Origin of the sequence: Desulfofundulus sp. TPOSR (assembly GCF_011393055.1) — a bacterium.
GTDB classification, from domain to species: Bacteria; Bacillota; Desulfotomaculia; order Desulfotomaculales; family Desulfovirgulaceae; genus Desulfofundulus; species Desulfofundulus kuznetsovii.
In genome coordinates this window covers 460,978-518,648 of the sequence record NZ_JAAOEF010000004.1, presented here as the reverse complement: position 1 = coordinate 518,648, position 57,671 = coordinate 460,978, and the positions used below count along the sequence as shown (strand labels likewise).

45 protein-coding genes and 3 pseudogenes (2 of these 48 only partly in view) are annotated in these 57,671 nt (G+C 57.9%); 43 read left to right on the top strand and 5 right to left on the bottom strand.

The features are described from left to right. Positions 1-244 carry the start of a Uma2 family endonuclease gene (locus G7K71_RS18215; protein WP_166349471.1) on the bottom strand. Its footprint begins 329 nt before the window's first position, so only the first 244 of its 573 coding nucleotides appear in the window; it begins with the start codon at positions 242-244; the stop codon falls past the left edge of the window. A gap of 351 nt (positions 245-595) precedes the next feature. Between G7K71_RS18215 and G7K71_RS18210 the strand changes: the two genes are divergently transcribed. The 5 genes from G7K71_RS18210 (at position 596) to prfB (ending at position 7,609) form a co-directional block, all read left to right on the top strand. After that, positions 596-2,404: an NAD+ synthase gene (locus tag G7K71_RS18210; RefSeq protein ID WP_166349468.1), complete on the top strand. Its 1,809-nt coding sequence runs from the start codon at positions 596-598 to the stop codon at positions 2,402-2,404. A gap of 117 nt (positions 2,405-2,521) precedes the next feature. Beyond that, positions 2,522-2,725: a cold shock domain-containing protein gene (locus G7K71_RS18205; RefSeq protein ID WP_279286382.1), complete on the top strand. Its 204-nt coding sequence runs from the start codon at positions 2,522-2,524 to the stop codon at positions 2,723-2,725. Positions 2,726-2,866: 141 nt separating this feature from the next. Next, on the top strand, positions 2,867-3,388 hold the full coding sequence (gene hpf, locus G7K71_RS18200) for a ribosome hibernation-promoting factor, HPF/YfiA family (RefSeq protein ID WP_166349465.1): 522 nt from the start codon (positions 2,867-2,869) through the stop codon (positions 3,386-3,388). Positions 3,389-3,521: 133 nt separating this feature from the next. Further along, positions 3,522-6,161, top strand: coding sequence for a preprotein translocase subunit SecA (gene secA / locus G7K71_RS18195; protein WP_166349462.1), 2,640 nt, complete (start codon positions 3,522-3,524; stop codon positions 6,159-6,161). 346 nt (positions 6,162-6,507) lie between these two features. Then, positions 6,508-7,609, top strand: a protein-coding gene (gene prfB, locus G7K71_RS18190; protein ID WP_166349460.1) for a peptide chain release factor 2 whose coding sequence is annotated in 2 segments (ribosomal slippage) — positions 6,508-6,576 and positions 6,578-7,609 — 1,101 coding nt in all. Because the reading frame shifts where the segments join, the coding sequence is not laid out codon by codon here. Between the two features lie 208 nt (positions 7,610-7,817). On the opposite strand, the gene G7K71_RS18185 is transcribed toward prfB, so the two are convergent. Further along, the gene (locus G7K71_RS18185; protein ID WP_166349457.1) at positions 7,818-9,341 is read right to left on the bottom strand and encodes an RNA-guided endonuclease TnpB family protein; all 1,524 of its coding nucleotides are present in this window, start codon (positions 9,339-9,341) and stop codon (positions 7,818-7,820) included. A gap of 331 nt (positions 9,342-9,672) precedes the next feature. On the opposite strand from G7K71_RS18185, the pseudogene G7K71_RS18180 reads away from it, so the two are divergent. The 12 genes and pseudogenes from G7K71_RS18180 to G7K71_RS18130 all read left to right on the top strand — a co-directional run bounded on the left by G7K71_RS18180 (position 9,673) and on the right by G7K71_RS18130 (position 22,582). Continuing rightward, positions 9,673-10,802, top strand: a pseudogene (locus G7K71_RS18180) (IS256 family transposase). 540 nt (positions 10,803-11,342) lie between these two features. Next, on the top strand, positions 11,343-11,933 hold the full coding sequence (locus G7K71_RS18175) for a hypothetical protein (protein WP_166349454.1): 591 nt from the start codon (positions 11,343-11,345) through the stop codon (positions 11,931-11,933). 202 nt (positions 11,934-12,135) lie between these two features. Further along, a complete protein-coding gene (locus tag G7K71_RS18170) occupies positions 12,136-12,801 on the top strand; it encodes a response regulator transcription factor (RefSeq protein ID WP_166349451.1) in 666 nt (221 codons plus the stop codon). Beyond that, positions 12,798-14,183, top strand: a complete 1,386-nt coding sequence (locus tag G7K71_RS18165) for a cell wall metabolism sensor histidine kinase WalK (RefSeq protein WP_166349449.1) — start codon at positions 12,798-12,800, stop codon at positions 14,181-14,183. Before G7K71_RS18170 ends, G7K71_RS18165 begins: the two co-directional genes overlap by 4 nt. A gap of 17 nt (positions 14,184-14,200) precedes the next feature. After that, on the top strand, positions 14,201-15,058 hold the full coding sequence (locus G7K71_RS19665; RefSeq protein ID WP_243175096.1) for an HlyD family secretion protein: 858 nt from the start codon (positions 14,201-14,203) through the stop codon (positions 15,056-15,058). After that, positions 15,000-15,725 (top strand): HlyD family efflux transporter periplasmic adaptor subunit, encoded by a 726-nt coding sequence (locus G7K71_RS19660; protein ID WP_313885028.1) that lies wholly within the window; start codon positions 15,000-15,002, stop codon positions 15,723-15,725. The genes G7K71_RS19665 and G7K71_RS19660 overlap by 59 nt, the downstream gene beginning before the upstream one ends. A 138-nt stretch (positions 15,726-15,863) precedes the next feature. Further along, positions 15,864-16,620: pseudogene (locus G7K71_RS18155) on the top strand (ABC transporter ATP-binding protein). Then, the gene (locus tag G7K71_RS18150; RefSeq protein ID WP_207713028.1) at positions 16,617-17,834 is read left to right on the top strand and encodes an ABC transporter permease; all 1,218 of its coding nucleotides are present in this window, start codon (positions 16,617-16,619) and stop codon (positions 17,832-17,834) included. The pseudogene G7K71_RS18155 and the gene G7K71_RS18150 overlap by 4 nt, the downstream one beginning before the upstream one ends. A gap of 299 nt (positions 17,835-18,133) precedes the next feature. Further along, positions 18,134-19,267 carry a TolC family protein gene (locus tag G7K71_RS18145; protein ID WP_166349446.1) on the top strand — a complete coding sequence of 378 codons (1,134 nt, stop codon included), beginning with the start codon at positions 18,134-18,136 and terminating at the stop codon, positions 19,265-19,267. 455 nt (positions 19,268-19,722) lie between these two features. Further along, a complete protein-coding gene (locus G7K71_RS18140; RefSeq protein WP_166349443.1) occupies positions 19,723-20,385 on the top strand; it encodes an IS607 family transposase in 663 nt (220 codons plus the stop codon). Further along, positions 20,351-22,051, top strand: a complete 1,701-nt coding sequence (locus tag G7K71_RS18135; protein ID WP_166349441.1) for an IS200/IS605 family accessory protein TnpB-related protein — start codon at positions 20,351-20,353, stop codon at positions 22,049-22,051. Before G7K71_RS18140 ends, G7K71_RS18135 begins: the two co-directional genes overlap by 35 nt. 369 nt (positions 22,052-22,420) lie before the next feature. Next, on the top strand, positions 22,421-22,582 hold the full coding sequence (locus G7K71_RS18130) for a hypothetical protein (protein ID WP_166349438.1): 162 nt from the start codon (positions 22,421-22,423) through the stop codon (positions 22,580-22,582). Between the two features lie 104 nt (positions 22,583-22,686). Here G7K71_RS18130 and G7K71_RS18125 read toward each other — a convergent pair whose 3' ends face one another. Continuing rightward, positions 22,687-23,163 (bottom strand): HPP family protein, encoded by a 477-nt coding sequence (locus G7K71_RS18125; protein WP_166349435.1) that lies wholly within the window; start codon positions 23,161-23,163, stop codon positions 22,687-22,689. A 549-nt stretch (positions 23,164-23,712) separates the two neighbouring features. On the opposite strand from G7K71_RS18125, the gene G7K71_RS18120 reads away from it, so the two are divergent. The 10 genes from G7K71_RS18120 (at position 23,713) to G7K71_RS18075 (ending at position 33,346) form a co-directional block, all read left to right on the top strand. After that, positions 23,713-24,555 (top strand): YitT family protein, encoded by an 843-nt coding sequence (locus tag G7K71_RS18120; RefSeq protein WP_166349432.1) that lies wholly within the window; start codon positions 23,713-23,715, stop codon positions 24,553-24,555. 41 nt (positions 24,556-24,596) lie between these two features. Next, positions 24,597-25,415 carry a transketolase gene (locus G7K71_RS18115; protein ID WP_013824313.1) on the top strand — a complete coding sequence of 273 codons (819 nt, stop codon included), beginning with the start codon at positions 24,597-24,599 and terminating at the stop codon, positions 25,413-25,415. 20 nt (positions 25,416-25,435) lie between these two features. Further along, positions 25,436-26,380 (top strand): transketolase family protein, encoded by a 945-nt coding sequence (locus G7K71_RS18110; protein WP_013824312.1) that lies wholly within the window; start codon positions 25,436-25,438, stop codon positions 26,378-26,380. Between the two features lie 291 nt (positions 26,381-26,671). Continuing rightward, positions 26,672-27,358 carry a cell division ATP-binding protein FtsE gene (gene ftsE / locus G7K71_RS18105; protein ID WP_166349632.1) on the top strand — a complete coding sequence of 229 codons (687 nt, stop codon included), beginning with the start codon at positions 26,672-26,674 and terminating at the stop codon, positions 27,356-27,358. Further along, on the top strand, positions 27,348-28,235 hold the full coding sequence (gene ftsX, locus G7K71_RS18100; protein ID WP_166349429.1) for a permease-like cell division protein FtsX: 888 nt from the start codon (positions 27,348-27,350) through the stop codon (positions 28,233-28,235). Before ftsE ends, ftsX begins: the two co-directional genes overlap by 11 nt. 19 nt (positions 28,236-28,254) lie before the next feature. After that, positions 28,255-29,388: a murein hydrolase activator EnvC gene (locus G7K71_RS18095; protein WP_166349426.1), complete on the top strand. Its 1,134-nt coding sequence runs from the start codon at positions 28,255-28,257 to the stop codon at positions 29,386-29,388. A 163-nt stretch (positions 29,389-29,551) separates the two neighbouring features. Further along, the gene (locus G7K71_RS18090; protein WP_313885027.1) at positions 29,552-30,718 is read left to right on the top strand and encodes a S41 family peptidase; all 1,167 of its coding nucleotides are present in this window, start codon (positions 29,552-29,554) and stop codon (positions 30,716-30,718) included. A gap of 21 nt (positions 30,719-30,739) precedes the next feature. Further along, positions 30,740-31,981: a PDZ domain-containing protein gene (locus G7K71_RS18085; RefSeq protein WP_166349424.1), complete on the top strand. Its 1,242-nt coding sequence runs from the start codon at positions 30,740-30,742 to the stop codon at positions 31,979-31,981. A 99-nt stretch (positions 31,982-32,080) separates the two neighbouring features. Beyond that, a complete protein-coding gene (locus G7K71_RS18080; RefSeq protein WP_013824306.1) occupies positions 32,081-32,272 on the top strand; it encodes a CooT family nickel-binding protein in 192 nt (63 codons plus the stop codon). A 435-nt stretch (positions 32,273-32,707) separates the two neighbouring features. Continuing rightward, positions 32,708-33,346, top strand: coding sequence for a uracil-DNA glycosylase family protein (locus tag G7K71_RS18075; RefSeq protein WP_013824305.1), 639 nt, complete (start codon positions 32,708-32,710; stop codon positions 33,344-33,346). 453 nt (positions 33,347-33,799) lie between these two features. Here G7K71_RS18075 and G7K71_RS18070 read toward each other — a convergent pair whose 3' ends face one another. Beyond that, complete coding sequence (locus G7K71_RS18070) at positions 33,800-34,099, bottom strand: DUF2508 family protein (protein WP_013824304.1); 300 nt, start codon at positions 34,097-34,099, stop codon at positions 33,800-33,802. 186 nt (positions 34,100-34,285) lie between these two features. On the opposite strand from G7K71_RS18070, the gene G7K71_RS18065 reads away from it, so the two are divergent. The 3 genes from G7K71_RS18065 (at position 34,286) to uvrB (ending at position 38,734) form a co-directional block, all read left to right on the top strand. Then, positions 34,286-35,800 carry a substrate-binding domain-containing protein gene (locus G7K71_RS18065; RefSeq protein WP_166349422.1) on the top strand — a complete coding sequence of 505 codons (1,515 nt, stop codon included), beginning with the start codon at positions 34,286-34,288 and terminating at the stop codon, positions 35,798-35,800. A 156-nt stretch (positions 35,801-35,956) separates the two neighbouring features. Further along, the gene (locus G7K71_RS18060) at positions 35,957-36,664 is read left to right on the top strand and encodes a YkgJ family cysteine cluster protein (RefSeq protein ID WP_166349420.1); all 708 of its coding nucleotides are present in this window, start codon (positions 35,957-35,959) and stop codon (positions 36,662-36,664) included. 27 nt (positions 36,665-36,691) lie between these two features. Beyond that, complete coding sequence (gene uvrB, locus G7K71_RS18055) at positions 36,692-38,734, top strand: excinuclease ABC subunit UvrB (protein ID WP_166349417.1); 2,043 nt, start codon at positions 36,692-36,694, stop codon at positions 38,732-38,734. A 1-nt stretch (position 38,735) separates the two neighbouring features. Here uvrB and G7K71_RS18050 read toward each other — a convergent pair whose 3' ends face one another. Next, positions 38,736-39,299 carry a Uma2 family endonuclease gene (locus G7K71_RS18050; RefSeq protein ID WP_166349415.1) on the bottom strand — a complete coding sequence of 188 codons (564 nt, stop codon included), beginning with the start codon at positions 39,297-39,299 and terminating at the stop codon, positions 38,736-38,738. Positions 39,300-39,451: 152 nt separating this feature from the next. Between G7K71_RS18050 and uvrA the strand changes: the two genes are divergently transcribed. From uvrA to G7K71_RS17985, 13 genes and pseudogenes are all read left to right on the top strand, one after another. After that, entirely contained in the window at positions 39,452-42,349 is a 2,898-nt protein-coding gene (gene uvrA, locus G7K71_RS18045) for an excinuclease ABC subunit UvrA (protein WP_166349412.1), read from the top strand. Between the two features lie 19 nt (positions 42,350-42,368). Then, positions 42,369-44,228, top strand: coding sequence for an excinuclease ABC subunit UvrC (gene uvrC / locus G7K71_RS18040; RefSeq protein WP_166349409.1), 1,860 nt, complete (start codon positions 42,369-42,371; stop codon positions 44,226-44,228). A 129-nt stretch (positions 44,229-44,357) separates the two neighbouring features. Continuing rightward, on the top strand, positions 44,358-45,167 hold the full coding sequence (locus G7K71_RS18035) for a Cof-type HAD-IIB family hydrolase (protein ID WP_166349406.1): 810 nt from the start codon (positions 44,358-44,360) through the stop codon (positions 45,165-45,167). Positions 45,168-45,181: 14 nt separating this feature from the next. Beyond that, positions 45,182-46,168, top strand: coding sequence for an ROK family protein (locus tag G7K71_RS18030; RefSeq protein ID WP_166349403.1), 987 nt, complete (start codon positions 45,182-45,184; stop codon positions 46,166-46,168). A gap of 74 nt (positions 46,169-46,242) precedes the next feature. Beyond that, the gene (locus tag G7K71_RS18025) at positions 46,243-48,213 is read left to right on the top strand and encodes an amylo-alpha-1,6-glucosidase (protein ID WP_166349400.1); all 1,971 of its coding nucleotides are present in this window, start codon (positions 46,243-46,245) and stop codon (positions 48,211-48,213) included. A gap of 179 nt (positions 48,214-48,392) precedes the next feature. Continuing rightward, the gene (locus G7K71_RS18020) at positions 48,393-49,454 is read left to right on the top strand and encodes a bifunctional phosphoglucose/phosphomannose isomerase (RefSeq protein ID WP_166349397.1); all 1,062 of its coding nucleotides are present in this window, start codon (positions 48,393-48,395) and stop codon (positions 49,452-49,454) included. A gap of 386 nt (positions 49,455-49,840) precedes the next feature. Beyond that, positions 49,841-50,692 (top strand): RNase adapter RapZ, encoded by an 852-nt coding sequence (gene rapZ, locus G7K71_RS18015; RefSeq protein ID WP_013824292.1) that lies wholly within the window; start codon positions 49,841-49,843, stop codon positions 50,690-50,692. Between the two features lie 16 nt (positions 50,693-50,708). After that, positions 50,709-52,043 (top strand): gluconeogenesis factor YvcK family protein, encoded by a 1,335-nt coding sequence (yvcK, locus tag G7K71_RS18010; protein ID WP_166349394.1) that lies wholly within the window; start codon positions 50,709-50,711, stop codon positions 52,041-52,043. A gap of 159 nt (positions 52,044-52,202) precedes the next feature. After that, complete coding sequence (locus G7K71_RS18005) at positions 52,203-53,063, top strand: polysaccharide deacetylase family protein (protein WP_166349391.1); 861 nt, start codon at positions 52,203-52,205, stop codon at positions 53,061-53,063. 59 nt (positions 53,064-53,122) lie between these two features. Further along, positions 53,123-54,068 (top strand): annotated as a pseudogene (whiA, locus tag G7K71_RS18000) (DNA-binding protein WhiA). A gap of 152 nt (positions 54,069-54,220) precedes the next feature. Further along, entirely contained in the window at positions 54,221-55,636 is a 1,416-nt protein-coding gene (rpoN, locus tag G7K71_RS17995; RefSeq protein ID WP_013824288.1) for an RNA polymerase factor sigma-54, read from the top strand. Between the two features lie 233 nt (positions 55,637-55,869). Then, positions 55,870-56,901, top strand: a complete 1,032-nt coding sequence (gene gap / locus G7K71_RS17990; protein ID WP_013824287.1) for a type I glyceraldehyde-3-phosphate dehydrogenase — start codon at positions 55,870-55,872, stop codon at positions 56,899-56,901. 193 nt (positions 56,902-57,094) lie between these two features. After that, on the top strand, positions 57,095-57,671 hold the 5' end (the start) of the coding sequence (locus G7K71_RS17985) for a phosphoglycerate kinase (protein ID WP_166349623.1). The gene runs 590 nt beyond the window's last position; only the first 577 of its 1,167 coding nucleotides appear in the window; it begins with the start codon at positions 57,095-57,097; the stop codon falls past the right edge of the window.

Sequence of the window (57,671 nt, the reverse complement as noted above, 5' to 3'; positions counted from 1 at the left end):
TTTCCTCATGATTAAAATAAACATCCACGGGAGAAACCAGAACGGTGCCCCTGTTCTCTTTTGCCTGGTAATTCAGGAAATGGCCCAGCAGGCGGACCAGGACGAGTTGGTGAAATGTAGATGGAGAGGGTGTCATAACCAGCTTCCCTCCGATCAGCTGGTAGGGTGCGCCTTCGGGCAGCCTGGCGTAATCTTCATAGGTGTATAACTCTTTTGGGGGGATCTCAATGGAGGTCGGGTTCATTAACATAACCTCCCGAAAAGTAATTACAGGGTGCATATCCTGACCGTTGGGTATGTTTATCCGGCTGCTACTTTAACCTCCTGTGCTTCTATTATAACTGTAGTTTCCTGCTTTTGCATAGTGCCCATTACCGGAACCCGGATCGCACGAATTGGCATAAAAAGTCTACCTGGTGCCGAATTTTGTCGCTCCCGGGCAGGGGCGCCGGGTTTTATAACCCGCCCTTGCCAGGGAGTATTGTTTTTGTTACAATACGGGCAGGGAAACAATCAGGGCAATGGGGCCCCGGCCATACGCTTTTCGAGCGGAGGGCGGGGTTTTATTTTGGCTGCGGAAAGAGGGTTTAGTCAAATGCGCATAGCTCTGGCCCAGTTGAATCCCACCATCGGGGACGTGGGCGGCAACACGGGTAAAATGAGAAAGGTCGTGGAGGCGGCCCGGCGGGCCGGTGCGGATCTGGTGGTCTTTCCCGAACTGGCCGTAACGGGCTACCCGCCCCGGGACCTGCTCTGCCGGAGGGATTTTCTGCAGCGGGTGGAAAGGGTGCTGGTAGAAGAGATTGCCCCCTTGAGCCGGGAGGCGGCCCTTGTTGTCGGTGCCCCGGTGCGGGGAGAAAAGGCGGGCCGGGATTATCTTTACAATGCCGCACTGCTTTATGCGGAAGGTAAGCTGGCCGGCCGCCAGGACAAAAGCCTTTTGCCCAATTACGACGTGTTTGACGAAAGCCGCTATTTCCGCCCGGCCGGGCGAAGGATTCCGGTGCAACTGGGAGAGTGGAGCCTTGGCCTGACCATCTGCGAGGACATCTGGAACGATAAGGACTACTGGAACCGGCAGCTTTACGAGGTGGATCCGGTGGAGGAACTGGTGGCCCGGGGTGTGGATCTGATAGTGAACATTTCCGCTTCCCCATATCACTACGGTAAAGTCGGGCTGCGCCTGGACATGCTCCGGAGCATCGCCCGCAAGTATCACCGGCCCGTAATCTATGTCAACCAGATCGGGGGTAATGATGAGCTGATCTTCGACGGCACCAGCCTGGCCGTGGACGCCGGGGGTAATGTGGTCTGCCTGGCGGGCAGCTTTGAGGAAGATTTGCTGGTGCTGGAAATGGGGCGGCAGAAGTCCGGGGCGACATGGATGAAGCCGGTTGGAAAAGCTGCGGGTGCCGGCTGCAGCACCTGGAGGGAAAATGCCGGTGGTGCCCCCGGTCATGCCAGCACAACGGATTCCTGCGGCAGTTCTCCGGAGGGAGTGGATGCCGGCAGTAACGCCGGTTGCACCCCGTCCAGCGTTGAAGCACCGGCGGCGGTGATCCTGCAGGAGGACATCAGTTACGTTTACCGGGCGCTGGTGCTGGGAATCACCGACTATATGCGGAAGACCGGTTTCAAAAAGGCCGTTATCGGCCTGAGCGGGGGCATTGATTCTTCCGTCACGGCCGCCCTGGCCGCCGCTGCCCTGGGACCGGAGAATGTGCTGGGAGTTTCCATGCCCTCCCGTTACTCCTCTCCCGGTAGCCGTTCCGATGCCCGGAAGCTGGCGGAAAACCTGGGCATTGCCTTCCGGGAGATACCTATCGAAGAAGTGTTCAGCGCCTTCTTAAAGGTCATGAACCGAGACGGTTCCCCCTGCGGAGACCTGGCGGAGGAGAACATCCAGGCCCGCATCCGGGGTAACATCCTCATGTTCATCTCCAACCGGGAGGGCTACCTCACCCTCACCACCGGCAACAAGTCCGAGATGGCCGTGGGTTACTGCACCCTCTACGGCGACATGTCCGGAGGGCTGGCGGTGCTGGCCGATGTGCCCAAGGTGATGGTGTACCAGCTGGCCCGCTATATTAACCGGGAGCGGGAAATCATTCCCGAAAGCGTTTTGGTGAAACCCCCGTCGGCGGAACTGAGGCCCAACCAGGTGGACCAGGATTCCCTGCCCCCCTATGAGGTGCTGGACGCCATCCTGCAGGCATACATCGAAGAGGAGAAGTCGGCTGATGAAATTGCCGCCCTGGGGTTTGACCCGGCACTGGTGCGGGAAGTGATCCGCAAGGTGGACCGGGCCGAATACAAGCGCCGCCAGGCCGCCCCCGGGCTGCGGGTGACCTCCAAGGCCTTCGGCATGGGCCGGCGTATGCCCATTGCCTGGCGGGCGGGGTAGAACTACTGAATCTTGATACGGACCGGTCGGATGGTAACCCTTGACATCAGGGGTTGAATATGTTAGTATTCACCTGCGTGTGTGTGCAAGCACCCACGGGATTTTATGCTGGGAGGAATGTTCATGCTAGGAAGAGTCAAGTGGTTCAGCGCCGAGAAGGGTTACGGCTTCATCGAGAGGGAGGACGGCAAGGACGTCTTTGTTCACTTCTCGGCCATCCAGGAAGAAGGGTTCAAAACCCTGACTGAAGGTCAGCTCGTGGAATTTGATATCGTCGAGGGTGCCCGTGGGCCTCAGGCGGCCAATGTGGTAAAGTTATAAGTTGGGAAGTTATAAGTTGGGGAGCAAAACCCCGGCCCGGTGGGCTGGGGTTTTTGGTATTTTTGCCAGGCGATAGGCAGGAATTCCGGCTGTTTTCGGGAATAATATTAATACCAGGGACCAGAAAGGAGAGGGTACCAGATGAAAGTACAGGTACGGGGCAGAAACGTGGAAGTAACCAATGCCTTGAAGGAGTATGTGGAGAAGCGCCTGGGCAAGCTGGTGAAATATCTGGATCTGATTGAAGAGGCGCAGGTAACCCTCACCGTGGAAAAGGATTCCCACCGGGTGGAAGTAACCATTCCCATCAACGGCATCATTTTGCGGGGCGAGGAAAGCACCGGCGACATGTATGCCTCCATCGACCTGGTGGTGGAAAAGCTGGAAAAACAAATCGAGCGCTATAAGGGCAGGCTATACCGCCGCCTGGGCCGCCAGAACACGGAGGTGAAAGCCGGGGACAATAAAAAGGAGGAAGACGGCCCCCAGATTGTGCGCACCAAGCGGTTTGCCATGAAGCCCATGTCCGTTGACGAAGCGGTAATGCAGATGAACCTTCTGGGGCACAGCTTTTTTGTCTTCTCCAACGCGGATACGGAAAAGGTCAACGTGGTGTACCGGCGCAAGGACGGCAACTACGGCCTGATCGAGCCCGAATTTTAAAGGTTTTACCCTCTAGAAATCCGCCGGCAGCAGCCTGTACTTGAAACCATCCCCGGCGGGTGCTACAATAATACCGGAGTTACTTTGGAAGAGGAACCTTTACGGTTCCTCTTATTTACGAAGGGTGATTTTTATGCTCAAATTGCTGCGCAACTGGCTGGATGACAACGCGCGGGAAATCAAACGCCTGCAGCGGACGGTAGATCAGATAAATGCCCTGGAGGGGGAGATTTCCGCCCTTTCCGACGGGGATTTGCGCGCCAAAACCGGGGAATTCAAGGAGCGCCTGGCCAGGGGCGCCACTCTGGACGACCTCCTGCCCGAAGCCTTTGCCGTGGTGCGGGAGGTAAGCCGGCGGGTCCTGGGCATGCGCCATTTTGACGTGCAGCTGATGGGCGGCATTGTCCTGCACCAGGGAAAGATTGCCGAAATGAAAACCGGTGAAGGCAAAACCCTGGTGGCCACCCTGCCGGTCTACCTCAATGCCCTTACCGGCCGGGGCGTGCACGTGGTCACGGTGAACGATTACCTGGCCCGCCGGGACAGCGAGTGGATGGGCCGGATTTACAGGTTTCTGGGCCTTACCGTGGGGCTCATCGTGCACGGGCTGGATACGGCAGAAAGGCGCAGGGCCTATGCCGCCGATGTGACCTACGGTACAAACAACGAGTTCGGGTTTGACTACTTGCGGGACAACATGGCCATCCACCCGGACCAGCTGGTGCAGCGGGAGCTTTTTTACGCCATCGTGGACGAGGTGGACAGCATTCTTATCGACGAGGCCCGCACACCCCTGATCATTTCCGGCCAGGCCGACAAGGCCACCGATTTGTACTACACCTTTGCGCGCCTGGTGCCCAGGCTGCAAAGGGACGTTGACTACACGGTGGACGAAAAGGCCCATTCGGTCACTCTCACCGAGGAGGGCGTGGCCAGGGTGGAAAAGATGCTGGGGGTGGAAAACCTCTACGACGACCAGCACATGCAGCTGACCCACCACCTGAACCAGGCCCTGAAGGCCCATGCCCTGATGAAGCGGGACCGGGACTACGTGGTCAAGGACGGCCAGGTGATCATTGTGGACGAATTCACCGGCCGGCTGATGTTCGGGCGCCGTTACAGCGACGGCCTGCACCAGGCCATTGAAGCCAAGGAAGGGGTGCGGGTGGAGCGGGAGTCCCAGACCCTGGCCACCATCACTTTCCAGAACTACTTCCGTATGTATGAAAAGCTGGCCGGGATGACGGGCACCGCGGCCACGGAGCAGGAAGAATTCCGCAAGATCTACGGGCTGGACGTGGTGGTCATCCCCACCCACAAGCCCATGATCCGCAGAGACCTGCCAGACGTGGTCTACAAAACGGAAAGGGCCAAGTTCCGGGCGGTGGTGGAGGAAATCGCCCGCCGCCACGCCACCGGGCAGCCCGTGCTGGTGGGCACCATCTCCATCGAGAAGTCGGAGATCTTAAGCCAGATGCTGAAAAGGCGGGGCATTCCCCACCAGGTGTTAAATGCCAAGTACCACGAAAAGGAAGCGGAAATAGTGGCCCAGGCCGGGCGGCTGGGAGCGGTGACCATTGCCACCAACATGGCCGGCCGGGGTACGGACATCCTTCTGGGCGGGAACCCGGAATTTCTGGCCCAGGCCGAGCTGCGCCAGCAGGGGTACGACCCGGCCGATGAGGATCCCCGGGTGCAGGAGCTCTACCGGGCCACCCTGGAGAAATACAGGAAGATTACCGATGAGGAGCACAAAAAGGTGGTGGCCCTGGGCGGCCTGCACATCATCGGCACCGAGCGCCACGAAAGCCGGCGCATTGACAACCAGCTGCGGGGCCGGGCGGGCCGCCAGGGGGACCCCGGCTCAAGCCAGTTCTTTATTTCCCTGGAAGACGACCTGATGCGCCTGTTCGGTTCGGAGAACATTGCCGGCATTATGGACCGGCTGGGCATTGAGGAAGACATGCCCATCGAGCACGGCCTGGTTACCAAATCCATCGAGACGGCCCAGAAGCGGGTGGAAAACCGCAACTTTGACATCCGCAAGCACGTCCTGCAGTACGACGACGTGATGAACCAGCAGCGGGAAGTGATCTACCGCCAGCGGCGGCAGGTTCTCATGGGTGAAAACCTCAAGGAAGTCGTCCTGCAGACCATCGCCCAAACCGTGGAGCGGGCGGTGGACACCTACTGCCCCGAGGGAGTGCACGAGGAGGAATGGGACCTGGTGGGGCTTTTGCATTATGCCGGGCAGCTCTTCCTCCCCGGCCACAAGCTTACCCCCGAGGATTTCACCGATATGGGGCGCCGGCAAATTGTCGAAGAGCTCAAGGAGAAAGCCCTGGCCGCCTACGAGGCCCGGGAAGCCGAACTGGGTGCCGATGTGCTGCGGGAACTGGAACGGGTTCTCCTGCTCCGCATAGTGGATGAAAAGTGGATGGACCACCTGGACGCTATGGACCAGCTGCGGGAGGGCATAGGCCTCCGGGCCTACGGGCAGAAGGACCCCCTGGTGGAGTATAAATTTGAAGCCTACGAGATGTTCCAGAACATGATTGCCAGCATCCAGGAGGACCTGGTCCGCTACATCTACCGGGTTAATGTAGTGCAGGCTCCCCAGCCGCAGCAGCGGCAGATGGTGGAAAACCGCTACCAGGAGGAAGGCCCCCGGCAGCCGGTGCGGCGGGAGCAGAAGGTGGGCCGCAACGATCCCTGCCCCTGCGGCAGCGGCAAGAAATACAAGAAATGCTGCGGCCGGGCGGCGGCAGGTTAAAGCCATCGTAAACATTCGGTGAACCCGGTTGGGTGCGGCGCTGTCCCCGCTCACTCCAGTGCTCCGCGCCGACAGCACCACGGTTCGCTTCGGGCCGGCTCTGGCTCTCTGCGGATTACCATCGACATTGTTATCTCCCGATCATAATTAAACTGACCGATGTGTCACTGGCGGGTGTTTTTCCACTTGCTGTCGTTTGGCGTCCTCGAGAGCCGAGCCGGCAGCCTCGCTTCACCGGGTGCTGTTACCGGCGCTTCGCAAGTCGTTCGCTCCGGACAGCGCCGCACCCCCCTAGCGGCTTTACTGAATACTTACAAGCAATCAAACAACAAGAGGTGAACAGTATATGTATGCCGAACTGTCCCGGGAACTGGAGAACCTGGGCAAACGCATCGAAGAATTGAGGGTTTCTCTTTGACATTGCCCAAAAGGAAGAGGAAATAAAGCGCCTGGAGGAAGCCATGCTGGACCCGGGCTTCTGGAACGACCCGGAACAGGCCCAGCAGGTGACGCAGAAACTGGCCGCCTTAAAGGACCGGGTTGCTCAGTACCGGGAGCTGGCCCGGGTCCAGGAGGACCTGGTTGTTCTCCTGGACCTGGGGGAAGAAGAGGAGGACGAGACGGTGGCCCGGGAGGTGGCCGGGGAGCTGAAGAAGCTGGCCCGGCGGGTGGAGAAGATGGAGCTGGAGGTGCTGCTGAGCGGCCCCTATGACCGGGGGAACGCCATTGTCTCCCTCCATGCCGGGGCCGGCGGCACCGAAGCCCAGGACTGGGTGGAGATGCTCCTGCGCATGTACACCCGCTGGGCGGAGGAAAAGGGCTACCGGGTGACCATCATGGATATGCTGCCCGGGGACGAGGCGGGCATAAAAAGCGTCACCTTTTCCGTGGCCGGACCCAACGCCTACGGCTACCTGCGGGCGGAAAAGGGCGTCCACCGGCTGGTGCGCATTTCCCCCTTTGACGCCGCCGGGCGGCGGCACACCTCCTTTGCCTCGGTGGATGTACTGCCCGAGGTGGAGGAGGATGTGCAGCTGGAAATCAGGCCCGAGGACCTGAAAATCGACACCTTCCGCTCCAGCGGGGCCGGCGGGCAGCACGTGAATAAAACCGAGTCGGCGGTGCGCATCACCCACCTGCCCACGGGCATCGTGGTCCAGTGCCAGAGCGAGCGCTCCCAGATTGCCAACCGCAACGCGGCCATGAAGCTGTTGCGGGCCAAACTTCTGGACCTGGAGATGAAAAAGAAGGAAGCCGAACTGGCCGCCCTGCGGGGCGAGCAGGGGGAAATTGCCTGGGGCAACCAGATCCGCTCCTACGTCTTTCACCCTTACAGCCTGGTCAAGGACCACCGCACCGGGGTGGAGGTGGGCAACGTCCAGGCGGTGATGGATGGGGAAATAGACGAATTTATTGCCGCCTATTTACGGCAGAAGGCAAAGAGTTAGAACCAGTGCAAAGAGCACTGGTTTTTTACAATTTCCCACAATTCCTTGATAATTTTTCCGCATTCCACCTGTATATTTTCAAGTGTGGCGCCACATAAATACTGAATATTTACAGGGAGGAATGGGTAATGAACAAATGGAAGACGAGAATTAGGCACTCAAATAGATATTTAATCGACCATTCTATATTCGAATGGCGATATCATATCTATCGAGTTAACCCTGCTGTTGCCAGCCTACTATCTCCTATCCCCGGAGGGGACTCGGCCTTACTTTTGAACCTGTAAATGAAATCGTAGAGGTTAAGTCTCAGCGGGTTGCACAACTTACACAAAAGAACTTTCAGGCTCAGAGTAAGTCTGCGGAGCTTCGCTCCCACCTTTAAAATGTTCAAAGCGCCGTTCAAATCAGCGTTGAAAACTTTTTTGAGCACATTGTCCCTGTACAGGCCGCGCTCAATTCTTTTACCGGAACACTTAACTTTTATTTCTCCCTGCTTCTCTTTGGCTTCGGCGTACTTTCGCTGAATTTCCAAAATATCATCGGAAAGAGAGGAAGCCTTGCTGGTGTAGGACTCCTCTTTTTCTTCCGCTTTCATACCCAGCTCTTCCAGCTTGTACTTCAAAATATTGATCAGCTTACGAAAAGGAATACTCACGAAATTCTGGTTGGTCACTTTTCCCAGGTCTATTCCGTCTTTGCTTTCCGTAACCCCTTTGCCGAGGTAAACTGCTTTGTGGCCGGTTTCGTAAAGGAAATCGGCCAGGACACGGGCTACTTTGTGGAAGTGAGACTCAATCCAGCGGTCACGGTAATTGTAAAGGTTGTGAAGATAGAGCTTTAACTCGAACAGCTCTTTCGACATGGCATTTTTCCGGGGTTCATCCTCTTCCTGAGCAATTTTGTTGCTCAGCGTATCCATTGCCGACTGCACCGCGGCCTTCTTTTTGTTAAACCAGCAGTTGAAAGACTTGATTTCCCTGCCGGAAATGATCAGGCTTTTTACGTCAGGGCTGGTTGAAATTAGAGAAATTAAATTGTCCATCCCCATGTCGATTCCGGCCAGATGGATAAGCCCGGCCTCCGGTTCTTTGAGTTCCTTTTCGTAAATTACATCCACCCAAACGTCGGAAAGATGATAGACCAGCCTGACCGAGGATACACCTTCCACGTCCCTGGGGAGTTTTATTTTTATTCTTTTCTTGCCGTTCATGCGCAGGCGCAGAAAAAGTGTATTACCTTCTACTTCAAACACGTTGCTGTTGAATTCTGCCGTGACTTGCGTGAGTTTACCCAGCTTTTTGGGTTTGGGCGGTTGCGGCCGCTCTTTATATTTCCCTGGATTGACGCGATATTCGGCCAGAGATGCCAGAAAACTTTTGTAATCTTTGATAACCTGGCGGATAGTGGTCTGGAGGACGTAGTTGTTGTCTACCCTGGCTTTCTGCTCTTTCATCCTTTGGATCAGTTCCTGTAAGTCCGGGTGCTGGATAATCCTTTCGGACGCTTCCCGGAGTGCTTCTTCCTGTTCGGGTTTCTTTTTCGTAGTCTGGTCGGCCAGGAGGGAATAAATGACGCTCTGGTTTAAAATGACCTGCCCAAAAAGAGCGTAATACCTGCTCTGGAAGATTAACAACAAATTACGGAACTGAGCCAGGTCGCAGGCGAGTTCCCTCGCCCTTCTTTTTCTTTTGCTGGAAATCCTGATTCTGATTGCCCGCTTGACTTTCATTTAAGTGCTTCCTCCAGACACTTCTTTATTTTCCTCATGGAAAAGCTGTGGAGTAAAGTGAAAATTTCTAAGGCGTTGTCCCAAAAATCGTGGAAAATGAAGGTGGCGGCCCTCAATCCCCTGTGATATAACAGGGGTAGACAAACCAAACCAAAGGAGGTAACCGCCACCAATGCCAGTATATCACAAGAAGGCTAAAAACCCAATATCCCCTGACAGTTTTTCTAACCTGCCCGACCATGTACAGGTATCTTTGAGGGAAGCTATAGGCAGTGCCAAGGATGGCCTCCTGGCCCTCTCCATTACCGTAGGACTGAATATTCTTAAGGCCATGATGGAAGCTGAGGTGGCCGAGATAGTCGGACCTAAAGGTAAGCACAACCCAAACCGACAAGCTGTGCGTCACGGGAGCGAGAAAGGCAGCGTGGTTCTGGGCGGTCGGAAGGTAGCTGTCCGACGGCCTCGGGTACGCACCACAGACGGCAGAGAAGTAAGGCTTAATACCTACGAAGCTTTCCAGGACGAAAGACTCATTACCGAATCGGTTTTAGAACGTATGATTTGCGGTTATCCACCAGGAACTATGAACACGGACTTGAACCCGTAGGCGAAGAGGTACCCGCTTAGGGGATCTCCAAAAGTACCATCAGCCGGCGATTTATCCATGCGACTCGCAAGGCTCTGGAGGAACTGCTCAGCAGGCTTTTGGGGGACAAACGCTTTTTGGTTCTGGTAATTGATGGGGTCATGTTTGCCGGCCACACGGTGGTGGTTGCCCTGGGCATCACGGCCGAGGGAAAAAAGGAAATTCTGGGTTTATGGGAAGGAGCTACGGAAAATGCCACGGTTTGCAAGTCCCTGCTTGCCGACCTTGTAGCACGTGGCTTGAAGGCGGAAGAGGGGATACTGGTGGTCATAGACGGCTCCAAGGCCTTGAGGCTCGCGGTCAGAGAAGTTTTTGGGGAACGGGCTGTGGTGCAAAGGTGCCGGGTGCACAAAAAGCGTAATGTATTGGAACACCTGCCCGGGGAAGCTCGGGGGTGGGTGGGTAAAAAGCTAAACCAGGCCTGGGCAGAAAAGGATCACCGCAAGGCTCTGAGTGAACTAAACAGGCTGGCCGACACTCTTGAAGAAAAGTACCCCGGGGCGGCAAGGAGCCTGCGTGAAGGGTTGGAGGAGACACTTACCATAACCCGGCTGGGCTTACCTGAAACTCTGCGGAAGAGCCTATGTTCGACGAATTTGATAGAGTCAGCTTTTGACAAGGTTAGGGTTGTTACCCGGAACGTAAAGAGGTGGCGCAGTGGGATGCAGGTTTTGCGCTGGGCAGCAGCCGGGCTACTTCAAGCAGAGAAGGGGTTTCAGCGTCTCAAGGGATATCGAGAGCTACCTTTATTGGCCACAGCGTTGCTTGAAGTCATCACTACTCCAAAATCTTCCATGGCAGTGAAAACAGCTTAAAAATCGCGAAAAAGGGCACTACCGAAATTCCACGATATTTAGGACATGTTCAAAAGCAGTGGAGGCCGGTGATGAAGCCCGGATTAAAGAACTGCTGCCGCAGCTTTTGAAACAACTGCAGGAAAGAAACAGGGAGTTGCATGAGGTGATGTTAAAAACAAATCAATAGACTGGTAAATGTACGGTAGATCCGCTGCGTATTAAACAAAGGCACGGCGTTGTCCCATGCGGAAGCCCAGGGTAGTTGGCGGGACAACGCCGTGCCTTTCTAAAGTAGATAAACCGGCCGGCCTTTTCGCCGGCCGGGCTGCAGGTGTATGTGATTGTCATGCTCATCATGCCTTGTTAATCTGCAACTTAACCGGTATTGCTCTGATAATCAGCTGGTGGTTATCGTTTTCACAATTTCCCATAATTCCTTGATAATTTTTCCGTATTCCACCTGTATATATAGATTTAAGTATGGCGCCATATAATTGCTAAATATTTACAGAAAGATAAAATAACCTGCATGATACGGGTTAAGGAAGGTGATTGCAAGTGCGATTCAGGAAAGCCATATTCCTGGTGATGGTCCTGGTGGTTTTTGCCCTGCTCCAGGGCTGCGGCAAGGGAAATAACAACGACGCCGGCAATTTACCTCGCAGCGAGCAGGCCCCTCAAAATGCCCCCCAGTGGGGCGGGCCCGGAAGACGGCCCGATTTGCTGGGTCAGGTCAAAACCGTCCAGGGTGACAAACTTACTGTTTTTAAAGTTGAGGATACTTTCCAGAACTTATCGGAAGAGGAAAGACAGGCCCAGGGCCGCCAAATGCAGTCCCTGACTCCTGAAGAAAGGGCGAAGTTGCGGGCGGAAAGATTCAAAGTGAGCAATGAAACGGTGGAAGTTACCGTCCCGTCAGGTACACCTGTCTTAGCACCTGGAAGTCCCGGCGAGAAAGCTGCGGAGGTGGACATTTCCAAAATCAAACAGGGCGATATGCTGGAGATATGGTTGAAACAGGAGTCTTCCACTGATGGGAAAACAACGGCCGGGTATATACGGATCATGCCGGAAGGGAAACCGCCTCAGAATAACGGTGGCGGCCCGGCAGAAAATGGCCGCCCCGCCCCCGCTTCGCAAGCTACATAAGAACGGTTCTGCTGGCCGGGGGTAAATGACCGGGAGGGGGATTATTCCTGGTTTGAGCTGTTTCTTGCCGGGCGGGGGCGCACCCCGGGTTGGTGGGTGGGAGCTTGCCGGATATGCCTGACCGGCGCCAGTGGGGAGCGTCCTGGCCCGGCTTTTGGTATAATGGGTGGTATAATACAGAAAAAGAGAGGGGGGCTGGCGCTTGTACCGTGTGTACCTGGTTGAAGACGAAGTAAACCTGAGCAAAATACTGGTTTCCTACCTGGAAAAAGAGGGCTGGGAAGTGCGGTCCTTTTACGATGGCCAATCCGCCCTGCAGGCCGTGGGAGAGCATCCCCATCTTTGGATTCTGGATATTATGCTTCCCGATATCGACGGGTACCAGCTCCTGCGCAGCATCAAGGAGGCGTCGCCGGACGTTCCGGTTATCTTTATCTCGGCCCGGGATGCCGATCTGGACCGGATCATAGGGCTGGAGATGGGAAGTGACGACTACCTGGCCAAACCGTTTTCACCCCGGGAACTGGTTATCCGTGTTCACCGTCTTCTGGAACGGGTTTACAAATCAACGCCGGAAAACTCATTGATTAACCTGTATCCCTATGTACTGGATGAAGACAGGCGAATGGTTCTCAAGGGGAAGGAAAAGATTGAATTAACATCCAAGGAATTCGACCTGCTTTTGTTTTTTGCCAGGCGAAGGGGGCAGGCCCTGTCCAGGGACCAGATTATCAACCACGTATGGGGTGCGGACTACGTCGGCAGCGACCGGTCCGTGGACGATCTGGTGCGGCGGCTGCGGAAAAAAATGCCTGACCTCCGCATTGAAACCATATATGGCTTTGGATACAGGATGACGGCCAAATGAAAAAAATTTCGCTGACGGTAAAAATGTGGCTGGCCCTTTCGCTGGTCAGCCTGCTGGTGTATGTGATTGTCATCCTGATCATGCCCTTTCTGGTGCGCAGCTTTTTCACGCTCAACATGATGGGGCCCCAGGCGCCGCCGGAGAAACCGCCTGAAAAAAACGCCCGGCGGGAAGCACCACCCCCCGCTCCACCTCCCGGTCCCCCTGTCCTGGGCAGGCCGGAATTCCGCATCCGTGATTTTATCGTCCTGGAGGACGGGACCACCATTCCCGCAGAGGCCGGGCAAATGTTTTCATCTTCGTTTATCCGGGAAATCCTGCAGAACGCCGTGGCCCAGAAAGCATCCGCCCGTCTGTATGAATATAACCGCGGCCAGGAAAATATCCGCTACGTCATAAGGAAGGAGCAGGCTTACGGGCGCCCCCTCTACCGGGTGGCGCTCATCAGGAAATCCGAAGAAGACAGGTTTATAAAATCCCTGCTGCTGAACTTTCTGGTGTTCACCGGCATTGCTCTGATAATCAGCTGGTTTGCTTCTCTTTTTATTGCCCGCTACCTGACCCGGCCCCTGATCCAAATGGAACGGCATGTAAAGCGTATTGCAAACCGCAACTGGCATGAACCCCTGGAGGTGAATCGTGGCGATGAAATAGGACGGCTGGCCCGCTCCATCGAGGTTATGCGCCGGCAGCTTGTCCGCCAGGACGAAATGCAACAATCCATGCTGCAGAATATCTCCCACGAGTTGAAAACACCGGTCATGGTGATCCGCAGCTATGCCCAGGCCATCCAGGACGGGGTCTACCCCAGGGGCGACCTGGCCGGCAGCATCCAGGTGATCGACGAGGAGGGTGCGCGCCTGGAAAAGCTGATCAAGCAGCTGCTGTACCTGACACGGCTTGATTACCTGGCCACGCGGGAACAGGTTCAAAAAGAGGTAAAATTGAACACGCTGGTTGAAAATATAGTCCAGCGTCTATGCCCGCAGCGGCCGGAGATATCGTGCCGGATGGATCTGCAGCCGGTAAGTATTTGGGGAGATGAAGAAGTTCTGCGGGTTATGGTTGAAAACCTGCTGGAAAACCACCTGCGTTATGCGCTTTCGCGTCTTGAGATCAGTCTCGGGTTAAGCGATGAAAAAAAGGAGATAGTCCTCTCTTTCTGGAATGACGGCTCCAGGATTGAGCCCCACATCCTTGACCAGCTGTTCCAGCCCTTCCATAAAGGGCGGGAGGGCAAATTCGGGCTGGGGCTGACCATAGTGCAGCGGATTGTTAAAATGTACCAGGGAGAGATCAGTTTGAAAAATGAGAGGGGCGGTGTATCTTCGACGGTTATCATTCCACTGGGGAACATTAAATTGAAACCGGTTACCAGCTGAAATACGGGGGGAAGCGGATGCAAAGCGAGCCGAGTTTCTTTTCCAGGCACCTTAAAATTGTTTCCGGTGTCTTCGGGAGAAAAAAAATAATCATCGGTATGGCGGCAATTTTCGTTTTGGTCGTGGCGGGCTTTTATTTTCTGGGTGGAACAAGAAAAGCGAGCGGGAGTTACCTCACCAGTACCGTCAAGAGGAGCACCATTACCAGCAGTATCCCGGCCAGCGGTGTGGTCGAGCCGGTGAAAACAGTTTCCCTGGGTTTTGAAAACGCCGAAGTGATCAAGAAAATATACGTAAAGGTGGGTGACCGGGTTACCGCCGGCCAGCTGCTGGCGGAACAGGACACCGCCAGCCTGGAAGCGCAGGTAATCCAGGCCTCGGCGAATTTGAAGGAGGCCACGGCCAATCTGGAGTTGCTCAAAGAAGGTTCGAGGCCGGAAGAAGTAGCCAAAGCCGAGGCGGACGTCAAAATGGCCCGGGCAAGCTACGATCTGGCGAAATCCAGGCTTGAGCGTTATAAGCAATTTTTCAATGAGGGGTACATTTCACAGGCCGACCTGGACCAGATAATTTCCGATTTTACCACCGCGGAGGCCAAATTGAAGCAGGCCGAGGAATCACTAAAGCTGCTCCGGGCGGGCAACCGCCCGGAAGACATCGCCGCAGCCGCCGCCCGGGTGGAAAGCTGCAGGGCGCAGCTCCAGATGGCCAGGAAAGACCTGGCGGAAGCAAAATTATTCAGCCCCATGGACGGCATTATAAGTGAAGTCAACGGTTCCGAGGGCCAGCGGGCCGCGGCCAACAACAACAATACCAGTGGAGGGGGGGGTCGTCACCATTATTTCGGAAGCCCTGCAGGTCAGGGCACAGGTTAACGAGGCCGACATCGGCAGGTTGAAGGTCGGCCAGAAAGCGGAGTTCACGGTCAACTCCTTCCCCAATAAAACCTTCACCGGCAGGGTGAGCAGCATCTCCCCCCAGGCGTACACGGAATCCAACGTGCAGCTCTACGATGCAGTCATCCAGCTGGATAAAAACCAGGATGGGCTGATGGCCGGAATGCCCGCCAACGTGAATATAATCGTCGACAGGCATGAAAACGTCCTCACCGTGCCCAAAAGCGCCGTTACTTATGCTATCAGTTACCTGAATAAAATGAGACAGGGCGGTGCTCCGGGGCAGCGGCCGTCCGGGAGCGACTCCGGTGGCGGACGCACGGGCGGCGCAGGGGCGGGTGGAGCCGGTTCCACCCGCGGCGGGGGCAATGAAACCGGGACTTCCGGGGCGGCAGGGACGAATGAACAGGGACAGCAGGCCGTCGTCCTTGTCCTGGATAAATCCGGCAAACCCGCGCCCAGGCGGGTGGTTTTGGGGCTGGCGGATCTCACAAGCTATGAAGTACTGGAGGGTCTTGAGGAAGGGGATTTGGTGGTGATAGGTTCCCTGGATCAGCAAACAGGAAGTACGAGCAGCCGGGGCGGCAGCATGCCGTTTATGCCCGGCGGTATGCCTCCCGGCGGGGGTGGTGGCGGAAGGCGATGACCGGGAAGGACGGTCCGCAGCAACCGGGTAGCGTAATTAACCGGTATTACCGTGGGCTGGCGAAAAGTTCCGCGACGCGACACAGCAGGTGAATTCCACGAAATGTTACCAAAAAGCAGTTTCGGATGGTGATGCGATGTGGCCGGGAAGCCGGCAATCGTGCTGGAGAACATCACAAAAATATACCACATGGGGGAAACCCGGGTTATCGCCTTGAAGGGAATAAACTTGACCGTTCAGGAAGGTGAAATGGTTGCCGTTATGGGTCCTTCCGGTTCGGGCAAGAGCACCCTCCTCAACATCCTGGGCTGCCTGGACAGGCCTACCGGGGGAACCTATTACCTGGGCGGCGAGGATGTTTCCCGGCTGAATAAAAACCAGCTGGCCCTTATCCGCAACAAAAGAATAGGTTTTGTTTTCCAGAGCTTCAACCTGCTGGGAAGGTTCCCGGTGCTGGCCAATGTCCAGCTGCCGCTGGTCTATGCCGGGGTGGGAAAGAAGGAGATGGTGGAAAGGGCAAAGGAGGCCCTGGACTGGGTCGGGATGTCCCGGTATGCGCACCACTATCCCGGCCAGCTGTCGGGGGGGGCAGCAGCAGAGGGTGGCCATCGCCCGGGCCCTGGTAAACGACCCGTCCATAATCCTGGCCGACGAACCCACGGGTGCCCTGGATTCAAGGACAAGCATAGAGATTATTTCGGTCATCCAGAGGTTGAATATGGAAAAAGGCATCACTGTGGTGATGGTCACCCATGAAAAAGACATCGCCCTGTACTGCCGCCGCCTGGTCAACATGAGGGACGGTTGCATCCTGGGCGATACACCGGTGCCGAGCCCGGGGAATGCCGCCGAGGATCTGGCGGCCGTTCCGGAAGAAAGGGGGGTGCCGGCTTGAACTTCCTGCACAACCTGGAAGTGGCCTTAAACGGTTTGCGGGCCAATAAAATGAGATCTTTCCTGACCATGCTCGGCATTATCATCGGTGTGGCCGCGGTCATCATCATGATCTCCCTGGGGCAGGGCGCCAGCAAGAGAATTACCAGCCAGATTGCCAGCATGGGTTCAAACTTGCTTTTAGTCTTTCCCGGGGCCGGGCAGGGTCCCGTGCGCGGGGCTTCGGGCAGCGTCAACACCCTCACCCTGGAGGATGCGGAGGCCATAGCCGGACTCAGCATGGTGGCCCATGTGGCGCCGGAACTGCCTGCCAGCGGCACCCTGAGTTACGGCAGCCAGACCTGGACCGCCCGGGTTGTCGGCACCACGCCGGAAATGCAGGTAATTAAGGACTGGCCTGTGAGCGCGGGTTCGTTTTTCAGCGGGGACGACGTGAGAAGTGCCGCCATGGTGGCGGTCCTGGGCAAAACGGTGGTGGACAACCTTTTCCTGCCGGGTACCAACCCGGTGGGTTCGACAATCAGGATCAATAAATTGCCCTTTACAGTGGTGGGAGTCCTCTCTTCCAAGGGGGCTTCCATGGGGGGACAGGATCAGGACGATGTGGTGTATATACCGGTGAGTGCGGCGCAGAAAAGGTTGCTGGGGGTCAATCATGTCGGCCTGATCAATGTACAGGCCGAAACGCCGGAAAGCATGGCCTTCGTCCAGAGCAGCATCGAAAGCCTGCTGCGGGAGAGACACCGCCTGACCGGTTCCAGCTCCGATGATTTTAGCGTGCGCAACCTGACTTCCGTTCTGGAAGCCGCGGAGAACACCACGGCCATCATGACCCTCCTCCTGGCCAGTGTGGCGGCGGTATCCCTTCTGGTGGGCGGTATAGGAACCATGAATATCATGCTGGTTTCCGTTACGGAGAGGACAAGGGAAATCGGCCTGCGCATGGCCGTGGGAGCAACCGAAAGCAATATCCGTAACCAGTTCCTGGTGGAAGCCCTGGTTCTCTGCCTGATTGGCGGGGTTGCGGGAATTCTCGTGGGAATCGTCGGCTCCAGGGTAATCTCCAAAGCTTTCGGGTGGCCGACGTATGTCACGCTGTCTTCCATATTATTATCCGCGGGTTTCTCGGCGGCGGTGGGCATATTCTTCGGGTATTACCCCGCCAGGAAGGCGGCAGGCCTAGACCCCATTGAAGCGCTCCGCTTCGAGAGGTAGGAAGCCTGAAGATCCCCGGTTTTTGAACCCTGCTCTGGCTCGTATTGAACGGCTGCCGAGACCAGTCTGGCTCCCACACTCACGGTAAATTGTGTTCTTTGGTAAGAAGCGGTTAAAAATAGCTTCTGCCCTCCGTTTGCTCTGGTACTCATTGGTTCCGGGTGCCTGTACGGGAAACTGAAAAGCAGGCGACTGGCAGTGGCACCACCGGGAACTCCGGTTGCGGTGAGTGATGGGCGGCCGCTTTCACCACCTGTTGGTGGCGCTTAATAGATATCCGGTCGAGGGGAGAACTAGTGATGAAAAAACTGGTATTTACAGTTCTTATGGCAGCTTTGGCCTTTTTCAACGTGCTGCAGCCTGCATTGGCCGGGGAGCCCGCCCGGCCCGAGCTTTCGTTGAGCAAGGCCATAGAGATGGCTGTAAAGCAAAGCAAGGATCTGAAAATGGATGAACTGGAAATAAAACGCACGGAGGCACTGCGTGAGGAAGCGGCGGACCGGCTCAGCTTCACCCCCACGGAGGGCAGCAGTTATGACCCGGAGGTGGAAGCGGCCTGGTATTCTTTGTTGCAGGCGGACCTGACCTGGCGCATGTCCAAGAAAAGCTATGACGCCCGGCTCGACGGCATCACCCTGGCTGCATGCCAGCTGTACTGGAATGTGCTGAAAGCCCGGGAAAGTGTAAAGGTAAAGGAACTGGCCCTGGAGCTGGCCCGCCTGGAGCTGCAGAAGTCCCAATCGGCGTACCGGTTGGGTTTAACCGGCAGGCTGCAGAGCAGCGGTTCGGCGGCCTCCGTAAAAGGGCTGGAACAGGCCGGGGCGGATGTCGCTAAAGCGGAAAGCGAACTGGCGGCAGCGCAAAATGAACTGGATAAGGCGTATTTAAAGCTGAACCAGCTGCTGGGGCTGCATCCCGGCGACCGGCCGGTTCTGGTTGATAAACTGGAGTTTTGCCCGCTGCAGGTGGCAAACCTGGACACCGAGGTGAACCGGGTGCTGGAAAGCAGCCCGTCCGTGTGGCTTGCCGAACAGAAAGTCACCCAGAAGAAATATAGCACCGACCTGATGTTTGCCAGCGGACAGTACACTCCCTATGACGTACGGCGGGCGGAACTGGCACAGGCCGAACTGGATGCCCGGAACGCCAGAGATGCCGTGGAAATGCAGGTGCGCGAACTGTACCATACCTTGAAAAGCCTGGAGGAATCGTACAGATCCGCGGAACAAGCGGTAGCCACGGCCCAGGAGGAGCTAAAAGAAAAACAGGTCATGTTCCGGCTGGGCATGGCGACCAGGGTGGATGTACTGGCGGCGGAAGTAAGCCTGGCCAGCGCAAATTACGCGCTGACAGATCTCGCCGCACAGCATTCCTACAACAAAATGGTGTTCCAGAAACCCTGGGCGCCTGCGTACAGCGGCACCGGCGGGTAACCTTCCGGCGGCAGGTGATGTAACAAGCAGCAAAGTTCGTTTCCAGGGCGACAGCATTACCCTGGAAACGGACCATATGAATTAAAGGAGATAAGAAAAGGGGCTCGGTGCAAAGCCCTTTTTCTTATTTGGCAAATTGTTCTGATTTGTATATCGAATTTTTATCTTTTTTGCTGATAGTGAAGGAAATTTGCCGGTTGTTAGAGAACAAACTGGAATAAGTTTGGTAGCCGCAGGAGTTCCTGAAAAAGACTAAACCTGCAAAGAGAAGACAAATCTTTGGGAGGTAATGGCCGGGTTGCCGGTTGGGCGGGTGATTTTATTGAATTTTATACCGGTCATCCGTGGCTGCCGCAAAAAATCAATGATAAAGACTAAAAGAAAGAAGGTTTGTAGCAGCTACCAACAGGCCAACAAATATTGACAAAACATGACAAAACAGCTACCATAAAGTTATGGAACTATTAACCATCAGCAAAGCAGCAAAAAAATTAGGCGTTCATCCCAACAGCCTGCGCAACTGGGAAAAGCGCGGCTTAATCAAGCCCGTCCGTTTGCCCGGGGGCCAGCGCCGGTACTCTATGGACGAACTCAACAGGCTCCTGCAGTCGGGCCAGTTGACTGACGGGCAGGAAGCAGTCGTGCTTTATGCCCGGGTATCCACAAAAAAGCAGGCCGACGCGGGCAACCTGGACCGGCAAATGGAACGGTTGCGGCATTACGCCCGGGAAAACGGTTTTACCGTCAGGGCAGAATTCACGGACGTAGCCAGCGGCTTAAACCAGAAGCGTCGCGGTTTAACAAATGTACTCAAGCTGGCCGAGCAGGGCGAGTATAAGAAGCTCATTATCGAATATCCCGACCGGCTGGCCCGGTTTGGTTATTCGTACCTTGAACGGCACCTGAAATACTGCGGTGTGGAGATAATCGCCATAGCGGAAAAAGAGCCGGAGGACGTCAATTCCGAGCTGGTCCGGGACCTTTTGGCCATAGTCACGACCTTTTCGACCCGTTTGTACGGCGCCAGGGGGGGCAAGAAGGTCAGGCAGGGGTTTCGGGAACTGATAGCGGGAGTAACACGGGATGAAGAAGCAGAAAAAGAAACCGATCAATCCTGAAGACGGCATAAAATATACCGTATGCGGCGAATGGTTTCCAGAAGTATATCCGGCCGGACGCAATTTAAAGTGGGCCAGAAGGGAAGAAGACCCTCTGGCCACGGAAATGCGCCTTTTTTGTGCTTGTACCCGCTGGGCGTTCAACCGGCTGCAGGAAGGCCGTTCCCGTGAAGAGCTTAAAAAAGAAGGCCAGAAGTTATTTGGCATAAACTCCCGTTTTTGTGACGATGCCATATTGAAGGCAAAGGCCATTATTGAATCACAGCGAGAACTGCTGGTTTTGGAAGTTGAGGAAACGGAAACGAAGCTGGCCCGTGCCAGGAAGAAACTCGGCTGGGCGGAAAAAGGCCTGGGCAAAGCGGTTGAAGCAAACGACCCGGTAAAAATCGAGAAAGCTAAACGCGCCGTACACGGCCGCAAAGCGCGGGTCAAAAAACTGAAGACGAAGCTGGATGAGCTGAAAACCCATCAAAGTAACGGCACCATACCCGCCGTAGTCTTTGGGGGCCGTTCTTTGTGGAAGGGGATCTGTAAAGGCCGGGTTTCGAGAGAAGAGTGGCGGCAAGTCCGGCAGAACCGGCTTTTTGCCCGCGGCGACGAAACCAAAGGCGGCAATCCGAATATCAAGATAAGCTATCGAAACGGGGATTTTTCCCTGTCAGTAACCATTTCTCACCTGTCCGAACAGAAAGGGACGGACAAGAAGGGCAGGCCGGTGATGACCAGGGCACCCCGGGTAACGGGGAAGCTCTGGCTGCCGGAGAAGCACCGGTTGAAGGTGTGGGAGTTGCTCCTTTCGAGCGCGCCCTACACTGTGGAACTGCTCAGGGGCAGGGACGGCCGGTACAGGATGCATATTTCCTTCGCCATAACAACACCTGAACCGGTGACCAATCCCAACCGGGGCTATCTGGGGATGGACACCAACCCGGACGGTGTGGCTCTGGCCAACGTCGGTTATTTCGGCCATCCGGAACCCTGGCCGGAAGGATTCACTGTACCACATCCGAAGGCCCTGCACAAATTTGCCGGGGAATTTCAGGTGACGGTACACCCGAACGGTTTTCTGTACATCAAGATACCGGAACTTGCTTATAGTCGCGGGTACCGGCGCACATACTTAATTGGCGTGCTGGCCAAAGTGGTGGTGGACACAGCAAAAGCTCTGGGCAAGCCCATCGCGTTGGAGGACCTGGACTTCGGGAAAGACCGGCTGGATACCAACAAGAAATTCAACCGCATGGCGGCCAACTTTCCGTTTAAGAAGATAATCGAGGCCGTCATGCGGAGGGCATTCAAGGAAGGTATTGGAGTAAAGCCGGTCAGGCCGGCGCACACGTCCACCATCGGCTATTACAAGTACATGGAGCGGTACGGGGTAATTGTCCACCACGCCGCTGCATTGGTTATTGCCCGGCGTGCGATAGGCTTTAGAGAGCGTATTACCAACGAGTTGAAGCAAAAAGTTCAAGCCGTCAAAGAAAAGCTGAACCGAAAGGTGGATTCCTTACCTGGGGAAGGAAGAGGGATGACCCGAAAGGTGAAGCGGCTCTTCAAGCGGCTGGACGGAAAGATTCTTGTCCACAACGGGCTGACCCGTTACAAGCAGGAATCATTTTATTCTATCTGGCACGACTTAAAGGAGCTGTTTTTGCTGAGTAGGTGACCCCGTTTAGCCGGTATCGGACAAACCGGTAGGCCGTACCTAACAGGTCGCGGGGGGCGGAGTTAACCTCCCTCCAGGCGGTCCACGTAAAGGCCTCGCGTCCTTGCGCCCGTCTGGAGCAGGATTTTTCCATCTCCCGTCCGGGTGTGACTCCCGGGGCCGAGGTCTCCCTGTCGCTGCAGTCTGCTCCCAGGGGCGGGCAAATCCAGTCCGGAAAGGAGCGAAAGCCTGGTCATGGGGAGGCCGCTTAACAAGAAATGGTACAATGTATCAGGAATTGTTAAGTATTTTGAACCAGGGAGCGCTGGAAGAGAGGCAAATTTTATAAGCCGGCAACCATTAAAAATAAACAAAAAGGCCACCCGCGATATGGCCCGGATTGTCGAGCAGTTCAGCAAGAGCAGCCAGCAGCTCAGCGGCGCCGCCCAGGACACTGAAAACGCCGTTCAGCAGACATCCCAGTTGGCGCAGGAGCTGGCCAGGCGGGCGGAAGACCTGAATGTGGCGGTAAGTGTTTTTCGACTGGCGTAAAGCCGCCGGAAAATATCGTGGAGCCGGGGACACCATTCCGGGCGGGAAGACCCGCCGGTTAACGCGTGGAGATTTTATTCAGGGTGCTTCCGAACGGGGAAGCACTAATTTTTTAAAAAGTTGGCCAGGACATCAAGTATATCTATCGTCCGGACAACCCCCACGACCTTGCGTTCCTTGTTGAGAACGGGAATATGGTTTACCTGGTTGGCTAGAATAACGCGTGCCACTTCTTGAATAGGGGTGTTTTCGTCAACAAAAACCTGTACGACGGGCCGCATTACCTTTTTAACCTTTGTATTCTTTAGCCGCTCCCTTTCAATGCGCACAAAGAAGGTTCCCAAACTGTCCGTAGACCAGATGTCTTCTTCAACGCCATAGGCAGCCAGAGCCTTCAAGATTGTTCTGGTAGTTAAAAAGCCCACTATGTTGCCATGATCATCCAGAACGATTAAAGTGCGGTAACCCCTGGGGATGGCGTTTCCAAACACCTCCAGGGCATGCTTAAAACTGTCGTCAGCATTAACGGTGGCGTAGTTAGAAATGGGGACCATAATGTGCTTGGCCAGCCGTTCGGGCATTTTATTCCCCCCTTGTCTGATTGTTGATAGGCAATAGAATAATAAACCTTATTGATTAAACCTTTCAACAACCCGGGGCCGAATCGTTGTTTTTAACGCCCGGCGCTGGATGAAGAAAAGGCGAAAATTTCACAAAGATTGGCGAAACTTTTGCTTTAAGAAACCAGGAACTTTAAGAACAACAAATAATAACCTCTCTGGCAGGCCAACCTACTGCCGGGAGGTGTTTTTATGATCAAAGCGCGCAATCTTTACAACAGGGGGAAAGTTCGGGGGATCCTCAGTCTATATTTCCCGCCTCCATTTAAGGTATCCGCACTTACGACCCAGAATTTACCTGAGACAGCCGGCAACAGGTTCGTGAGCAAGGGAGGAAATCCTGAAAAACCCTGAACTTTTTGTTGCTCCATGCAGGATTCTGTTGCCAGAGTGAGAATAATTATATCCTGTGTTTTTGATAGGGCCGCCTTATTCTGGTTAACATAATCCTGGTCTGTTCTGGCGTTAAACCGGCCCTATTTCATTTTTACTGGAGATGGTAGTTCTCCCATGGCCATTTTTAGCGAATTTTTGGGAGTAACGCTGGGGGTGGTCCTTACCGCCCTTGGGCTGGATCTCTTCCTGGTGCCAAATAAGATTGCCGCCGGGGGAGTAAGCGGCCTGGCTACAGTCTTCCACTACCTCACCGGTGCTCCCGTGGGGATGACCATGCTGGCGTTAAACGTCCCCCTTTTTGCCATGGGCATTTACCGGCTGGGTCTGAAATTTGGCTTTCGCTCCCTTTACGGCACCATCAGCCTGTCCCTGGTGGTGGACGCGCTGGCTCCCTATCTCCCCGTGCCCACCCACGATCCCCTGCTGGCCAGCATTTTCGGCGGGGTGCTCACCGGCCTGGGGCTGGGTCTGGTTTTTCGCTACCGGGGCACTACCGGCGGCACAGACCTGGCCGCCGCTGTTTTGCGCACCTACACCGGTGCCAACGTGGGCCAGCTCCTTTTCCTGGTGGACGGCATAGTAGTGCTTATTGCAGGGTTTACTTTTAACTCCTGGGAGCTGGCCATGTACGCCCTGATCACCATTTTTGTTACCGCCTGGCTTATCGACCTGGTGCAGGAGGGGATCAGCTACACCAAGGCCTTTTTCATCATTTCCCAAAAGAAGGATGAAATTGCGGCCGCGGTGCTGCGGGAGCTCAACCGCGGCGCCACCGCCTTAAAGGGCCGGGGAATGTACACCGGTATGGAGAGGGATGTCCTGCTGGTGGTGGTGAACCGCTCCGAGGTGACCCGTTTAAAGGATCTGATCTACAAGGTGGACCGGGAGGCCTTTGTCATCCTGGCCGACGTGCACGAAGTGCTGGGAGAAGGATTCAAACAGTGGCGGGAATCATGATTTTATTTAACATAAAAATTTTTGTCCAGGGAGTGTTCAAGATGGATGGGGAAAAAATTAAAAGGCTGGAAGAGAAGGCCCGGGAAATCCGCCGGCACATAATCCGCATGACCGGCGCCGCCGGTTCGGGCCATCCCGGCGGTTCTTTGTCCAGTGCCGATATTGTCACCGCCCTCTACTTCGAGGTAATGCGCATTGACCCCCAGAATCCCCGCTGGCCCGGCCGGGACCGCTTTGTCCTTTCCAAGGGGCATGCTGCGCCGGTGCTTTATGCGGCCCTGGCGGAAAGGGGATTTTTCCCTGTGGAGGAACTCCTCTCCCTGCGCCGCCTGGGCAGTCCCCTGCAGGGGCACCCGGACATGAAAAAATTGCCGGGAGTGGAGCTCTCCACCGGCTCCCTGGGGCAGGGGTTGTCTGCTGCCAACGGGATGGCCCTGGCGGCCAGGCTGGACGGCCGGGATTACCGCGTTTACGTTCTTCTGGGCGATGGGGAGATTCAGGAAGGGATGGTCTGGGAGGCGGCCATGGCGGCGGCCCACTACCGGCTGGACAACGTGACCGCCTTTCTGGATTACAATGGCCTGCAGATTGACGGGCCCGTTTCCAAAGTTATGTCCGTGGAACCGGTGGCCGAGAAATGGCGCGCCTTTGGCTGGTACGTGCAGGTGATTGACGGCCACAACATGAAAGGAATTCTCCAGGCGGTGGAAAAGGCCCGGGCCGTGCGGGACAAACCCCAGATGATCGTGGCCGAAACGGTAAAGGGCAAGGGAGTATCCTTTATGGAGAACATGGTGGAATGGCACGGTGTGGCCCCCAAACCCGAGGAAGTGGAGCGGGCCCTGGCCGAGCTGGCTTAAAAAAGGGGGTATTGATTTAAATGAAAAAGATTGCCACCCGGGATGCCTACGGAGAGGCTCTGGTGGAGTTGGGGCGGGAAAATCCCGACGTGGTTGTGCTGGACGCAGACCTGGCCAAGTCCACCAAAACCATCGAGTTTGCCAAACACTTCCCGGAACGCTTTTTCGATATGGGTATAGCCGAACAGAACATGATTGGGACGGCCGCCGGCCTGGCTGCGGCCGGAAAAATTCCCTTTTGCAGCACCTTTGCCATTTTTGCCACCGGCCGTGCCTTTGAGATAATTCGCAACAGCGTGGCCTACTCGCGGCTCAACGTCAAGATTGCCGCCAGTCACGCCGGCGTCACCGTGGGGGAGGACGGCGGTTCCCACCAGTCGGTGGAAGACATCGCCCTGATGCGGTCCCTGCCCAACATGACCGTGCTCGTTCCCGCCGATGCGGTGGAAACCCGGGCGGCGGTGCGGGCGGCGGCGCAAATCCAGGGCCCGGTTTACATCCGCCTGGGGCGTCCGGGGGTGCCCGTATTGCACGGGGACGATTTTCATTTCGAGCCCGGCCGGGCGGTAACCATGCGGGAAGGCAATGACGCCACCATCATCGCCACCGGGGTTATGGTGGCCGCCGCCCTGGAAGCCGCCGGCCTGCTGGAGCAGGAGGGTATAGGGGTGCGGGTGGTCAACATGCACACCATCAAGCCGCTGGATGAGGAGGCGGTGATTGCGGCCGCCCGCGAGACGGGGGTCATCGTTACCGCCGAGGAGCATTCCGTCATCGGCGGCCTGGGCGGGGCGGTAGCGGAGGCCGTCTGTGCCTGCCATCCCGTGCCCGTCTACCGGGTGGGCGTACCCGATGTTTTTGGCGAATCGGGCAAGCCCGGGGAATTGCTGGAAAAATACGGTCTCACTGCCGCGCACCTGGCGGCCAGAGTGCGGGAGGCAGTAACAAAGAAAGGCAGGAGGTAAAATATTGCACTTCATACAACCCCCTCTCTTTCCGGGAGGGGTTGTCTGCTTTTTTCTGGTTTTTTAAGAGGATTTCTGGAGAGCCTGTCGAAGTGTATACAAAAAAGCTGAAGTATCCCCAATTTTTTAAAGCCCCTGCTTTGGTTCGTTGGCGGACGACTTGAGCCGAGCGTTATTAGGGGGAGGATGCGGCGCTGTCAGCGCGTGACAACGCGGCACCATGGCGGGATCACTGAATTTACCTGTAAAAGCCTGTGCAGCATGGTTTGCGACGTAACTGAGGTGGCGGTAATGATCCGTTTTTACGGTGTGACTAAAATCTACCCCAACGGGGTTAAAGCCCTGGATAATGTGAACCTGCACATTAGAAAGGGTGAGTTTCTCTTTCTGGTAGGCCCCAGCGGAGCGGGCAAGTCCACCCTGACCAAGCTGATTTTCCGGGAAGAGTTGCCCACCCGGGGGCAGGTCCTGTTTAACGGCAGGAACGTGGCCCGCCTTCGCTCCCGGGAAATACCCTACCTGCGCCGCAAGATAGGGATGGTATTTCAGGATTTCCGTTTGCTGCCCCAGAAGACGGTTTTTGAGAACGTGGCCTTTGCCCTGGAGGTAACCGGAGCCTCCTCCCGGGAGATTAAAAGGCGTGTTCCGGAAGTGCTCAAGCTGGTTGGTCTGGAGGGTAAGGCCAAAGTGTTGCCTGCGCAGCTTTCCGGCGGGGAACAGCAGCGGGTGGGTATTGCCCGGGCCATTGTGAACAACCCCGTACTGCTCATTGCCGACGAGCCCACCGGCAATCTGGACCCGGAAACTTCCTGGGGGCTGATGGAACTGTTTCAAAAAATAAACAATAACGGAACCACCATCCTTATGGTTACCCACGCCCGGGAAATTGTGGATGCCATGAGAAAGCGGGTGGTGGCCCTGGAATCCGGGCGTATTGTGCGGGACGAGGAATGCGGAGGGTACCGCCATGAGGATTAGAACCTTCGTCTACTATTTCCGGGAGGCTTTTTTATCTATCTTCCGGAACAGCTGGCTGTCCCTGGCCGCGGTGGGCACGGTGACCATATCCCTGCTTATTTTGGGTTGTTCCCTGCTGCTGGTGGTGAATACGGACCGGCTCGCGGATCAACTGGAATCCAGTCTGGAAATCAGCGCTTTTTTAAAGGATGGCCTCAAACAGGAAGAAATCCGGGAGTTAAACGATAAAATCCGCTTCCTTCCCGGCGTGGTACAGGTGCGGTTTATTTCCAAAGAAGAAGCCCTGGAGGAAATGCGCCGCAGCTTCGGCCCGCGCAAAGAGATTTTGGACGGCCTGGAGGGGGATAACCCCCTGCCCGACACCTTCCGGATTAAAACGCGGCGGGCAGATCAGGTGGTGGAAGTGGCCCGGAAGGTTGCCTCCATGGACGGGGTGGAGGATGTGCGCTACGGCCAGGGCGTGGTGGAGAGGTTGGTGGTGGTGACGCACTGGGTGCGGGTGGCCGGAATAGGAGCCATGATCCTGGTAGGTACGGCGGCGGTATTTTTAATTTCCACCACCATTCGCCTCTCGGTGTTTGCCCGCCGGCGGGAAATCGGGATTATGAAGTACCTGGGGGCCACCAACTGGTTTGTGCGTTTTCCCTTTTTAATTGAGGGAATGGTCCTGGGGCTGCTGGGTTCCCTGCTGGCGGCAGCGCTGGTGTACACCGGGTATTTATCGCTGGTGGAACATATGGCCCGGGCCATGCCCTTCATCCCCCTGGTTTCCGACGGGCGGGTCCTGTTCAGCCTTCTGGCGGGCCTGGTGGGGCTGGGGCTGTTTATAGGTGCCCTGGGCAGTACCATATCCATTCACCGGTTTTTAAATGTTTAGTTTTTTGGGGGGAGATGGTTTGAACGGTCTTACCGGCAAGATCGTGGCTCTGGGGCTGGTTCTGGCCCTCTTCGGGGCCGGAATGGGCATGGCTCAGGGGGCCAGCTTGCAGGAAAAGCTGCAGGAGACCAGGCAAAAGCTCTACCAGGAACAACAAAAAGTGCGGGCGTCAAAACAGGAAGTGCGCGGCTACGCGGACCGGGTGGCCGAATCGGAGCGGGCCATCGCGGCTACGGAACAGCGCATCCGTGAACTGGATGAAAACCTGCAGGTGGCCCTGCGGGAGGTTAACCGCGCCCGGCAGGAATTGGCCGAGGCTGAAGCAAAGCTGGAAGAAAGCCGCCAGGTGATGAAACAGCGCCTGCGGGAAATATACCAGTGGGGAGAAATCAACTACCTGGAAGTTCTGCTGGCCGCCCGGGATTTCAGCGATTTTATCAACCGCTACGAGTTATTAAAACGGGTGGTGGCCCGGGATGCGGCCATAGTGGACGATTTTACGGCCCGGCGCCAGGAAGTGGCCGAAAAGAAGGCCCGGCTGGAGGAGCGGCGGGACCGCATAATAGCTTTGATGCGGCAGCAGCAGGCCGCCCGGCAGCAGCTGGTGGAACAGCAAAGGCAGCAAAAGGTGCTGCTGGCCCAGGCGCAGCAAGAATTGAGCCGTCACGAGGAAGAGGCGGAAAGGTTAAAGGCCCAGGAGCAGGAAATTTTGCGGCAGATCGCCCTGGAAAGGGCCCGCAGCCACCCCTCGGCGCCCCGGGGCAGCGGTGTGATGACCTGGCCGGTACCCGGTTACTCGTCCATTTCCTCGGGGTTTGGCTCCCGCCGCCACCCCATTCTGGGTTATGTGCGCATGCATAACGGCATTGATATCCCGGCTCCCACGGGTACGCCGGTAGTGGCCGCCCAGGAAGGAACGGTCATTTACGTCGGCTACATGAGCGGCTACGGCAATATGGTCATGCTCGATCACGGCGGTGGCATAACCACCCTTTACGCCCACCTTTCGGCCCAGCTGGTTTCTGTCGGCCAGGAGGTGGACAAGGGGCAAACCATTGCCCGGGTGGGTAGCACGGGAATGTCCACCGGTCCCCACCTGCACTTTGCCGTCATGGTCAACGGTTCGCCGGTGAATCCCATGGGTTATTTGTAATTTTGATCCCTGCCGCGATTCCGGATATTCCGGAACCGCGGTTTATTGTTTTTTCCGGGCTGGCTCCCTTCCGGTTCATTTGTCCGGCAACTGTTGTAATTACCCCGGCGTTGTTGTAGTATAATACGTGTGTACAGGAAAGATAAGGCAGGTGGGTGTGAAGGTGGGCACGACAAATTATCACCGGACGGGAAGCAGATGGGTCCGCTGGCTGGCTGCCTTAAGCGTCGTGGTTTTTTTAATTATCGTGGCTTTTGGAGGCATGCTGGCCAGTAACTATAAGCACCTGGGGACCCTGCTGGAGGTTATTCATCTGGTCCGCACCAGGTACCTGGAACCGGTGAGCGCCACTACGCTTATTGACGGGGCCATTCGCGGCCTGGTCAAATCTCTGAACGATCCCTATTCGGTTTACCTGGACCCCGGGGAATATGCCCGCTTGCAGGAGCAAATCCGGGGGAGTTTTGGCGGTCTGGGCATTCTGGTGGGCATTAAAGAGGAACACCTGACGGTGGTGCGGTCCTACCAGGGTACGCCGGCCTACCGGGCCGGGATTAAACAGGGGGACGTGATTATTCGCATCGACGACCGGGATGCCCGGGGGATGGACCTGGATACGGCCGTGAGCATGATGCGCGGGCCGGCGGGCACGAAAGTCAAGTTAACTATCGCTCGCAAGGGAGTGCCTCAACCCTGGGATGTAAATCTGGTCCGGGAGGAGATTAGCGTACCCACCGTAGAAGGTAAAATGATACCGGGCAAAGGAATCGGCTATATTTCCCTGACCCAGTTTACCGAAAAAACGCCGGAAGAACTGGAGGCCACCATTTCCCGGTTGAAAAAAGAAGGAATGCGGGCAGTTCTCCTGGACTTGCGCAACAATCCGGGGGGTGAGCTGCGCTCGGCAGTAAAGGTGGCCAGCTACTTTATACCCCGGGGGCCGGTGGTTTACATCCAGTATCGTTCCGGTCGGGAGGAAACATATTCCTCGGAAGGGAAAAACCTCAACCTCCCTCTGGTGGTGCTCATTAACCGGGCCAGCGCCAGTGCGGCTGAGATTCTGGCCGGGGCGGTAAAAGACACCAGGGCGGGTATCCTGGTGGGAGAGAAAACCTTCGGCAAGGGCATTGTGCAAACGGTTTTTGATCTGGACAACGGTGCCGGTCTGAAACTAACCACGGCCCGTTACCTGACCCCCTCGCGCCACGACATCCATAAAAAAGGGATTACTCCGGATGTGGTGGTGGAACAGGAGCCCCAGGCGGAAGTGGATCTGCAGCTGGAACGGGCCATCGAAATCCTGGAAAGCGAGATGGCCAGGGCAGCTTGACGTGGAAAGAGTGGTGAAGAAATGTTCCCCTTTAGCCAGATATTACCGGCAATGATTGCCACCCTGGCCACTGTGTTTTTCGACCCCCTGTTCTGGGTGGTGGTGCTGCTGGTGGCCCTGCAGTACCGGCGCATGGCCGCCGTCAGGAGGGAATTTTTCGGCCTGCCGGGTGCTGGCGGGGTGTGGCGTGACACTCTGGCCGCCACGGGGTACGGCCTTCTGGGCGGCTTTCTGGGCAGTTTCCTCATGGTGCTGATCGGACTTTCCCTTACAGGTTCCGGCCTGATTTATCTCTGGCCGGTGGCCATTTTATTAATGTTGATCAATGCCCGGTTTCTCTGTTTTGCCTATGCCGGGGGGGTGCTGTCGCTCAGCAATCTCCTTTTCGGCTTTCCGGAAGTACACATCGCCCAGGTGCTGGCCCTGGTGGCCATTTTACACCTGGTGGAAAGCGCGTTGATTCTGGCCAGCGGCCACCTGGGAGCCGTGCCGGTTTACTTTAAATCGCCCGCCGGGCGGGTGATCGGTGGGTTTACTTTACAGCGTTTCTGGCCCATTCCCATTGTTGCCCTGGCTGTGGTCGGTCCGGCGGCGGTACAGCAGGGGGTGGCCATGCCCGATTGGTGGCCCCTGCTCAAACCGGGAGTTAACGGTGATGCGAAGGATCTGGTCTACACCCTCATCCCGGTGGTGGCCGGGCTCGGTTACGGGGACCTGGCCGTTTCCCGCAGTCCGGGAGAGAAGAGCCGCCTTTCAGCCCTTTTTCTGGGCGCCTACAGCCTCTGCCTGCTCCTCCTGGCAGTACTGTCCCAGTATGTCCGCGGTCTGGCATTTCTGGCCGCCCTCTTTTCCCCCCTGGGACATGAAATGGTTATCTATACCGGCAAAAAAATGGAATTTTTACGGCGCCCCCTTTTTGTACCCCCGACCCGGGGGGTGGGGGTGCTGGATGTGGTACAGGACAGTCCGGCCTGGCGGGCGGGGATTCGCTCGGGGGATGTGGTGTTGTTCCTGAACCAGCACCAGGTAAATTCCCGCCCCGAGCTGGAGATGGTTCTGGCCAACGTTTGGGGTCCGGTGGAGGTGCAGTTCCTGCGCGGGCCGGAGCAGGTCTTTCACCGGGAGGTGGTGTTCCGGGCTCCGGGCCGGCCCTTTGGTTTTGTACCCGTACCCGACGGCAGTGAGGAAGCCGTCATGGACCTCTCCACCGCCGGCCCCCTGGGGCGCTGGTGGCAGGACTTCTGGCGGCGCATCAGGCGTTGATCTTTCTGCAGTACTGCCCTCGAAACCGGATATAATTTGCCGTTGACACATGCCGGAAGCCGGGGCTATAATCGTTTATGAAAAAAGGTGGTGAAACGCATGTGTGAAGCAAATGCTTACCTGCGTAAAGATGGTAAGGAAGAACTCTTTTTAGAAAATGTGGACCGGGTGATCCCCCACGAGGACGGGATTTTGCTTGAGGACATCTTCGGGCGGCGCAAAATAGTGAAGGCCAAAATTGTGGAGCTGGCCCTGGTGGATCACCGCATTATTTTAGAGAAAGAAGAATAAGCAGCATGACAAAGGCTTAAAGCGAAAGGGGCAAGGGGCAGTGAAACCTGCCCCTTTTCCTTGGTGGCGAAGCAAGCGGAGCGAACGGCGTGTGGGTTTTAGTCTTTAATGGATACTGTCACAAAACTGGAAACTAAATGGGCGGCGGTCGTCCCTTAAGTAGCGACATTGCGGAGGGCCGGATACGAAACACGGCGCTGCCGAGGTTAGCGAACCGGCAGCGCGAATCGCGCTGATGACAGTATCATATAGAATGATTAAGCTGCTTTATGCTATAACTATCCATGACAAAAAAAGATTTTCGGCGCATATGCAGCGCTGCCAGGTTCGCTCCGAGGCAAGCCGATGTTTCGTCCGGCCCGTAGCACGGAGCGACGGGGGACGACCGCCGCCCCGGGTAGTTATGCGACAGTATATAGTGGCGGGGTGAGATAGTTGTTCTGGTTGCAGGAAAGCCTGTTCGGCGACCCCGGGTGGGATCTCTCCGGGATAAACGATATGGCCGTCCTGGAGGAAAAGGTCAAAACATGCAACCGCTGCGGCCTGCGGGCGGGCTGCCAGGGAGTGGTTTTTGGCGAGGGCAACCCCGCGGCCAAGGTGGTGCTCTGCGGTGAAGGGCCAGGGGCCGACGAAGATCGTTTGGGCCGGCCCTTTGTGGGGAAAGCCGGCCAGCTGCTGGACAAGATTTTAGAGGCCTGCGGCTTCGGGCGTTTTGAGCACGTTTACATACTGAACACCGTAAAATGCCGGCCTCCCGGCAACCGGATACCCACCGAAGAGGAGCGGGCGGCCTGCCGTCCCAACCTGGAGGCCCAGCTGCGCATTTTACAGCCCCGGATTATGGTCCTGCTGGGGGCCACCGCCCTGCAGGCCGTCCTGGACCCCCGGGGGCGCATTACCCGGGACCGGGGGCGCTGGGTGGAAAAAAACGGGGTTTGGATCATGCCCACCTACCACCCGGCGGCCTTACTGCGCAACCCCAACTTGAAAAGGGATACGTGGGAGGACTTCAAGCAGGTGGTGGCCAAGTACCGGGAGCTGATCGACCCCAACCACTACTCTCCCCACTGCTGAAATCGCCACGGAGCGACGGGGGACGGCCGTTACCCGTGCAAAAAAAACAGAAGATGAAAATGGCTGTCGTTTTGCACGAAGCGAGCGACCTTGAGCCGAGCAGGTGCCAAACTTAGCGAGACCGAGGGCGGAGGCGGGGCCGAGGGCATGGATGCCCGAGGCCGGCCCCTGAGGCATGGATGCCGAATGGGCCGGGAACCCCGCCGGAGCCCGAGGTCGAGCGCTAGTTTGGCCTGCGAGGCGAACGGAGCGAGCGCGTGCAAAACGGCAGGTAAGGGTAGGTAAGCCGATATTTCGTCCGGCCCGTAGCACGGAGCGACCCAGCCCAGCACTCACTGGAACACCTTTCTCTTTGGAATAGCTATTGCTCATGTGACTGCAACGCTACTTCGAAAGAAGTGCTTTACCAGTGAGTGCTGGGTGAGTGCTGGGCCGCCCCGGGTTAGTTATGCGTCAGTATCCGCTAGTGGTTCTGACAGGTCCCGGCAGGTCCGGGGGCCAGGCCGTAACGCCCCTGCGCCGGGCCTGGATTAAAAGCGCGATGAACCTCCGCTCCGCGGTATTAATCTTGAAAATTACATAATCAACCATTTCATTATCCACCAGGTGAAATTCCCTTAGGGCTTCCTGCCATTCCCGGCGGGCCTCGTCAATGATTTCCACCAGGGTGGGCATCCGGCGCTGGCAAAACGATCCCATCCATCTTGAAATGCTCCTGAGCACTAATTGCCAGAAAACCAGCAGTTTGTTCAAGGGGACCACCTCCCATAACCTATGGTTATGAGCCCGTAGCCCTCTGTAGAAGGGCTTTTTTTGTTGAATGCAAAAGCCCGGGCTCAATTATATTTCCGGCAGCGGGTAAGCATAATACCCTTAAGATACCAAAGGTTCACTGTCCATGGCAGCATGTTGGAGCTTTCACTGCGGGGAGGGTCTTAGATGACGGTCCGGTGCGCCGGGTGGAAGAGGGCCGGGCTGCCTATCTTCCTGGCCGTATTGCTAATTTTAACTGGATGTCCCGGGCGGGGTGAACAGGAGCAACAGATGACCCCCCAGCTGCGGATTGCCGTCAGCCTGGCCGATATGCAGCGGGACGGCAACCAGATCATCAAACAGGTGATGAACCGGCGCAGGCGCGAGGAAAAGGTGGACATCACCTGGCTTGATGCGAAAAATGATCCCGCGCAGCAGGAAAAACAGCTGAAGCAGCTTGCCGGACGGCGGGTTAAAGCCGTGGTGCTCCAGGCGGTGGATCCGGCGAGTGCCCCCCGTCTTGTGCAGCAGCTGGTACAGAATAATATCAAGGTGGTGGCCCTGGAAACCCTGCCCGCCAATACACCGGTGGATGCCTACGTGGCCTCAGATCACGCCAGGGCGGGAGAGCTGCAGGCCCAATTCATTAACGAGGCCCTCCGGCAGGCCGCCGGTTTGCCTGCCGGGACGGGCGCTTCCCCCGGCGGCCAGGGCGGCCAGACCGGCGGGCAAGGTCAGGGCCAGGCGGGCGGCCAGGGCGATCAGGCCGGCGGCCAAGGGCAGGGTACCGCCCAGATGACCATGCCCGGCAGGCAGCTTCCTTCCAGACGACCCCTTAACGTAATGATCCTGGCCGGTGATCCCCGGGACAACGCCGCCCGGGAAATTGTGGCCGCGGCCCGGAAAGCGCTGGAGGCCAACCCCCAGGTGCGGGTGGTGGAAGAGGCCCGGCAGCCGGGAAATCAGCCGGCCATGGCCAGCCTTGCCGTGCAGCAGGCCCTGGCCGGGTTCAACAATAAAATTGATGTTATTCTGGCCAGTGACAGCCGGCTGGCCATAGCCGCGGTGGAGGTCCTCAAAGCGGCGGGCTTAAACAACCGCGTGCTTACAGTGGGGGTGGGGGCTGATAGAGAGGCTTCCCGGGCCCTGCTGGCCGGGGAGCACGATGCGGAAGTGGACACCAGGCCCGAATTGCTGGGGCAGTACGCCCTGGACGCGGCGGTGGGCCTGGCCAGAACGGGACACTGGCAGTACGACACCCGGGTGACCAGCGGCGATTACAGCATTCCGGCCCGCATTGTACCCGTACGATTGATTCAGTCCGCCAACGCCTATTTGCTGCAGGAGCGCTGGGGAAAGGAAGTGGTCCAGAAGCAGGGCGGCGGCCAGGGTCAGGGTGAAACTCAAACTGGAGGAAGCGATCAGAGCGGGGGTTCCCCCGAACAGGGTGACCAGGGCGGCCAGGCCGGTGGGGGTAAACAAAAGCCCCGGACTACTTTGCGCATTACCACCCGCGAGGGAAAAACGGTGGAGGTGCAGATCCAGGGCGAAGTACAGCGTATTGAAAGTGTGGAGGGCGGCCGGGCCGGCCTCCAGCAGCAAATGCCCATGCCGGCCGGGGGAGCCGGCGGCGGTGGCGGCGGTCCCGCCGGTCCCGGCGGAGGAGGCGCCGGCGGTGGAGGCGGTGGAGGCGGTATGTAAGCAAAGCGGCACTGCCTTTGAAAAAACTGGATAACAAAAGACCATCTCCCCGGGAAGAGGAGATGGTCTTTTTGCACCCGGACCGCAAAATATAGTATAATACTTCGTTACAGGGCAATCTGGTTATCTGGTTACTTAACGGGAGGAGAACCCCTTTTGAAAGTACGCATCAACGACTGCCTTCTGGGCGGAAAACCGGCCTATGATGTGCAAATAGTCCACAAGGGCGCGACGGTGCAGGATTACCTTGATGCCTTAAACGATTTTATCCGGAAACACTGTCCTCCCTGCAACGGCTGCACCGCCTGCTGCTGGGAGAGGGTCCCCCTTACCTACCCCGATGTGGCTGCTTTCCTGCGGGACGGCCGGTTCGAACGGCAGTTCCAGGGAATGCCAGCGGCCCTGTCATCCTTCCTGGAGCAGTACGGTTACGTTTATGTGGAAGGGCCGGTGGTGGACATCAGCCTGGGGTTTAAATCCGATGGCTCCTGCATTTTCCTGGACACCCGGCGGGGCCGGTGCTCCATTTATCGCCTGCGCCCCCTGGTCTGCCAGACCTACACCTGCCGCCGGGCCACCCGGCGGGCCAGGGAACTCAGGGGCGTGGTGGTGAATGCCGGCATGGATGAACTGGTCCGGCGCTGGCTCCTGGAGAGCCGCCGCTGCGGCCGGCCGCCGGTGATCCACGAAGGCCGCCGGCCCAACCCCCGCCTGCGGGATTATCCTCCCGGAGGTTTCAGCGGCAGGGAGCGCTTTGCAGAGGTCCGGTTGAAGAATCTCTGCCCGCCCGGGCTGTGGCGGGAATTGTATGGTTTGCCTGGAACTGGCTCCGGCCACATTGACAGGCAATTAAAAGGGGGATAGAATCAATTAAGAAGCGGGGTGGTAAAGTTGTCTTACCAGGAGCGTCCTTTCAAACTGAAATCGGATTTCCAGCCCCGGGGCGACCAGCCCGGGGCCATTGCCCGGCTGGTGGAAGGGCTGCAAAAGGGCTACCCCATGCAAACCCTTTTGGGTGTCACCGGTTCCGGGAAGACCTATACCATGGCCCAGGTAATCCAGGCGGTACAGCGCCCCACCCTGGTGCTGGCCCCCAACAAGACCCTGGCCGCCCAGCTCTGCAGCGAGTTCCGGGAGTTCTTTCCCGAGAACGCGGTGGAATACTTTATCAGCTATTATGACTATTACCAGCCCGAAGCCTATATACCGCAGACCGATACCTATATCGAAAAGGATTCCTCCATCAACGACGAGATAGATAAGCTGCGCCACTCGGCCACCTGCGCCCTTTTTGAGCGGCGGGACGTGATCATTGTGGCCAGCGTATCCTGCATCTACGGCCTGGGTGACCCCGAGGAATACCGCACCCTGGTGCTCTCCTTGCGCAAGGGGGGTACCTATGACCGGGATGCGGTGCTGCGCAAGCTGGTGGAGATCCAGTACGAGCGCAACGATGTGAACTTCACCCGGGGAAAGTTCCGGGTGCTGGGGGATGTGGTGGAGGTCTTCCCCGCCTCCTACACCGAAAGGGCCATCCGTATCGATTTCTTCGGGGACGAAATCGAGCGGTTGCTGGAGTTCGACGTGCTCACCGGGGAGATCATCGGGGAGCGCCAGCACGTGTCCATCTTCCCGGCCAGCCATTACACCGTTTCCCGGCCCCGCATGGAAAGGGCCATCGCGGCCATTGAGGCCGAACTGGAGGAGAGGCTGGCCGAGCTGCGGAAGCAGGGCAAGCTGCTGGAGGCCCAGCGGCTGGAGCAGCGGACCCGGTACGACATCGAGATGATGCGGGAGATGGGTTACTGCAAGGGCATTGAGAACTACTCCCGCCACCTGACGGGCCGGGCTCCCGGGGAGCCGCCCTATACCCTGCTGGACTACTTCCCCCAGGACTTCCTGCTCTTCATTGACGAATCCCACGTGGCCGTGCCCCAGGTGCGGGGGATGTACGAGGGTGACCGCTCCCGCAAGGCGGCCCTGGTGGAATACGGCTTCCGCCTGCCCTCGGCCTTTGACAACCGGCCCCTCAAGTTTGAGGAGTTCGAGCGGAAGATCAACCAGGTCATCTTCGTCTCCGCCACCCCCGGCCCCTATGAACTGGAGCGCAGCAGCCAGGTGGTGGAGCAGATCATCCGGCCCACCGGGCTGGTGGACCCCGAGCTTTCGGTGCGGCCCACCCGGGGCCAGATCGACGACCTGGTGGCGGAGATCCGGCAGCGGGTGGCCAAAAACCAGCGGGTGCTGGTGACCACCCTGACCAAGAAAATGGCCGAGGATCTCACCGACTACCTGCGGGAGCTGGGCATCAAGGTGCGCTACATGCACTCGGAGATCAACGCCATCGAGCGCATGGAAATTGTGCGGGACCTGCGCCTGGGGGTCTTCGACGTGCTGGTGGGGATCAACCTGTTGCGGGAGGGCCTGGACCTGCCCGAGGTCAGCCTGGTGGCCATCCTGGATGCCGACAAGGAGGGCTACCTGCGCTCCGAGCGCTCCCTGATCCAGACCATCGGCCGGGCCGCCCGCAACGCGGAGGGCAAGGTGATCCTCTATGCCGACCGCATTACCGAATCCATGGACCGGGCAATCAAGGAAACGGAACGCCGGCGCCGCATCCAGATGGAATACAACCAGAAACACGGCATTGTCCCCCGTACGGTGGTCAAGGGGGTGCGGGACGTGATTGAGGCCACCCGGGTGGCGGAGCCAAAGGCCGCTTACCAGGCCAAGGATAAGCCCCGGCCGAAGAAGCGGACCAGGAAAGAGCTGAAGCAGTTGATTGCCCGCCTGGAAAAGGAAATGCGGGAAGCCGCCCGCCACCTGGAGTTCGAAAAGGCGGCGGAGCTGCGGGATGCGATCATCGAACTGCGGCTGGAGCTCCAGGGCCTCGACAGGCGCCTGGTGCCCATAGGGGAAGTGGTGGGAGAGTAGATCAGGCCCATACCTTCGAAAGGTCTACGGCCAGTCCCGGAAAAATTTCCGGTTTAAAGAGTTCGTTACCGGTGGCCCGGCTGACCAGGTTGTAGGCCCCTTCCTCCAGGCGGTACTCTTCCACCGTGGTGGTGTCGGGGTCGACCAGCCAGTAATAGCACACCCCGTAAAGGGCGTATACGTGGGCTTTGGTGATCTTGTCCCTGCGGGAAGTATTGGGGGAAAGGATTTCCACTACCAGGTCGGGGGCACCGGCAATGTTTTTCTCGGTTATAATTTCCGCCCTGGCGTGGGAGACAAAAATGAGGTCCGGTTGGGCAATGCTGATATTGGAAAAGATCACGTCCAGGGGAGCATCGAAAACCTCCCCCAGGTTGTGTTCAAGGACATAAGCGTCGACAATCCGCTGCAGGTTGCGGGAAACCCGCTGGTGGCGGGTGGTGGGGGAGGGCGTCACGTGCAGCACCCCTTCCAGGATTTCATAACGGTTACCGTCGTCGGGCAGGTCAAGATAATCCTCATAGGTGAGGATGATCTTCCCTGCCGGGGGAGTGGGGATACTCATGGCCGGGCCTCCTTTGCGCTCAAATATTCCTGAGCGGCTTTTGTTTTGCTACCGTCAATTGTATAATATATCCCCGGAACAGTCAAAGGGGTCCCTTTGCTCTTTTCCGTGGCGCTATAGTCCGGCAAAGGGCATTATATGGAGGAAGAGTTATGCTGGAAAAAATTGTCGTTAAGGGAGCACGGGTGCACAACCTTAAAAATATTGACGTGGAGATTCCCCGGGGAAAGCTGGTGGTGCTGACCGGCCTTTCCGGCTCCGGGAAGTCTTCCCTGGCCTTCGACACCATCTACGCCGAAGGCCAGCGCCGCTACGTGGAATCCCTGTCGGCTTATGCCCGTCAGTTCCTGGGCCAGATGGACAAGCCGGACGTGGACTACATCGAAGGTCTTTCCCCGGCCATCTCCATTGACCAGAAAACCACCAGCCACAACCCCCGTTCCACCGTGGGGACGGTGACGGAAATATACGATTACCTGCGCCTCATTTTTGCCCGGGTGGGCCGGGCCCACTGCCCGTCCTGCGGCAGGCCCATTTCCCGGCAGACGGTGGAGCAGATGGTGGATCAGCTCACGACCCTGCCGGAAGGTACCCGCCTGCAGATTCTGGCCCCGGTGGTGCGGGGCAAGAAGGGCGAGCACCAGAAGGTGCTGGAGGAAATCCGGAGAAGCGGCTTTTCCCGGGTGCGGGTGGACGGCGAGGTCAGGGACCTGGCCGAGGGGGTCAAGCTGGATAAGAATAAAAAGCACACCATAGAAGTAGTGGTGGACCGGGTGATCGTCCGCCCCGGCGTGGCCCGGCGCCTGGCCGACTCCCTGGAGACGGCCCTGGGCATGGCCGGGGGCGTGGCCCTGGCCGCCGTGGTGGACGGCCCCGAGATGCTGTTCAACGAGAACTTTGCCTGTCCGGAATGCGGCATCAGCCTGCCGGAGATAGCCCCCCGCCTGTTCTCCTTCAACAGCCCCTACGGGGCCTGCCCGGTGTGTACCGGTCTGGGGGTGAAGCGGGAGATTGACCCCGACCTGGTCATTCCCGACAGGCGCAAGTCCATTGCCGATGGGGCCATAGAGGGCTGGTTCCGCGGTACCAACGCCTATGCGTGCCTGGAAGCACTGGCCGAAAAGTACGGCTTTTCCCTTTCCACCCCGGTGGCCGAGCTGACTGAAGAGCAGCTGGATAAAATCCTTTACGGCACCGGTACGGAGAAAATCCTGGTCAATTACCGGGACGCCTCCGGCCGGCGGCACCAGTACGTGGCCACCTTTGAGGGGGTAATCAACAACCTTTCCCGGCGCTACCGGGAGACCACTTCCCCCCACATCCGGGAGGAAATCGAGCGGTACATGAACGACCGCCCCTGCCCGGCCTGCGGCGGAGCCCGCCTGCGGCCCGAGGCCCTGGCGGTGAAGCTGGGGGGGCTCTCCATTGTGGAAGTCACCCGCCTCTCCGTAAAGGAAGCGCTGGATTTTTTCCGTCGTCTTGACCTGACGGAAAGGGAGCGGCTCATTGCCCGGCAGGTGCTCAAAGAGATCAACGCCCGGCTCGGTTTTCTGGTCAACGTGGGTTTGGACTACCTCACCCTGGACCGGGCGGCGGGTACGCTTTCCGGCGGGGAGGCCCAGCGCATCCGCCTGGCCACCCAGATTGGCAGCGGGCTGACCGGGGTGCTTTACATCCTTGATGAGCCCAGCATCGGCCTGCACCAGCGGGACAACCAGCGGCTTCTGGACACCCTGCTGCACCTGCGGGACCTGGGCAACACGGTGATCGTGGTGGAACACGACGAGGATACCATCCGCACGGCGGACCACATCATCGACATCGGCCCGGGAGCCGGGGAGCACGGGGGCAGGGTGGTGGCCCAGGGTACCCTGGAGGACATCCTCAATAACCCCGACTCCATTACCGGCCAGTATTTAAGCGGCCGCCGCTTCATTCCCGTCCCGGCTGTGCGCCGGAAGCCCAACGGCAAGGTACTTGAGGTGATCGGGGCGGCCGAACACAACCTCAAGGAGATAGACGTGACCTTCCCTCTGGGGGTGTTCATCTGCGTCACCGGGGTTTCCGGTTCGGGCAAGAGCACCCTGGTGAATGAAATCCTGTACAAGTACCTGGTCCGGGAGCTCCACGGCAGCCGCACCCAGCCGGGGGCTTGCCGGGAGATCAGGGGCACCGAGCACCTGGACAAGGTGATCAACGTGGACCAGTCCCCCATCGGCCGCACGCCCCGCTCCAACCCGGCCACCTATACCGGGGTGTTCAACGACATCCGGGATCTTTTTGCCAGCCTGCCCGAGGCCCGGATGCGGGGCTACAAGCCGGGCCGCTTCAGCTTCAACGTCAAGGGCGGGCGTTGCGAGGCCTGTGCCGGGGACGGCATCATCAAGATTGAAATGCACTTTTTACCCGACGTCTACGTGCCCTGTGAGGTCTGCAAGGGCCGGCGCTACAACCGGGAGACCCTGGAGGTAAAATATAAGGGCAGGAACATTGCCGACGTACTGGACATGACGGTGGACCAGGCGGTGGAGTTTTTCCGCCACATCCCCAAGATCCACCGGCGGCTGAAAACCCTGCAGGACGTGGGTCTGGGCTACATCCGCCTGGGCCAGCCGGCACCGGAGCTTTCCGGGGGTGAGGCCCAGCGGGTTAAGCTGGCCACCGAGCTTTCCCGGCGTTCCAACGGCCGCACCCTGTACATCCTGGACGAACCCACCACCGGCCTGCACATGGCCGATGTGCACCGTCTGCTCCACGTGCTGCACCGCCTGGTGGAGGCCGGGGACACGGTGGTGGTCATCGAGCACAACCTGGACGTCATCAAGACCGCCGACTACATCATCGATCTGGGTCCCGAGGGCGGTGACGGCGGCGGCCGGGTGGTGGCCTGCGGCACCCCGGAAGAAGTGGCCCGGGTGAGCGAATCATACACCGGTCAGTTTCTGGCCCGGGTGCTGGCCGGTGCCCCCGTATCCCACCATTTCTTTGCCGGTGGAGCGGATACGCAGGGTTCGTCCTTGCTCGATGGGGTGCGTGCGGTGGGAGATTGATGACGGGGAGGGGATCAGGATGACACCCGAGGAAAAACTACAACACCTCCCGGACAAACCCGGCGTGTATCTCTTCCGCGATACGGCCGGGGAAATTATTTATGTGGGCAAGGCCGTTTCCCTGAAAAACCGGGTGCGTTCCTACTACCAGTCCGGCGCCCGGCTCAGTCCCAAGGTGCGGGCGCTGATGAACCGGGCGGCGGACTTTGAGTACATTGTGACGGACAACGAAGTCGAGGCCCTGATCCTGGAATCAAACCTGATCAAGGAGCATCGCCCCCGCTATAACATCTACCTTAAAGACGATAAAAGTTATCCTTACCTGAAAGTAACCCTGGGGGAGGACTTCCCCCGGGTGCACGTCACCCGCAGGGTGGTCAGGGACGGCTCCCGTTATTTCGGCCCCTACACTTCGGCGGGAGCGGTGCACGAAACCCTGGACCTTTTGCGCCGGCTCTTTCCCTTCCGCACCTGCAAGCAAAAACTGGCTGAGGGTGTGATGCCGGCCAGGCACCGTCCCTGCCTCAACTTTCACATCGGCCGCTGCCTGGCCCCCTGCTCGGGCCAGGTGGGCAGGGAGGAATACCGGGCCATGATCCGGGAGATCTGCCTGTTCCTGGAGGGCCGCCAGGACGACCTGATTAAGGAGCTCACCAGGCGCATGAACGAGGCGGCGGAAAAACTGGAATTTGAGCGGGCGGCCCGCCTGCGGGACCAGCTGCAGGCCGTGCGCCAGGTGCTGGAGAATCAGAAGGTGCTGTCAACCAGTAAGGAAGACCGGGACGTGGTGGCCCTGGCCCAAAATCATGACCTGTCCCTGGTGATGGTTTTCTTTGTGCGGGGCGGCAAGCTCATAGGCCGGGATCAATTCCTGGTGCCCGGTGCGGAAAACACCCCGGTGGAAGTGATCACCGCCTTTGTTAAGCAGTATTATGCCCGCGCCGATTTTATCCCCGGCGAAATTCTCCTTCCGGAAATAGACCCCCAGGAACGCCCGGCGATGGAAGAATGGCTTTCCGGCATCAGGGGGGGCAGGGTGCGCCTGGTGGTGCCCCGCCGGGGAGAAAAGAAACAACTGGTGGACCTGGCGGCCAAAAACGCCCTTCTGGCCCTGCAGGAGGTCGAGCGGGATCAGAAGTCCCGGGGGCAGGGCAGGGATGCCTGCGGGGAGCTGGCCCGGGAACTGGGCCTGGAGAGCATACCTTACCGCATCGAATGTTTTGACATATCCAATACCCAGGGCGAGGAAAGCGTGGCCTCCATGGTGGTTTTTGAGGAGGGGCGGCCGGCGCCCGACCAGTACCGGCGGTTTAAAATCCGCACCGTGGAAGGGCCAAACGACTTTGCCTCCCTGAAGGAAGTGATCACGCGCCGCTTTACCCGCGCCAGGGAAGAGCGGGAACTGATCCAGACCGGGCAGCTATCCACCAGGCAGGCCAGATTTTACCGCCTGCCCGACCTGGTCATTGTGGACGGGGGTAAAGGCCAGCTGTCGGCGGTACGGGAGGTCATGAAGGAGCTGGGCTTTGCCCATATCCCGGCCTTTGGCCTGGCCAAGGAGGAAGAATTGCTCTTTGCCGAGGGCCGCTCCGAGCCCATTCGCCTGCCCCGGGATTCCCGGGCCCTGCACCTGCTGCAGCACCTGCGGGATGAGGCTCACCGCTTTGCCGTGACCTACCACCGGCAGCTGCGCACCCGGCGTAACCTCAAGTCCCTTCTGGACGAGATCGAGGGCATCGGTCCCGTGCGCCGCCGGGCCCTGCTGAAAGCCTTCCCTTCCCTGGAGGATATGGCCCGGGCTACGGTGGAGGAGCTGGCCGCCGTGCCGGGGATGAACCGGGCGGCCGCCCTGGCCGTTTACCGTTTCTTACGTGGTTAGGACTGGTTTTTTCAGAAAACCATGGTATAATATCCAGAGAAATCTTGATTGCAATGTAACTACCGGCGCGGGCTGCAAATGTAATTTGGGGTAAATATTTATAATTTGTCATTCTGGAGGAATGAACCCTTGTACCGGTTGCTGGCCGTGGATCTGGACGACACCCTGCTGAATAAAGACCTGCGCATCGGTGAAGACAACCGGCGGGCCCTGGCCCTGGCCCGGCGTGCCGGCGTGGTGGTTACCCTGGCTACGGGGCGCATGTACCGGGCCACCCTGCCCTTTGCCCGGGAACTGGAGATCGACGCCCCTCTGATTACTTACCAGGGGGCTTTAGTCAAACACGCCGTCACCCGGGAGGTGGTGGTCCACCGGCCGGTGCCCCTCGCCTGCGCCCTGGACATAATTTCCCGGGTCCAGACCCGTGGTTACCACATCAATATCTACCTGGACGACCACCTTTACGTTGAGCGGCACACTGACGAAAGCAGGCTTTACCAGTCTATCTCCGGGGTCCAGGCCCGGGCAGTGGGGCCGCTCGTTCCTTTTTTGAAAGAAGCGGGGCAGGATCCCACCAAGGTACTGGTGATTGCCCCGGAAGAGAAACTGGACGAACTGGCCGCGGAATTAAAGCCCCTTTACGGGGATGACCTTCATATCACCAAGTCCAAGCCTTACTTTCTGGAATTCTCCCACCCGCAGGCCACCAAGGGGCACGCCCTGGCGGCGGTGGCCGCCGTTTACGGTTTCAAGCCCGCGGAGGTGATTGCCGTGGGGGACAGCTACAACGACCTGGAAATGATTGAATGGGCCGGTCTGGGAGTAGCGGTGGCCAATGCCCGGCCCCAGGTCAAGGCCCGGGCCGACTACGTTACGGCTTCCAATGAAGACGGCGGCGTGGCCCGGGTGGTGGAGAAATTTATCCTGGGTTGGGCCTGAAAAGGAGGGTCCGCATGAGGGGATTGGTTGCCGCCGTTGACCTGGGTGGTACGAAAATTTATACCGCCCTGGCTGACCAGAGCGGCCGCGTGCTGGCCGAAGTGGTGGTTCCCACCCGGCCCTGGGAGGGAGCCGGGGCAGTAATCGGACGGATTGTGGAGACGGTGGACCAGGTATTAAAACAGGCCGGGGAGCAAGGGCCGCCCCTGGCCCTGGGGATTGGTGCCCCCGGTCCTCTGAACGCCGCCACCGGGGTGGTGTACCAGGCGCCCAATCTGGGTTGGGACAATGTTCCCCTGAAGCAAAAGCTGGAGGAAATACTGGATGTTCCCGTGGTGGTGGACAATGATGCCAACCTGGCCGCCATGGGGGAATATGTCTACGGCGCCGGGCGCGGCGAGGAGGAGATGGTCTACATTACCGTCAGTACCGGTATCGGGGGCGGCCTGATCCTGCGGGGGCGGGTGTACCATGGTGCCGGCTACGGGGCCGGCGAAATCGGTCACATGACCATAGATCCCAACGGCCCCCGGTGTGGCTGCGGCAATTACGGCTGCCTGGAGGCCATGGCTTCCGGGACGGCCATGGCCCGGGAGGCCCGCCGCCTGGTGGAGTCCGGCGGGGGCAGGGCTATTCTGGAGGCGGCGGGAGGGGATGTGGACGCCATCACCGCCCGGGAGGTGGCCCGGGCGGCCGCCGCGGGTGACGGCGAGGCCCGGCAAATCATCATTAACGCCGGGCGGGCCCTGGGTATCGGCGTGGCCAACGTGATCAACCTGTTGAATCCGGCCCTGGTGGTGCTGGGGGGCGGAGCCATGCAGGTGGGACCGCTTTTATGGGACGCCATGGAAAGGGAAGTGTCCCGGCGCGCCTGGGCCCCTGCCCGCAGGAGGGTGCGGCTGGTGCCGGCGGAGCTGGGCGGGCGGTCCGGTTTAATGGGGGCGGTGGCCCTGGCCCTTCAGAAGGTGCGGGGGGAAAAACCTCCCAATCCCGTGGTATAAGGGGCGCTGTAATGGACTATTCTATGCATGTTACTCCTGAAACGATCCGGGCTATTGGGAAAGGAGGAGAGACGTTGCGCTTTGGCAAAGGGGAATGGCGCAACTTCGAGCGGGGTATTGAAAAGGAATGGCTGGTCACCAATGGTCTTGGTGGTTATGCCTCCTCCACCATTATCGGGGTCAATACCCGCAAGTACCACGGTCTGCTCGTGGCGTCCCTTTCCCCGCCGGTACAGCGCAATTTGCTTCTGGCCAAACTGGATGAACGCCTGGAAACCCCCCAGCGGACGTACAACCTGGCCACCAACCACACCGGGGGGGGCGTGACGGAATTCGGATTTGTCCACCTGCAGCAGGTACTGTTTAACCCATTTCCCACCTTTGTTTTTTCCTTTGGTGACATAACCCTGCAAAAGCAAATTTTTATGATCTACGGTGAAAACAGCACCGTCATCCTGTATCGCGTCATCAACGGTGCCGAACCGGCCGTCCTGCGCTTGACTCCCCTGGTCAACTGCCGGGATTTCCACTGGACCGTCCGGCGGGGGCAACTTAACTTTTGCCGGGAAAATATTCCCTACGGGGTGGCGGTAAAGGTGGTGCCACGGAATCCCGCCCTGCGCCTGGTTTGCAGTGAAGGTAAGTTCCACGGCCGCGATGACTGGTTTTACGATATGTTTTACGTGGAGGAACAGAGACGGGGTCTGGACGCCCGGGAGGATCATTTTATACCCGGCGATTTTACCATTTCTCTGGAGCCGCGGGAGACCAAAACCATTACTTTTATTGCCACCCTGGAGGAAGTTTTTACCCTCGATGGGAGAGCCCTTTTGGAGGTGGAAATTCGCCGCCTGCAGGAGCTGGTGAAAAGGGCCGGGTACCGGAGCGTTTTAGCCCGCCAGCTGGTGCAGGCCGCGGACAGCTTTATTGTCTACCGCCAGTCCACGGGCGCGAAAAGTATCATCGCCGGTTATCACTGGTTTAACGACTGGGGAAGGGACACCATGATTGCCCTGCCCGGGTTGACCCTGGTTACCCGGCGTTACGATGACGCCCGGGACATCCTGCTCACTTATGCCCGTTACTGCAAGGACGGGCTTCTGCCGAACATGTTTACCGATGCCGGCAGGGAGCCCCTTTACAACACGGTGGATGCTTCCCTGTGGTTTTTCTGGGCGGCCTGGAAGTACCTGCAGTACACACGGGACCATACCTTTGGCCGCGAAGTGATCTACCCGGTCCTCAAGGAGATTGTCTACCATTACATCAAGGGAACTCACTTTAACATTAAAGTGGACGAGGACGGGCTCCTGGCGGCAGGCTCTCCGGAGCTGCAGCTGACCTGGATGGATGCCAGGGTGGATCACTGGGTCGTCACGCCCCGCCACGGCAAGGCGGTGGAAATCAACGCCCTCTGGTACAATGCCCTGTGCGTATTGCGGGAACTGGCCGTCCGGTACGGGGATGCTTTTTCCTACCAGGACCTGCTGGAAAAGCACAGGGAAAGTTTTTTGCGGGAATTCTGGTTTGAGGAAAGCGGCTATCTCTACGATGTGGTCGGTGAGCAGGGGAAGGACGCTTCCCTGCGCCCCAACCAGGTTATTGCCTTAAGCCTGCCTTTCACCGTAGTTGATGCCGGAAGAGGGCGAAGGGTGCTGACCCGTGTCTGGCAGGAACTATACGCCACCTACGGGCTGCGCTCCTTATCCCCCGGCGACCCCCGGTACCGGGGGGTTTATAGCGGCGACCGGTGGCAGCGGGACGGAGCCTACCATCAGGGGACGGTCTGGAGCTGGTTGATCGGGCCATTTGTTACGGCCTGGCGCCAGGTGCACCATTACTCCCCGGCCAGCCGGCTGCAGGCGGCACGTTTCCTTGCTCCTTTCCAGGACCAGCTGCGGGACCACGGGGTGGGCTATATTTCCGAAATCTTTGACGGCAACGAGCCCGTTGTCCCCCGGGGGTGTATTGCCCAGGCCTGGGGTGTGGCGGAAGTGCTTCGGGCCTATGTGGAGGACGTGCTGGAAATCAGACCGCAATTTTAACAAATTTAGAGTTTTAAAATTTTTAATTAAAGAAGTTCCCTGTGAGAACGTTCGTTCTCTCCATATAATCATGAAAATCGATCAAGCAAGTTCAATCTGGAATTCGCTTTAGCGAATTCCGGTTATCCCGACGACTGACGACTGACGACCGACGACTATTTTCGAGGGAGGGGTTCATTTTGCCCGTTCTGGATGATGTACAGGCCATGTATAATGCCGATACGAAGGGAATGCTCAAGGCCCTGTGGGAGCTGCCCGAACAGTGTGCCCGGGCCTGGGAACTGGGGATGGCCGCCGACGTTTCTCCCATGGATGATCTCCGCCAGGTAGTGGTTACCGGCCTTGGTGGTTCGGCCATCGGGGGTGATCTCCTGCGGGTCTATGCCGCGCAGCGACTGGATGTGCCGGTGGTGGTCAACCGGGACTACGTGCTGCCCGAATTTGTGGGACCGCACACCCTGGTTTTTGCCGTCAGCTATTCCGGCAACACCGAGGAAACCTTGAGTGCCTATGCCCAGGCCCGGGAAAAAGGTGCTTCGCTTGTGGTCCTGACCACCGGCGGCAAATTGGGCGAAATGGCCAGGAACGACGGCGTGCCGGTGATTACCGTGCCCGGCGGCATTGCCCCCCGTTCGGCAACGGGATACCTTTTCATTCCCACCCTGGCCGTGCTTTACCGGATGGGCCTGTTGCCGGACCTCAGCCATGAGGTGGCCGAGTGCGTTTCCCTGCTGCAATCCATGCGGGAGGAGCTCAAGCCGGAAGTTCCGCGGGATTCCAACCAGGCCAAGATGCTGGCGGCCAGTTTCCACAATCGCATTCCCGTAATCTGGGGTTCCAGCGGGACCACGGAAGTGGTGGCCCAGCGCTGGAAAGGGCAGATCAATGAAAATGCCAAGGCCCCGGCCTGCTGGAACGTGTTTCCGGAGTTAAACCATAATGAGCTGGTCGGCTTTGAGTTTCCCGGTGAACTTCTGCGCCGGCTTTATGTGGTTATTTTGCGGGATCCCCGGGATCACCCGCGGGTGCAGAAGCGTTTTGCCATTACCCGCGAAATCATGGAAGGTGCGGTGGCCGGTGTTGTCGAAATAATGGCCCGGGGCAGCGGCGCCCTGGCCCGCATGTACTCCCTGGTGTATATCGGAGATTATGCCAGCGTGTACCTGGCCATGCTCTACGGCGTGGACCCCGGCCCGGTCAGGGTGATCGACACCCTCAAAGCCCGCCTGGCAGAGGAGTGAGCGGGACAACGCCGGGGAGCCTTTTGTATTCCGGTAAATGTTCGGTAAAACCGCTCTGTTTACTACAATGGCACGGCGTTGTCCAGAGCGAACGATTTTGCGGAGCGCCGGTAACAGCACCCGGTGAAGCGAGGCCGCCGGCTCGGCTCTCGAGGACGCATGATTAACTGTTCGGAAGAAGACACCGAAAACATATTAAGTTAAGATGTGACAACGAAGAATTATTAGTGCCGGGCAATCCGCAGAGAGCCAGAGCCGGCCCGAAGCGAACCGTGGTGCTGTCGGCGCGGAGCATATGAGTGAGCGGGACAACGCCGTGCCTTAAGCGGGTTAACTGAACACTTACGTATTCGGCAAATTGAGCCGGGCAACGAGTGGTGATAATTATGCGGCTGGTAATCGTGACCGGCCTTTCGGGGGCCGGTAAGACCCAGGCCTTAAGGATTCTGGAGGATCTGGGCTTCTTTTGTGTGGACAACCTGCCTCCCAGGCTCATTCCCAAATTTCTGGAGCTTTGTTCACAATCTTCCCGGGGGATTAATAAAATAGCAGTAGTGGTGGATATCCGCGGTGGGGAGTTTTTCGACGCCCTCTTTGAAGTGCTGGCCGGCCTGGAGCAGGAGGGGCTGCGCTACGAGATATTGTTCCTGGAAACCTCCGATGCCACCCTGGTCCGCCGGTACAAGGAGTCCCGCCGCAGCCACCCCCTGAGCGTGGACGGGGAGGTGCTGCAGAGCATACGGCAGGAAAGGGAGCGGCTGCGGGAACTGCGGGGGCGGGCCCATAAAATAATTGACACTTCCGAAATGACCCCCCAGCAGCTGAAAGAAGAGCTGGTCAGTTTATTTGGCGATAATGCCGGGGCGCCCCTGCGCATTACAATAATTTCCTTCGGGTACAAATACGGTATACCCCTGGACAGCGACCTGGTTTTTGACGTGCGTTTTTTGCCCAACCCCCATTACGACCCGGCGCTGCGCCCGCTGACCGGAAACGATCCGGCCGTGCGGGATTATGTCCTGCGCGCCCCGGTGAGCCAGGAATTCGTGAGCCGGTTCTACCAGTTTATTGATTTTCTACTTCCCCAATACATCCAGGAAGGGAAAACTACCCTGACCATTGCCGTTGGCTGCACCGGCGGCCAGCACCGTTCCGTAACCCTGGCCAACTGCCTGGGGGCCCACCTGGCGGAGCAGGGTTACCGGGTGGCCGTGCGGCACCGGGATCTTCCCCGTTAAGACAGGGGTGAAACTGATGCACCTGTTCAAGTGGCTTTACCCCGGCTTGCATTTCAAACGCTGGCTGGCCCTGGCCTTTTTGGGCCTGGTGCTGGCTGCTGCCGGCATCGGCCTTATGGGCCGATCTCTGCCCCGGGAGCACCAGGCGGTGCTGGTGGCCTGGTTTGCGGAGCTTTTCGGCCCGGGGCGGGTTTGGATCGGGGGCGCGCTTCTCCTGGTGCTGGGCCTGCCAGCCCTGGTCTACGGGAACTTCAAGGCCTTTAAATCAGTGGTGGATGTTCTGGCACCCGAAGAGCGTACGCGCCTGGCGGATATTATCTATACCCGCCAGCACCTGCGCCGGGGGCCCCGCATAGTGGTAATTGGCGGGGGTACGGGGCTGTCCGTACTGTTGAGGGGCTTGAAAGAGTATACCAGCAATATTACGGCCATTGTTACCGTGGCCGATGATGGTGGGAGTTCCGGCCGGCTGAGGGGGGAGCTGGGCATGCTTCCCCCGGGGGACATCCGCAACTGCCTGGTAGCCCTGGCCGATAAGGAATCGTTGATGGAGGATCTGCTCCAGTACCGCTTTAAAAGCGGCGACCTGGCCGGCCACAACCTGGGCAACCTGCTCCTGGCGGCGCTGAACCACATGGCCGGAGGGTTTCACGAAGCCGTGCAGGCTTTAAGCAAGGTGCTGGCCGTCAGGGGGCAGGTATTGCCCGTTACCCTGCAGAATGTGGTGCTGGGGGCGGAACTATCCGACGGTACGCTGGTATACGGGGAATCTACCATTCCCCGGTGCAGGAAACCCATTAAACGGGTTTTCCTGGTGCCGGGGGATTGCTACCCCCTGCCCGAGGCGCTGCAGGCCATTGCCGGGGCGGATGCGGTGGTATTGGGGCCGGGGAGCCTTTATACCAGCATCCTGCCCAACCTCCTGGTGCGGGGAATTCCGGAGGCCATTGCCCGCACCAGGGCCGTGCGAATTTACGTTTGCAACGTGATGACCCAGCCCGGGGAAACCGACGGTTACGCCGCCAGCGACCATCTCCAGGCCATTTTCACCCACGCCGGTCCCATTGTGGATTACGTGGTGGTCAACCAGGGCGGCATACCGGCCCGGCTGAAGGCACGCTACCGCCGGGAGGGAGCCGTGCCGGTGGCGGTGGATGCGGAGAAACTGCGGCAGATGGGAGTCGAGGTCATTGGTGCCAACCTGGTGCACGAAAGCAACGTGGTCCGCCATCATCCCGATAAACTGGCCCGGCTGATCCTGGAACTGGCCCTCCTGGAGCGCAAAACGGGGGAATCCTTCAGGTTGTTCAACGGCTCTATTAGCGGCGGTTTTCATTCGGGGCGCATGTGACCCCGTTAAAAAGTAAACCACCCTTCCGCGGAAAGCGGAGGGTTTTTTGTCGAAATGGCAGTTGTCAGGGTTAAAGCCGGGTGTTAAGATTTTGTTTAGACATAATAGTACATTTTTCTTAAAAGATCTTATTTTCGGAAAAGAATTCTGGAGGAGTAGATGAGCACAAGGATTTTAACCGCCATCGTGACGCTGCCCTTGCTTTTTCTGCTGGTTCTGGGCGGTAGCCGGCACGCTGCCGATTCCCTGGCCCAGAGCCTGGCCCCTCCCCTCCCGCCGCCTGAGGGAGGAGAGAGAGGGATACCCATTCTGATGTACCACAAGGTAAACCCCGATCCCCGTACGGGAGGCCTGGGGCTGCGGGTGCCCCCGCAGAAGTTCGCCCGGCAAATGGAGTACCTGGCCGGCCACGGGTTTCACACAGTTTCCCTTACCGACGTGGTGGATCACTTCCAAAAGGGCAAACCTCTCCCGCCCCGGCCGGTGGTGATTACCTTTGACGACGGCTACCTGGACAACTACACCCATGCCTTTCCCATACTAAAAAAATACGGTTTTACCGCCACCATCTTTGTGGTGGCCAATACCGTAGGCAAAACCAATGTCTTCGACGCCAAAATCCAGCCGGTCAACAAAATGGCCGGCTGGCGGGAGCTTAAGGAGATGGCCGATTACGGCATAACCATCGGCGCCCATACCCTGGATCACCCCTGCTTGACCCAGATCCCCCTGGAGGAAGCCCGGCGCCAGATAAGGGAAAGCAAGGCCCTGCTGGAAGCCCATCTGGGGCGGCCGGTAGAGGTTTTCTGCTACCCCTATGGTAAGTACAACCATGAGCTGGCCCGGGTGGTGAGGGAAAGCGGGTACCGTGCCGCCGTTACGACCGGGCAGGGGCTGGCAGGCCCCGGGGATGACCCCTTTACCCTGAAACGGGTGCGGGTCAAGGGCAGCTACGACTTGCAGAAGTTCATTACGGAACTGGTGAAGCATTATTATCCCCCCTTACCCCCCTCACCTTAAAGGAAAAGGCCAGAAAAATCTTTCCCCGGTGTGGTATAATATCTTCAAGGTGAACTTAAATGTCCTTTTCTACCCTGACCAAAAATGAACTGGCCCGGGTGGTGGGGAAGGAAAAATGCTGCAAGCTGGCCGAACTGGCCGCCCTGGTCAAAATGGACGGCAGCCTGTCCGTTGGATCGGAACCTGAAGCCGCCCTTACCATCGGTACCGGAAATGCAGCGGTAGCCCGCAAAATATTTTCCCTTTTCAAAGAAATCTTTGGTGTGCACACCGAGGTTCTGGTAAAGCGTAAGAACCGGCTGCGCAAAAAAAACCTCTACCAGGTGCGGGTCTCCCCCCCGACCGGGATGAGCGAAATCCTGCGCCGCCTGGGTATGGCGGATGCCCGGGGCCAGTTGACCGGGGGCATTCCCAGGGAACTGGTGCGCCGGGAATGCTGCCGCCGGGCCTACCTGCGGGGAGCATTCCTGGGGGGGCGGTTCGGTGAACAACCCCGAGGGCACCTATCACCTGGAGATCATCACGGGCAACGCCGAGCATGCCCGGGCGCTTGGCCGGCTGATGGGGGAATTTGGCCTGGAGGCGCGGGTGAGCGCCCGCAAAAACTGGCATGTGGTATATTTAAAGGACAGCGACCAGATTGTAGCCCTGCTGAATATTATGGGAGCCCATACGGCCCTTTTAGATTTTGAAAACGTACGCATATACAAAGACGTGCGCAACCAGGTGAACCGCCTGGTGAACTGTGAAACGGCCAATCTGAACAAAGTAGTGGATGCGGCCCTGCGCCAGGTGGAGAATATCCGTTTCATTGCCGCCACCATGGGGCTGGAAAAGCTTCCGCCGGCTTTGCGGCAGGTAGCCGAGGCCCGCCTGCAGTATCCCGATGCAAGCCTGAGGGAGCTGGGGGAAATACTCGAGCCCCGGGTGGGAAAATCGGGCGTAAACCACCGGCTGCGCAGGCTGGATGAAATCGCCAACAGGCTCCGGCATGGCGGTGAATGAAACAATTACCGTCCGAATATGCTGTTACCGGGCAAAAGGCGGCAGGAGAAACTCGCGGTTTTAGAGAATAAGTATCCTTTTAGAGAGTTAATTAATCTTCCGGGATTTAATTAACGTTATTAATGACGGAGCTTTGGAGGAGTTGAAGGCCCATGCGCCTGGGTTACGGACTTAACGTGGAACAAACGCAAAAGTTAATCATGACTCCCGAGCTGCGTCAGGCCATAACCGTGCTGCAGCTGTCCTCCCTGGAGCTTTCTCTGTATATAGAACAACAGCTGCAGGAGAATCCTCTTCTGGAGCTGCGGGAAGAAGAAGGCGACGGAAACGGGGAAGAAGGAGAATTTGAGTGGGAGCTTGAGAGGGAAGAAGAAAACAGGGAATACGATCTGGACTGGGAGGAGTATTTCCAGGATTCCAGCGATCTGGGTTTTCCCCGGGCGGAGCGGGATCCCGAGCCCCCTGCCCACAATTACGAAAGTTTCCTTTCCCAGGCGCCTACCCTGATGGAACACCTGATGTTCCAGCTGTATTTGAGCAAATGCAGCCCCGAGGCAAGGGTTATCGGCGAATACCTGATCGGCAATATTGACGAGCACGGCTACCTCCAGACCAGTGTGGAGGAGGCCGCCAAGCAGCTGGCCGTACATCCCGGGGCCGTAGAAGAGACGCTGAAACTGATCCAGACCTTTGACCCGCCGGGGGTAGGTGCCCGTACCCTTCAGGAATGCCTGCTCATTCAGGTCAACCAGTTGGGCATTAAAGATACGCTGCTGGAAAAGATTATCCGCTATCACCTGGTGGATCTGGCCAGGGGCAAGCTTAACCGCCTGGCTCAGCAGTTTAATGTCCATGTCCGGGAAATCCAGCGGGTGGCCGATATTTTGAAAACCCTTGACCCGAAGCCCGGCCGTAATTTTTCCACCCCCCATGACGTGCGCTATGTGGTACCGGATATAGTGGTGGAAAAGGTGGGAGACGACTATGTCATCCTTATCAACGATGTATCCGTGCCCCGCCTGACCATCAACCCTACCTACCGCTCCGTGCTAAGCCAGCAGGAAAATTACGACTCCCGCACTCGCCGGTTTGTGGAAAGCAAGCTCAATGCGGCGGCCTGGTTGATCCGCAGCATAGAACAGCGGCGTTTGACCCTTTACAAGGTGGCCAGCTGCCTGGTGCAGCTGCAGCGGGATTTCCTGGACCACGGGGTGAAATATTTGAAACCTCTTAATTTAAAACAGGTGGCTGAAATGGTCGGCCTGCACGAATCTACCGTGAGCCGGGCCACTTCCAACAAGTATATCCAGACCCCCCAGGGAGTATTTGAAATGAAATATTTCTTCCCTACCGGGATCAACAGTGACGGCGGGAACCTGACCTCTGCTGAAAGCATTAAGAAGATGCTCCAGGAAATAGTGGCGGCGGAGGATCCCAAAGAGCCCTTAAATGACCAGAAGATTGCTGAAATTTTATGTAAACAAGGAATTCACATCTCCCGGCGCACCGTAGCTAAATACCGGGGCGAACTGGGCATCCCCCCCGTACAGCAGAGGAAGCGGTACTGAGTCCCTTGGAGATCATCCCGCGGGATATTTCCTTTGCGGCGGCCTGCGCAGATCTGGAAAACCTCCATACACGGGCAGCTTTAAAGGGTACTGTTTTGCAAACGGTACCCAATTTTTTATCTCAATTAACCAGAAAAAGGAGGAACTATTTAACTGGATAGCGAATAAGAATATCATAATTCAAATAAATTTTACTAAATGAGGTATACTATTGAAAGGAGCGAGAGGGAATAATGACGGTAAAAATAGGGATTAATGGTTTCGGCCGGATCGGGAGGAATGTCCTGCGGGCATCGCTCCGGTATCCCGAGATCCAGGTGGTAGCCGTAAACCACAAGTCCCGGCGGCTTCCGGCAAATGGAAACTACGTCCGCACCCTTGCCCACGCTCTGAAATACGATTCGGTGCACGGCCGGCTGGACGCCGACGTGCAGGCCGATGAGCGCTCCCTGGTGGTAAACGACCGGGAGATCGCTGTCTTTGCCGAGGCGGACCCCGCCAGCATCCCCTGGGGCAAACTGGGGGTGGATGTGGTGGTGGAGTCCACCGGCAAATTTAGAACGGCGGAAGATGCCGCCGTCCATCTTTCCAGCGGAGCCAAGAAGGTGATCATCAGCGCCCCGGCCAAGGGCGACGTCCTCACAGTGGTCATGGGCGTTAACGAGGAGCTTTATAATCCTGCCGTACATCATGTGATTTCCAATGCCTCCTGTACCACCAACTGCCTGGCACCGGTGGCCAAAGTGCTGGATGAGCAGTTCGGCATTGTCAAAGGTCTCATGACCACCGTCCATGCCTATACCAACGATCAGCAGATCCTGGATATGCCCCACCGGGACCTGCGCCGGGGCCGGGCCGCCGGCATGAGCATTATTCCCACCACCACCGGTGCGGCCAGGGCGGTGGAGCTGGTGCTCCCGCAACTGAAAGGCAAGTTGAACGGTATGGCCATGCGGGTGCCCACGCCCAATGTCAGCGTGGTGGATTTTGTGGCCCAGCTGCGCCGTCCCGTTACGGCGGAGGAAGTAAACGGAGCTTTGAAGGATGCCTCCGAAGGTGGGCTTAAGGGGATCCTGGCTTACAGCGACCTGCCTTTGGTGTCGGTGGATTACTGCGGGGACCCCCACTCGGCCATTGTGGACGGCCCCTCGACCATGGTCATTGGCGAGGATATGGTTAAAGTGGTGGCCTGGTACGACAATGAATGGGGTTATTCCAATCGCATCCTGGACTTAATTTTATATATGGCCCGGAGAGGATTTTAGTAAAACATGTCAAAGAATATACATAGGCAGGTGTTTCCGGCGGGCCCCTGACGCGGCGCCCGCCGGAACAGGTAATGGGCAATATTAAATAAAAAGGGCGGCGCCCTTCCCCGGCCTTTCGCCGGGAGGGAAGATTACCGCCCGAATATTATGCCGCGAGGGAGGTATATGCGTGATTAAAACCATCCGGGACATGGAAGTAACCGGTAAACGGGTACTGGTACGGGTGGATTTTAACGTACCCCTGGACCAGGAGGGTAATGTTGCCGATGACACCCGGATCCGGGCGGCGCTGCCGACCATACAGTACCTGATTGACAGGCAGGCCAAGGTAATCCTGGCCTCCCATTTGGGGCGTCCCAAGGGCAAAGTGGACGACCGCTACCGCCTGGATCCGGTGGCCCGGCGCCTTTCGGAGTTGCTGGGCAAGCCGGTGGTCAAGGTGGACGACTGTATAGGGGATGAACCCAGGCAGGCCATAAACGGCATGCAGCCCGGCGATGTGGTGCTGCTGGAAAATGTGCGTTTTTACCCCGGGGAGGAAAAAAACGATGAAAAGTTTGCCCGGCAGCTGGCCGAACTGGCCGACGTTTATGTGAACGACGCTTTCGGCACCGCCCACCGGGCCCACGCCTCCACCGAGGGGGTGGCCCACTTTTTGCCCGCCGCGGCCGGGTTCTTGATGGAAAAGGAAATTACCGTGCTGAGCCAGGCCCTGTCCAACCCCACCCGTCCCTTTGTGGCCATCCTGGGTGGGGCCAAGGTTTCCG

Excerpts from the sequence above, each read along its gene's own strand:
- G7K71_RS18145 (WP_166349446.1), top strand. The coding sequence starts at position 18,134 with ATGAAAAAACTGGTATTTACAGTTCTTATGGCAGCTTTGGCCTTTTTC.
- G7K71_RS18210 (WP_166349468.1), top strand. The coding sequence starts at position 596 with ATGCGCATAGCTCTGGCCCAGTTGAATCCCACCATCGGGGACGTGGGC.
- yvcK (WP_166349394.1), top strand. The coding sequence starts at position 50,709 with ATGCACCTGTTCAAGTGGCTTTACCCCGGCTTGCATTTCAAACGCTGG.
- G7K71_RS18110 (WP_013824312.1), top strand. The coding sequence starts at position 25,436 with ATGAAAAAGATTGCCACCCGGGATGCCTACGGAGAGGCTCTGGTGGAG.
- G7K71_RS18185 (WP_166349457.1), bottom strand. The coding sequence starts at position 9,341 with ATGAAAGTCAAGCGGGCAATCAGAATCAGGATTTCCAGCAAAAGAAAA.
- G7K71_RS18080 (WP_013824306.1), top strand. The coding sequence starts at position 32,081 with ATGTGTGAAGCAAATGCTTACCTGCGTAAAGATGGTAAGGAAGAACTC.
- G7K71_RS18140 (WP_166349443.1), top strand. The coding sequence starts at position 19,723 with ATGGAACTATTAACCATCAGCAAAGCAGCAAAAAAATTAGGCGTTCAT.
- G7K71_RS18085 (WP_166349424.1), top strand. The coding sequence starts at position 30,740 with ATGTTCCCCTTTAGCCAGATATTACCGGCAATGATTGCCACCCTGGCC.
- rapZ (WP_013824292.1), top strand. The coding sequence starts at position 49,841 with ATGCGGCTGGTAATCGTGACCGGCCTTTCGGGGGCCGGTAAGACCCAG.
- rpoN (WP_013824288.1), top strand. The coding sequence starts at position 54,221 with ATGCGCCTGGGTTACGGACTTAACGTGGAACAAACGCAAAAGTTAATC.
- G7K71_RS18135 (WP_166349441.1), top strand. The coding sequence starts at position 20,351 with ATGAAGAAGCAGAAAAAGAAACCGATCAATCCTGAAGACGGCATAAAA.
- G7K71_RS18125 (WP_166349435.1), bottom strand. The coding sequence starts at position 23,163 with ATGCCCGAACGGCTGGCCAAGCACATTATGGTCCCCATTTCTAACTAC.
- uvrA (WP_166349412.1), top strand. The coding sequence starts at position 39,452 with ATGCTGGAAAAAATTGTCGTTAAGGGAGCACGGGTGCACAACCTTAAA.
- G7K71_RS18030 (WP_166349403.1), top strand. The coding sequence starts at position 45,182 with ATGAGGGGATTGGTTGCCGCCGTTGACCTGGGTGGTACGAAAATTTAT.
- G7K71_RS18050 (WP_166349415.1), bottom strand. The coding sequence starts at position 39,299 with ATGAGTATCCCCACTCCCCCGGCAGGGAAGATCATCCTCACCTATGAG.
- G7K71_RS18165 (WP_166349449.1), top strand. The coding sequence starts at position 12,798 with ATGAAAAAAATTTCGCTGACGGTAAAAATGTGGCTGGCCCTTTCGCTG.
- hpf (WP_166349465.1), top strand. The coding sequence starts at position 2,867 with ATGAAAGTACAGGTACGGGGCAGAAACGTGGAAGTAACCAATGCCTTG.
- G7K71_RS18130 (WP_166349438.1), top strand. The coding sequence starts at position 22,421 with ATGGCCCGGATTGTCGAGCAGTTCAGCAAGAGCAGCCAGCAGCTCAGC.
- ftsE (WP_166349632.1), top strand. The coding sequence starts at position 26,672 with ATGATCCGTTTTTACGGTGTGACTAAAATCTACCCCAACGGGGTTAAA.
- G7K71_RS18005 (WP_166349391.1), top strand. The coding sequence starts at position 52,203 with ATGAGCACAAGGATTTTAACCGCCATCGTGACGCTGCCCTTGCTTTTT.
- G7K71_RS19665 (WP_243175096.1), top strand. The coding sequence starts at position 14,201 with ATGCAAAGCGAGCCGAGTTTCTTTTCCAGGCACCTTAAAATTGTTTCC.
- uvrC (WP_166349409.1), top strand. The coding sequence starts at position 42,369 with ATGACACCCGAGGAAAAACTACAACACCTCCCGGACAAACCCGGCGTG.
- ftsX (WP_166349429.1), top strand. The coding sequence starts at position 27,348 with ATGAGGATTAGAACCTTCGTCTACTATTTCCGGGAGGCTTTTTTATCT.
- G7K71_RS18115 (WP_013824313.1), top strand. The coding sequence starts at position 24,597 with ATGGATGGGGAAAAAATTAAAAGGCTGGAAGAGAAGGCCCGGGAAATC.
- G7K71_RS18205 (WP_279286382.1), top strand. The coding sequence starts at position 2,522 with ATGTTCATGCTAGGAAGAGTCAAGTGGTTCAGCGCCGAGAAGGGTTAC.
- G7K71_RS18065 (WP_166349422.1), top strand. The coding sequence starts at position 34,286 with ATGACGGTCCGGTGCGCCGGGTGGAAGAGGGCCGGGCTGCCTATCTTC.
- secA (WP_166349462.1), top strand. The coding sequence starts at position 3,522 with ATGCTCAAATTGCTGCGCAACTGGCTGGATGACAACGCGCGGGAAATC.
- G7K71_RS18120 (WP_166349432.1), top strand. The coding sequence starts at position 23,713 with ATGGCCATTTTTAGCGAATTTTTGGGAGTAACGCTGGGGGTGGTCCTT.
- gap (WP_013824287.1), top strand. The coding sequence starts at position 55,870 with ATGACGGTAAAAATAGGGATTAATGGTTTCGGCCGGATCGGGAGGAAT.